At 41.3% G+C, this 57,671-nt stretch carries 42 protein-coding genes and 2 pseudogenes (1 of these 44 cut by a window edge); 23 read left to right on the top strand and 21 right to left on the bottom strand.

The annotated features are described in order from the left end of the window. From cysD to P3L47_RS16070, 5 genes and pseudogenes are all read right to left on the bottom strand, one after another. Nucleotides 1–426 carry the start of a sulfate adenylyltransferase subunit CysD gene (cysD, locus tag P3L47_RS16090; RefSeq protein WP_199715384.1) on the bottom strand. 486 nt of this gene lie to the left of the window's left edge, so 426 of the gene's 912 nt are visible here — the first part of the coding sequence; it begins with the start codon at nucleotides 424–426; its stop codon lies beyond the left edge, outside the window. A 15-nt stretch (nucleotides 427–441) separates the two neighbouring features. Next, nucleotides 442–1,047 (bottom strand): adenylyl-sulfate kinase, encoded by a 606-nt coding sequence (gene cysC / locus P3L47_RS16085; RefSeq protein ID WP_122359836.1) that lies wholly within the window; start codon nucleotides 1,045–1,047, stop codon nucleotides 442–444. Nucleotides 1,048–1,097: 50 nt separating this feature from the next. Continuing rightward, nucleotides 1,098–2,651 (bottom strand): SLC13 family permease, encoded by a 1,554-nt coding sequence (locus tag P3L47_RS16080; RefSeq protein WP_277781464.1) that lies wholly within the window; start codon nucleotides 2,649–2,651, stop codon nucleotides 1,098–1,100. A gap of 106 nt (nucleotides 2,652–2,757) precedes the next feature. Beyond that, complete coding sequence (gene cysQ / locus P3L47_RS16075; RefSeq protein ID WP_122359834.1) at nucleotides 2,758–3,582, bottom strand: 3'(2'),5'-bisphosphate nucleotidase CysQ; 825 nt, start codon at nucleotides 3,580–3,582, stop codon at nucleotides 2,758–2,760. A gap of 106 nt (nucleotides 3,583–3,688) precedes the next feature. Then, nucleotides 3,689–3,859 (bottom strand): annotated as a pseudogene (locus P3L47_RS16070) (DUF362 domain-containing protein); the annotation flags it as partial. Between the two features lie 498 nt (nucleotides 3,860–4,357). Between P3L47_RS16070 and P3L47_RS16065 the strand changes: the two are divergent. From P3L47_RS16065 to P3L47_RS16050, 4 genes are all read left to right on the top strand, one after another. Further along, the gene (locus tag P3L47_RS16065) at nucleotides 4,358–5,554 is read left to right on the top strand and encodes a DUF4272 domain-containing protein (RefSeq protein WP_277781463.1); all 1,197 of its coding nucleotides are present in this window, start codon (nucleotides 4,358–4,360) and stop codon (nucleotides 5,552–5,554) included. Nucleotides 5,555–5,589: 35 nt separating this feature from the next. Then, nucleotides 5,590–6,651, top strand: coding sequence for a Gfo/Idh/MocA family oxidoreductase (locus P3L47_RS16060; RefSeq protein WP_277781462.1), 1,062 nt, complete (start codon nucleotides 5,590–5,592; stop codon nucleotides 6,649–6,651). 223 nt (nucleotides 6,652–6,874) lie between these two features. After that, the gene (gene glyA, locus P3L47_RS16055) at nucleotides 6,875–8,155 is read left to right on the top strand and encodes a serine hydroxymethyltransferase (protein WP_277781461.1); all 1,281 of its coding nucleotides are present in this window, start codon (nucleotides 6,875–6,877) and stop codon (nucleotides 8,153–8,155) included. A gap of 71 nt (nucleotides 8,156–8,226) precedes the next feature. Then, nucleotides 8,227–10,575: a family 20 glycosylhydrolase gene (locus tag P3L47_RS16050; protein WP_277781460.1), complete on the top strand. Its 2,349-nt coding sequence runs from the start codon at nucleotides 8,227–8,229 to the stop codon at nucleotides 10,573–10,575. 66 nt (nucleotides 10,576–10,641) lie between these two features. On the opposite strand, the gene P3L47_RS16045 is transcribed toward P3L47_RS16050, so the two are convergent. Beyond that, on the bottom strand, nucleotides 10,642–13,110 hold the full coding sequence (locus P3L47_RS16045) for an alpha-L-arabinofuranosidase C-terminal domain-containing protein (protein WP_277781459.1): 2,469 nt from the start codon (nucleotides 13,108–13,110) through the stop codon (nucleotides 10,642–10,644). Between the two features lie 192 nt (nucleotides 13,111–13,302). Between P3L47_RS16045 and P3L47_RS16040 the strand changes: the two genes are divergently transcribed. From P3L47_RS16040 to P3L47_RS15990, 11 genes are read left to right on the top strand one after another with little or no spacing between them, the layout of a single operon-like run. After that, nucleotides 13,303–13,668 (top strand): response regulator, encoded by a 366-nt coding sequence (locus tag P3L47_RS16040; RefSeq protein WP_122352696.1) that lies wholly within the window; start codon nucleotides 13,303–13,305, stop codon nucleotides 13,666–13,668. A 35-nt stretch (nucleotides 13,669–13,703) separates the two neighbouring features. Then, nucleotides 13,704–14,876, top strand: coding sequence for a sugar transferase (locus tag P3L47_RS16035; RefSeq protein ID WP_277781458.1), 1,173 nt, complete (start codon nucleotides 13,704–13,706; stop codon nucleotides 14,874–14,876). A gap of 10 nt (nucleotides 14,877–14,886) precedes the next feature. Further along, nucleotides 14,887–15,678, top strand: coding sequence for a TolC family protein (locus P3L47_RS16030; RefSeq protein WP_277781457.1), 792 nt, complete (start codon nucleotides 14,887–14,889; stop codon nucleotides 15,676–15,678). 3 nt (nucleotides 15,679–15,681) lie between these two features. After that, nucleotides 15,682–17,838: a GumC domain-containing protein gene (locus P3L47_RS16025; RefSeq protein WP_277781456.1), complete on the top strand. Its 2,157-nt coding sequence runs from the start codon at nucleotides 15,682–15,684 to the stop codon at nucleotides 17,836–17,838. Between the two features lie 10 nt (nucleotides 17,839–17,848). Continuing rightward, nucleotides 17,849–19,288: an O-antigen ligase family protein gene (locus P3L47_RS16020; RefSeq protein ID WP_277781455.1), complete on the top strand. Its 1,440-nt coding sequence runs from the start codon at nucleotides 17,849–17,851 to the stop codon at nucleotides 19,286–19,288. 19 nt (nucleotides 19,289–19,307) lie between these two features. Beyond that, the gene (locus P3L47_RS16015) at nucleotides 19,308–20,522 is read left to right on the top strand and encodes a glycosyltransferase family 2 protein (RefSeq protein ID WP_277781454.1); all 1,215 of its coding nucleotides are present in this window, start codon (nucleotides 19,308–19,310) and stop codon (nucleotides 20,520–20,522) included. Between the two features lie 11 nt (nucleotides 20,523–20,533). Then, complete coding sequence (locus P3L47_RS16010; protein ID WP_277781453.1) at nucleotides 20,534–21,676, top strand: glycosyltransferase family 4 protein; 1,143 nt, start codon at nucleotides 20,534–20,536, stop codon at nucleotides 21,674–21,676. Further along, complete coding sequence (locus tag P3L47_RS16005; protein ID WP_277781452.1) at nucleotides 21,663–22,856, top strand: glycosyltransferase; 1,194 nt, start codon at nucleotides 21,663–21,665, stop codon at nucleotides 22,854–22,856. The genes P3L47_RS16010 and P3L47_RS16005 overlap by 14 nt, the downstream gene beginning before the upstream one ends. A gap of 1 nt (nucleotide 22,857) precedes the next feature. Then, nucleotides 22,858–23,481 (top strand): acyltransferase, encoded by a 624-nt coding sequence (locus P3L47_RS16000; RefSeq protein WP_277781451.1) that lies wholly within the window; start codon nucleotides 22,858–22,860, stop codon nucleotides 23,479–23,481. A gap of 6 nt (nucleotides 23,482–23,487) precedes the next feature. Next, nucleotides 23,488–24,360 (top strand): glycosyltransferase family 2 protein, encoded by an 873-nt coding sequence (locus tag P3L47_RS15995; protein WP_277781450.1) that lies wholly within the window; start codon nucleotides 23,488–23,490, stop codon nucleotides 24,358–24,360. Then, entirely contained in the window at nucleotides 24,357–25,361 is a 1,005-nt protein-coding gene (locus P3L47_RS15990) for an acyltransferase family protein (RefSeq protein ID WP_277781449.1), read from the top strand. The genes P3L47_RS15995 and P3L47_RS15990 overlap by 4 nt, the downstream gene beginning before the upstream one ends. 700 nt (nucleotides 25,362–26,061) lie before the next feature. Here P3L47_RS15990 and P3L47_RS15985 read toward each other — a convergent pair. The 4 genes from P3L47_RS15985 to P3L47_RS15970 are packed head-to-tail and all read right to left on the bottom strand — an operon-like array spanning nucleotide 26,062 to nucleotide 31,084. Then, nucleotides 26,062–27,222: a polysaccharide pyruvyl transferase family protein gene (locus P3L47_RS15985; RefSeq protein WP_277781448.1), complete on the bottom strand. Its 1,161-nt coding sequence runs from the start codon at nucleotides 27,220–27,222 to the stop codon at nucleotides 26,062–26,064. A 6-nt stretch (nucleotides 27,223–27,228) separates the two neighbouring features. Further along, complete coding sequence (locus P3L47_RS15980) at nucleotides 27,229–28,392, bottom strand: Coenzyme F420 hydrogenase/dehydrogenase, beta subunit C-terminal domain (protein ID WP_277781447.1); 1,164 nt, start codon at nucleotides 28,390–28,392, stop codon at nucleotides 27,229–27,231. A 1-nt stretch (nucleotide 28,393) separates the two neighbouring features. Next, complete coding sequence (locus P3L47_RS15975; protein WP_277781446.1) at nucleotides 28,394–29,914, bottom strand: oligosaccharide flippase family protein; 1,521 nt, start codon at nucleotides 29,912–29,914, stop codon at nucleotides 28,394–28,396. Nucleotides 29,915–29,917: 3 nt separating this feature from the next. Then, the gene (locus P3L47_RS15970) at nucleotides 29,918–31,084 is read right to left on the bottom strand and encodes a glycosyltransferase family 2 protein (RefSeq protein ID WP_277781445.1); all 1,167 of its coding nucleotides are present in this window, start codon (nucleotides 31,082–31,084) and stop codon (nucleotides 29,918–29,920) included. A gap of 176 nt (nucleotides 31,085–31,260) precedes the next feature. Here P3L47_RS15970 and P3L47_RS15965 point away from each other — a divergent pair, with 176 nt between their 5' ends. Both P3L47_RS15965 and P3L47_RS15960 read left to right on the top strand, forming a co-directional pair. Next, nucleotides 31,261–32,445: a glycosyltransferase family 2 protein gene (locus P3L47_RS15965; protein WP_277781444.1), complete on the top strand. Its 1,185-nt coding sequence runs from the start codon at nucleotides 31,261–31,263 to the stop codon at nucleotides 32,443–32,445. 107 nt (nucleotides 32,446–32,552) lie between these two features. Then, nucleotides 32,553–33,665, top strand: coding sequence for a hybrid sensor histidine kinase/response regulator (locus P3L47_RS15960; RefSeq protein ID WP_122359816.1), 1,113 nt, complete (start codon nucleotides 32,553–32,555; stop codon nucleotides 33,663–33,665). Between the two features lie 79 nt (nucleotides 33,666–33,744). Here P3L47_RS15960 and P3L47_RS15955 read toward each other — a convergent pair whose 3' ends face one another. The 7 genes from P3L47_RS15955 to P3L47_RS15925 form a co-directional block, all read right to left on the bottom strand. Then, a complete protein-coding gene (locus P3L47_RS15955) occupies nucleotides 33,745–35,040 on the bottom strand; it encodes a TolC family protein (RefSeq protein ID WP_277781443.1) in 1,296 nt (431 codons plus the stop codon). 3 nt (nucleotides 35,041–35,043) lie between these two features. Continuing rightward, nucleotides 35,044–38,085: an efflux RND transporter permease subunit gene (locus P3L47_RS15950; protein WP_122359814.1), complete on the bottom strand. Its 3,042-nt coding sequence runs from the start codon at nucleotides 38,083–38,085 to the stop codon at nucleotides 35,044–35,046. Nucleotides 38,086–38,096: 11 nt separating this feature from the next. Further along, nucleotides 38,097–39,149 (bottom strand): efflux RND transporter periplasmic adaptor subunit, encoded by a 1,053-nt coding sequence (locus P3L47_RS15945; protein WP_277781442.1) that lies wholly within the window; start codon nucleotides 39,147–39,149, stop codon nucleotides 38,097–38,099. 181 nt (nucleotides 39,150–39,330) lie between these two features. Beyond that, complete coding sequence (locus P3L47_RS15940) at nucleotides 39,331–40,287, bottom strand: DNA/RNA non-specific endonuclease (protein ID WP_277781441.1); 957 nt, start codon at nucleotides 40,285–40,287, stop codon at nucleotides 39,331–39,333. A gap of 108 nt (nucleotides 40,288–40,395) precedes the next feature. Beyond that, nucleotides 40,396–42,603, bottom strand: coding sequence for an alpha-L-rhamnosidase-related protein (locus P3L47_RS15935; protein ID WP_277781440.1), 2,208 nt, complete (start codon nucleotides 42,601–42,603; stop codon nucleotides 40,396–40,398). A 30-nt stretch (nucleotides 42,604–42,633) separates the two neighbouring features. After that, nucleotides 42,634–43,434 carry a rhamnulose-1-phosphate aldolase gene (gene rhaD / locus P3L47_RS15930; RefSeq protein ID WP_122359811.1) on the bottom strand — a complete coding sequence of 267 codons (801 nt, stop codon included), beginning with the start codon at nucleotides 43,432–43,434 and terminating at the stop codon, nucleotides 42,634–42,636. A 208-nt stretch (nucleotides 43,435–43,642) separates the two neighbouring features. After that, nucleotides 43,643–46,060, bottom strand: coding sequence for a TonB-dependent receptor (locus tag P3L47_RS15925; protein WP_277781439.1), 2,418 nt, complete (start codon nucleotides 46,058–46,060; stop codon nucleotides 43,643–43,645). A 205-nt stretch (nucleotides 46,061–46,265) separates the two neighbouring features. Between P3L47_RS15925 and P3L47_RS15920 the strand changes: the two genes are divergently transcribed. The 3 genes from P3L47_RS15920 to P3L47_RS15910 are packed head-to-tail and all read left to right on the top strand — an operon-like array spanning nucleotide 46,266 to nucleotide 50,051. After that, nucleotides 46,266–48,125, top strand: coding sequence for an SLC13 family permease (locus P3L47_RS15920; protein ID WP_122359809.1), 1,860 nt, complete (start codon nucleotides 46,266–46,268; stop codon nucleotides 48,123–48,125). A 50-nt stretch (nucleotides 48,126–48,175) separates the two neighbouring features. Next, entirely contained in the window at nucleotides 48,176–49,138 is a 963-nt protein-coding gene (locus P3L47_RS15915; RefSeq protein ID WP_122359808.1) for a DUF2156 domain-containing protein, read from the top strand. Further along, nucleotides 49,092–50,051 (top strand): GNAT family N-acetyltransferase, encoded by a 960-nt coding sequence (locus P3L47_RS15910; RefSeq protein WP_277781438.1) that lies wholly within the window; start codon nucleotides 49,092–49,094, stop codon nucleotides 50,049–50,051. The genes P3L47_RS15915 and P3L47_RS15910 overlap by 47 nt, the downstream gene beginning before the upstream one ends. 18 nt (nucleotides 50,052–50,069) lie before the next feature. Here P3L47_RS15910 and P3L47_RS15905 read toward each other — a convergent pair whose 3' ends face one another. Both P3L47_RS15905 and P3L47_RS15900 read right to left on the bottom strand, forming a co-directional pair. Continuing rightward, on the bottom strand, nucleotides 50,070–52,466 hold the full coding sequence (locus P3L47_RS15905; RefSeq protein ID WP_277781437.1) for a glycoside hydrolase family 95 protein: 2,397 nt from the start codon (nucleotides 52,464–52,466) through the stop codon (nucleotides 50,070–50,072). Between the two features lie 10 nt (nucleotides 52,467–52,476). Continuing rightward, the gene (locus tag P3L47_RS15900; protein WP_122359805.1) at nucleotides 52,477–52,701 is read right to left on the bottom strand and encodes a hypothetical protein; all 225 of its coding nucleotides are present in this window, start codon (nucleotides 52,699–52,701) and stop codon (nucleotides 52,477–52,479) included. An 88-nt stretch (nucleotides 52,702–52,789) separates the two neighbouring features. On the opposite strand from P3L47_RS15900, the gene P3L47_RS15895 reads away from it, so the two are divergent. Further along, nucleotides 52,790–54,334, top strand: a complete 1,545-nt coding sequence (locus P3L47_RS15895; protein WP_277781436.1) for a ClC family H(+)/Cl(-) exchange transporter — start codon at nucleotides 52,790–52,792, stop codon at nucleotides 54,332–54,334. Between the two features lie 10 nt (nucleotides 54,335–54,344). Here the strand turns inward: P3L47_RS15895 and P3L47_RS15890 are convergent, their stop codons facing one another. Next, nucleotides 54,345–56,021: a putative transporter gene (locus tag P3L47_RS15890; RefSeq protein ID WP_277781435.1), complete on the bottom strand. Its 1,677-nt coding sequence runs from the start codon at nucleotides 56,019–56,021 to the stop codon at nucleotides 54,345–54,347. Nucleotides 56,022–56,133: 112 nt separating this feature from the next. Between P3L47_RS15890 and P3L47_RS15885 the strand changes: the two genes are divergently transcribed. Together P3L47_RS15885 and P3L47_RS15880 are read left to right on the top strand one after the other, a co-directional pair. Then, on the top strand, nucleotides 56,134–56,943 hold the full coding sequence (locus P3L47_RS15885; RefSeq protein WP_277781434.1) for a peptidylprolyl isomerase: 810 nt from the start codon (nucleotides 56,134–56,136) through the stop codon (nucleotides 56,941–56,943). A gap of 12 nt (nucleotides 56,944–56,955) precedes the next feature. After that, nucleotides 56,956–57,348, top strand: coding sequence for a hypothetical protein (locus P3L47_RS15880; protein ID WP_277781433.1), 393 nt, complete (start codon nucleotides 56,956–56,958; stop codon nucleotides 57,346–57,348). 24 nt (nucleotides 57,349–57,372) lie between these two features. Here P3L47_RS15880 and P3L47_RS15875 read toward each other — a convergent pair. Next, nucleotides 57,373–57,585 (bottom strand): annotated as a pseudogene (locus tag P3L47_RS15875) (hypothetical protein); the annotation flags it as partial. Nucleotides 57,586–57,671 lie beyond the last annotated feature (86 nt).

Here is a 57,671-nt window from a genome sequence, read left to right as displayed (position 1 = left end):
CTTTTCTTCGTCACGACGGGCACCACCGAAAGCGGCATCGAACTTGTATTTGTCGAGGGCATGTAATAAAGCCTGTGTCTTCATCAAGTCGGTATGCACTTTACTTCCATGCGTAAAAGGCCCGACACCAGCGTGAAAGGCCTCCATATTGGACTCGACGATCAGGTTCCAGCCGAACTTTTTCGCGTATTCATCACGGAACTGTACCATCTCCTTGAACTTCCATTTGGAGTCGATATGCATCAAAGGAAACGGCACTTTCCCCGGAGCAAAGGCTTTCTCTGCCAACCGGACCATCACCGACGAATCTTTACCGATAGAATAAAGCATCACAGGATTCTCAAATTCAGCAGCAACCTCCCGTATGATATGGATGGATTCTGCTTCCAACTCCTGTAGATGGCTTAATTTGTAATCTGACATAATTATATTTGTTATTATTTATATTTTTACTTTGGGTAATATCAACCCCAACAACCTATTGACGGACTCTTCCAGGCTCAACACCGATGTATCCAACGATAATGCCGGATGCTCCGGAGCTTCGAACGGGGCTGAAACGCCTGTAAAGTCTTTGATCTCTCCCTTACGGGCTTTTGCATACAATCCTTTCACATCGCGTCGTTCACATTCTTCGATCGGTGTGTTTACATAGATTTCCAGGAAATTTTCTTTTCCGATAATAGACGAAGCCATCTCCCTCAACTCGTTGTTCGGACTGATAAAAGCCGCTATGGTTATAACACCGGTATCGATAAATAGTTTGCTTACCTCTGCAATGCGGCGGATATTCTCGACACGGTCTGCCGGTGAGAATCCTAAATTATTATTGATACCGCTGCGGATATTATCTCCGTCCAAAATACGGCATAACAAGCCACGCTGATGCAACTCACGCTCCAACGCTATGGCAATCGTACTTTTACCCGAACCGCTAAGCCCGGTAAACCATACCATCACACTCCGTTGTTTCAATAAAGTTTCCTTATCTTCCCGTCCCATCATCCGATCGAAAATCGGATAAATGTTATTTTGTTTTTCTTCCATGTTAATTGTCCATCTTAATTGTCAATTGTCAATTATCCATTGTCAATTCATTAGAATTTCCAGATCATTGGTATTACGAACACAGATATCAGGAATGTGATCAGGTTCAACGGCAATCCGATGCGGACAAAGTCGGTGAACTTATAACTACCGATACCCTGCACGATCAGATTGGTCTGATAACCGATCGGCGAACTGAAACTGGCCGATGCAGCCATACAGATCACTACAAAGAAAGGGGTCGGATTGACTCCCAGCTGGGTAGCGACCGACAGTGCGATCGGAAAACTCAAAGCAGCTGCCGCATTGTTCGTGATCAGTTCTGTGAATATATTCGTAATGATAAAGATAATGGCAAGTAAAGCATAAGGTCCGAAGTTATCCGCCATACTGATAATATAGCTGGCAACCAACGATGCAAAGCCGGAATTCTCCATCGCTTTACTGATGGCAAAAGCGCAGGCAATGGTGATCAGTATATCCCACGAGATGTATTTCGTATACTTTTTAGGTGGGAATATCTTTGTCCAGGCCATAACGATCGTGGTGATACAAACAAAGAAGAACATATCCAACCTCATATTCGGAATAGCTTCCTTCACTGCAGGCAACTCACCGATTGTCGCGCCGACGATCATAAAGATCAGCAAGCCTAAAGCCAGCCAGCGTTTCTTTTTCGATACCGGCTCCGTATTCTCGCTACCGTTTGCCAGCATCAGGAAGACACTCGATTCTCCCCAGGTAGGTATAAACGTATCGTCTGCCCATAAAACCAATGTATCTCCTTCGTGCAAGGTTACTTTATCGAGATCGTGGGTAAAGCGTTCTCCCCCACTTTTTACCTCTTTCACAATTGCACCGTAATGGCGGGTAAAGTTAAATTCTCCCAATGTTTTATTAATACCCGGAAAGCGGGAACCTAACACAGCTTCCACACGATGCAGGTTACCCGGGCTGCCTTCCTCTTCTTCATCCACATGATTATCCTGGCGGGAATCGGGTAATAACTTATTGGAAAAAGCAAACAGGTATAATATACCGGCTATAGCAATAAAAATTCCGACTTTTCCCAGTTCAAACATGGTAAAGCCCTCATAACCGGCGTCTATCACCATGCCATGAACAACCAGGTTGGTAGATGTTCCGATCAACGTACAAATACCTCCCAATATGGTTACATAAGAAAGAGGAATAAGGAATTTTGTTGCCGGAAGTTTTACAGACTCCGCCCACCGCTTAATGATCGGGGCGAAAATAACGACAACAGGCGTATTATTAAGAAACGCAGACACGAATGCTATAGGAGGAAGCATACGGACCTGCGCTTTCAGAACAGTTGTTTTACTTTCCGGAAGAAGCTTTTTGATCAGCTGCCCCAAGGCCCCGCTCTGGCGAACACCTTCACTCACCAAAAAGAGCATGGCAACCGTTATCATTCCTTTATTACTAAAGCCCTCCAGCATCTCTTTAGGAGTCAATATACCAGCAACAAGGAATAATACTACAACGGAAAGTAGTATCATTCCCGGTCGCATCCTGTCCCATATTAACGCAGCCACCATTCCGGCCAGGGCCAGCAATACAAATAATATTTCGTAGTTCATACGTACCTAATCTGTCTAAATTTCTCAGATAAGGTGCAAATGTAATAAGAAAATTAACGTTATTCGTACCTAAAAGTTCTATTTTTAGTCCTTTTGACCAAAATAATCAGCAAATGGAAGAAAGGGCTTTAACTATAAACCACGGGTTGTGCAAATCTTCCTTATTGTATTTCAAAGGCGTTCGGCCATCTATATGAAATACATCACATCCCGCGCCTCTGGCTATAGCATGACCGGCTGCCGTATCCCATTCCATCGTCGGAGCGAAACGGGGATAAATATCCGCACTTCCTTCCGCTACCAGGCATATTTTCAGACTGCTGCCGCTACTGATCAACGTAACAGGCTGTCCTTGTTTCCGCAGATTTTCGATAAAATCCGTCGTCTCCGAGCTCTGATGTGAACGGGAGGCAACAACGACAACTCCCTGATGTGCCATGGAAACAGGCAGACGATTGGCCTTTTGCATGATCTCATCCATAGAGGGCTGATGATCACAATCCGCAACCAGTTTATATGCGCCCAACGAATCAGCAGAGAAATATAATTCTTTGCGTACCGGAACGTAAATAACACCCAAAACGGGTACCCCCTTCTGGATCAAAGCAATATTCACAGTAAACTCACCGTTTTTCTTTATAAATTCCTTGGTACCATCCAACGGATCGACCAACCAGAATGTCTCCCAAGAAGAACGTTCGGCATAAGGAATATCTTTTCCTTCCTCGCTCAATATCGGATACGGGGTTACGGAAAGAACATTCACGATCAGTTTATGAGCGGCTTTGTCTGCTTTTGTCAACGGAGAATTATCAGCTTTACGTTCAATTTCAAAATCAGATGCAGGGTCTGTATAAATATCCATGATAGCTTTCCCGGCATCTATCGCTGCCCGGATAGCAATGTAAAGATAGTTCGAATAGTTCATCATCACTCATATCTATTAAGTTTGTAATAATACAAATATAATGTTTTTTTCGAACAAAGCATTTAAGAAAGCTATTTTATTTCAAACGCTACAAACTATTCACGTATTCTCAGGCATCCAGCAGGACCAAATTGTATTTCTGGCTACCGACACCTATTGCCTCTGCATGCTCAAGGGTATGGATACCGTGTCGCGACTCCATCCGTTCGATCAAGTGCTTGCGTCCTTCGTCCGGCGAGTTATATACCATATCCACACAGGCTTTATCCAATGCGACCGGGTATCTGTATTCCTACTTTTAACTTGTACCTATATTACATATATTTTTACCCAAATCACTGTTTTACTCTAATTCTTCGAATAACACAATAAACATCTATAAACCAGCGTTTAATACATCAAGAAAGTAATTATTAACTTTAAACATATAAGGAATCCTAACGCAAGATAATAGATATACTCTTGATTATTTTTGCCGGCAAATAGTTAAAGAGTAAACCTCTTTCAAAAATAAACAACAAAAGGGACAACCCTTTTTATTACTAACTATAAACCGAGTCAACCCTTTTTATTGATTAGACAGAAAGTAGTCAACTAAAATCGTTAAACTACACCTTGAAAGTGTTTCATTATAATGAAACAATAAATTCACCCCATCTCTACCACCCGATAAACTTAAATAAAGACACAATAGCAACACTACAAAATACCTTTATTTTATTATTTTTGTACAAGAGAATCATCATCCGGCTATCAAACGGATATAAACAACAAAATAATGGAAAAAGCAAACATCACGTTATACACAGTAATCGGCAATCCAGACCGTATCGTAACCTCTATCCGGGATCGGTTCAAAGAGATGACAAAAGAGCTTACATCAGAAAACGGAGCTATCATCCTGACACTTGCAGACGACTCTAACATCACTTTCAACATCAGCCATCAACAGGATAAACCGGACTTTATCGCATCGCATACAGCCGGCATGGCCAACTATTTCGCTTCCGCCCAGACACCATTGGTCGAACTGAAAGAAAATGTGCTGCGTCAAATCCGCGTATTCAACTGTATAACAGGTATTATATTCGAAGTCGATGATAACGAAGACCGGACGAACTATATCATCAATTGCCTTTTCGCCGTCGCCAACGATGTGAACGGCTTCCTGCTCTATCCTAGCATGCAGATATATACGAAAGAGGGGAAACTACTGTTCTCTATCCAGGGCGAAAGCCAACTGACGGAGTTTATCCCGATCGGCAACGCAGACCTGTTGGATGCAAACCGCCCGGAAGAGGCTCCGGCTGATGTGGAAAGACGTTTACGTTCTATAGCACTCCTTGAAGCAAGAAATATTCCTTATATGGAACATTTACACAGCGAGGCGCTGGAAAGCGAAGTTAAACTGAGAAGCCGCGAAGAAATGGTGAAGCGGGCGGCGGCATTATTCGCCGTTGCGGTTTATTCGGAAGTGATGTTATCGGAAGACTCCGACCGGGAAGCAGCACGCTCCTATTTTAATAAAATGGATGAATTATACGGAGTAAAATCATATATTACACCCCATGAAGCAGCATATATCAATAACCCGGAACCGGAAGAGCAAGAATGTATACAGTTTGGATGGCGATATGAATGTTGTGGCGTACTGCTTTGGGCGGCTGGTGTGGTAGACGATCTGTCTTATCCTTCCACTATCATCGACGTCCCCGTCCTTGCTGCCATCTTCTGGCAACATAAAGGGATCGGCAATTTATTGTCCAAAGGATTCGCACGTCCTAAATCAGAGATCCTGGATGCCGCCGATATTACATTACGTTACGACTGGGCTTGCGTCGAAGCACGTATTCACGGGAAAGAAGCTCCTGCCTCACTCAACGGAGGAGTCGTTATGGAGCGCCATTATGCTTTCAACTGGATCATTGGCGCTAATAACGGAGCCGACTGGGATCATATCCAGCCAAACACATAAAAAGGAAGATTCTAACAATACATATAAGAAATTCTATGGATAAAATAAAAACGGGATTGGCTGCCTACGGAATGTCAGGACAGGTATTTCATGCACCGTTTATCAGCACGAATCCCCATTTCGAATTAACCGCTATCACAGAACGCAGTAAAAATCTGGCTAGGGAACGTTATCCTGATGCACGTACTGTCCGGAGTTTTGACGAACTGGTCGATATGACTGATCTAGAGCTGATCGTAGTCAACACACCCGACAGTTCTCATTATGAATATGCCCGTCGCGCACTCGAAGCCGGCAAACATGTGATCGTAGAAAAGCCGTTTACACAAACTGTAGAAGAGGCTAACGAGCTGGTTGCCCTTGCAGACCGGAAGGGACTGACATTAAGCGTCTACCAGAACAGACGCTGGGACAGCGATTTCCTAACAGTCAAAGAGGTATTAGAGAAAAAGTTATTGGGACGCTTGGTCGAGTTCGAATCGACTTTCCCCCGTTTCCGCAACTTCATCAAACAGGGGACCTGGAAAGAAACAGGCGAAGCGGGAGGCGGAATAACTTACAATCTGGGGGCACACGTAATAGATCAAGCTGTACAGTTGTTCGGCATGCCGGAAGCTGTTTTTGCCGATATTGCTATTTTACGCGACAATGGCCTGGTGGACGATTATTTTATAATTCACCTGCTCAAACCATCGAAAGTACCGGAAGTGAAGATCACATTGAAAGCCAGCTATCTGATGTGTGAACGTGAACCGCGGTTCATGCTGCACGGGACAGAGGGTTCATTTGTCAAATATGGTCTCGACAGACAGGAAGCCGACCTAACAAACGGACTGATGCCTGACGCACCTTATTGGGGAGAAGAAGATCCTGAAATCTGGGGACTGCTTCACACTGAGAAGAATGGTGTGGATGTACGGGAGAAATATCCGAGTATTCCGGGTAATTATGATGCTTTCTACGAAAACATTTTCCAGCACATCCGCAATGGAGAAACTTTGCTGAGTGATGCCCGTGGAGTAATAAACGTAATACGCCTGATCGAAGCAGCGTGGGAAAGCAGCCGGTCAGGAAAAGTTATAAATCTGAATCCGTAACAAAAGCTCGTTTTACCATTACACTTCGTCGACCCGTACAACCCGTCACGTACTCGTAAAACAGCCCTTGTTTCCTTTGAATATAACTTGCTCATTATTTCCATCTTATAATTATATTTTGATAACAAAATAGCTATATATACAGATATTTATCGTAAATTTGCAACGATTCTCTCTAAAATAGCAAGTAGAGAGCTCATTGCAATAACCAATTTTACATGTAATGAAACAAGACAAGATCATTTTCGACATCATTGAGAAAGAACATCAGCGCCAATTGAAAGGAATCGAGCTGATTGCTTCTGAAAACTTTGTGAGCGACCAGGTGATGCAAGCCATGGGTAGCTGTCTGACCAACAAATACGCCGAAGGCTATCCCGGCAAGCGCTATTATGGTGGTTGTGAGGTAGTAGACCAAAGCGAGACCATTGCTATCGAACGGTTGAAACAAATCTTCAATGCTGAATGGGCTAACGTTCAACCTCACTCAGGTGCACAGGCTAACGCTGCTGTATTCCTGGCAGTCCTTAACCCCGGGGACACATTCCTCGGCTTAAATCTGGCTCACGGCGGCCACCTTTCCCATGGTTCTCCAGTAAATAGTTCAGGTATCTTATATAGAGCAACAGAATATAACGTAAAAGAAGAAACAGGACGTGTCGACTACGACCAGATGGAAGAAGTGGCACTTCGCGAAAAACCGAAACTGATCGTCGGTGGCGGTTCTGCTTATTCCCGCGAATGGGACTACAAGCGCATGCGTGAGATTGCAGACAAAGTAGGCGCTTTGCTGATGATCGACATGGCTCACCCGGCCGGTTTAATCGCTGCCGGCTTGCTGAACAACCCGTTGGAATATGCTCACATCGTAACCTCTACGACACATAAGACATTGCGTGGTCCGCGTGGCGGTATCATTCTTCTGGGTAAAGATTTCGAAAACCCATGGGGAAAGAAAACTCCCAAAGGCGAGATCAAGAAAATGTCTCAACTATTGGATTCCGCGGTATTCCCGGGTATCCAGGGAGGTCCGCTGGAACATGTGATTGCTGCTAAAGCCGTTGCTTTCGGTGAAGCACTGGAGCCGGAATACAAAACTTATCAGGCTCAGGTAAAAGCCAACGCTGCTGCAATGGCAAAGGCATTCATCGACAAAGGATATAAGATTATTTCAGATGGTACCGACAACCACAGCATGCTGATCGACCTGCGTAAAAAGTTCCCTGAACTGACAGGAAAAGTAGCAGAAAAAGCATTGGTTGCTGCAGATATCACTGTAAACAAGAACATGGTTCCGTTTGACAGCCGTTCTGCTTTCCAGACTTCAGGTATCCGCGTTGGTACTCCAGCTATCACGACTCGTGGTGCCAAGGAGCCGTTAATGGCTGAAATTGTAGAATTGATCGACACAGTTCTTTCTGCACCGGAGTGTGATAAAACAATCACTGCTGTTCGCGAAAAAGTAAACAGCATCATGAAAGAATATCCTATCTTCGCATGGTAAAACACAATGTATAGGAGTTGCGTTCACTCGCACTCCTATACATTATATTATATATAAACTTATTCTTGAACATGAAGAAGCTCATTTCAATGTGTGCCGGCGCAGCACTTTGTATACTTGCGTCATGCAGTGAAGGGCCAACCAAACAGATGCCTTACAACCAGGGTATCAACGTTATTCCGACACCTGTAAGTCTGACCCAGAATGAAGGGGTCTTTAAAGTCGGTAAAAATATGGCATTCCAGGCTTCCACTCCGGAGGCTAAAGTTATTGCCGAGTATTTTTCATCGAAGATCAACCAGGCAACAGGCTACAAGACGACTGTTGGCGACCAGGCTGTTTCCAACGGAATCTCGCTCGTTCTCGACGATGCGTTAGACGTGAATAACGAAGGCTATACACTGGATGTCACCACTGACGGCGTAACTGTAAAAGCCAAAACTCCACAGGGGTTATTCTACGGTATGCAGACTTTCATGCAGTTATTACCTGCAGAGATCGAAAGTCCGGCTGTCGTAAACGGTATCGCATGGACCACTCCGTGTGTTACGGTAAAAGATGAACCGCGTTTTGCTTATCGCGGCTTCATGCTGGATCCTTGCCGTCATTTCATACCGGTTGAAAACGTAAAGAAACAGATCGACGTGTTGTCTTTGTTCAAAGTCAATACTATGCACTGGCATCTGACTGACGACCAGGGTTGGCGTGTCGAAATCAAAAAATATCCGAAGCTGACTGAGATCGGTGCAAAACGTATCGAAGGCGAAGGTACTGAGTATAGCGGCTTCTATACACAGGAAGAGATCAAGGATGTTGTGAAATACGCAGCTGACCGTTTCATCACCGTTATTCCGGAACTGGAACTCCCGGGACATGAAATGGCCGCTATCGCAGCTTATCCCGAATTGTCCTGCAAAGGCGAACAAGGTACTCCGCGTATCATCTGGGGTGTTGAAGACATCGTGATGTGTGCCGGAAAAGAAGAACCATTCAAGTTCCTGGAAGACGTGATCGACGAACTGGCTCCGATGTTCCCCAGCGAATACTTCCATATCGGAGGCGACGAATGTCCGAAAATCAGTTGGAAATCCTGCCCGACTTGTCAAAAACGTATCCAGGCGGAAGGTCTGAAAGCAACGAAAGAGCATAGTGCAGAAGAACGTCTGCAGAGCTACTTCGTACAACGGATGGAAAAATACCTGTCAGAAAAACATGGTAAAAAAATCATCGGCTGGGATGAAATCCTGGAAGGCGGCCTTGCCCCTTCGGCAACTGTCATGTCATGGCGTGGTGAAGCCGGAGGTATTGCTGCAGCTAACATGGGACATGATGTGATCATGACTCCGGGAAGTGCAGGTATGTATCTCGACCAATACCAAGGCGATGCCAAGATCGAACCGGTAACCATCGGCGGATATGCTACAATCGAAAAAGTATATAATTATAATCCGGTTCCCGATACATTGGTAAAAACAGGCAAAGCTCAGCATATCAAAGGTGTTCAATGCAACAACTGGTCTGAGTACATGTATAATACGGATTTGATGGAATACCGCATGTATCCTCGTATGCTTGCTTTATCTGAAATCGGATGGAGCCCGCTCAACCGCAAAGACTATAAAGATTTCGAACGCAGACTGGACAATGCACTGGTTCGCCTGGACGAACACAACATCAACTATCACATCCCGCAGCCGGAACAGCCAAAAGGTTCTGTCAACTTCGTGGCATTTACCGATAAGGCTTCTCTCGAATTTACAACCAGCCGCCCTGTCAAGGTGGTTTACACCATCGACGGAACAGAACCGACTCCGGAATCAACAGTCTACTCTGCCCCTATCGAATTTACCGAATCAGGCGTATTGAAAATCCGCTCCGTATTGCCATCCAACAAAATGAGCAAGACACGTACCATCACTGTAGAAAAACAGGCTTTGGCTCCGGCTAAGGAAGTCGCCAAGACTACTCCGGGTCTGGAAATGCAGGTAACCGACGGTATGTATCTCGAATCATCCAAACTGGCAGAAGTAAAGAATTGGAAGAAATCAACCATCAAAGACTTGCGCGAAATCAGAAGCGTTGTGGAAAGCAGCGAATCGATGAGAGGTGTTAAGCACTATGCAGCTGTTGCTACCGGTTATGTAAACATTCCGGAAAACGGCGTATATTATCTCTCTTCCGACAACGAAGAAGTATGGATCGACGGTAAACTGTTGGTCAACAATGGCGGTGAAGTAAAACGTTTCTCACGTCACGACACCTCTGTAGCCCTGGCAGCCGGCTTGCACGAAATCAAGGTAGTATTCCTCAGCCACATCATCGGCGGATGGCCTTCTATCTGGAACGACGGCAGCGTAAAATTACGCAAAGCCGATGCTGAGAAATTCACTCGCATCACTCCGGAAATGCTGGTTCATTAAACTATTTATGACACGATAAAAAAGCCCCGGTCCATTGCGGTCCGGGGCTTTTTATTAGGTGGCTTATCAATCTATTTTCAACTTCATTATCGTGATTGAATTAGGTGGAAAGGAATAGACCACCGGTCCTCCCAATGAGAAAGAGACATTTTTAGAGACCGGGATAATTCGGTTCGGAGCTTCAAATGTATTACGATCCGAAGGATCGCCGCTTAACTGAAGAATCTCTGCATCATTCTTTACACTACCACCTTTTATATTCAATTCTGTCTTCTCTTCATGCTGCGTCGTATTGACAACCTTCAGTATGATCGTTTCTGCTTCTTTATCCAATGTCGCTACGGATACAAGCGAAGGCAACGGAGGCAAAACGACTTCGTGCAACAGAACATCATCCACAAAACAACTCACTGTCTCATCCTTGCAAACGATCTTCACATCATACCAGCGGTTGCTCTCAAAGGAATAGGCTTTTGGAGAACGCAGCGTGTCTTTAACTGCGCCTGAAGAACGATAGAACTCACAGGCTCCCGGAGTTATGGAAACGGCAATATGGTCATTCGCTTCACCCTCTTTTCCATTATCACGAACACGCAGCTGAACCGGCCCGCTTCCTTTGCTTCTCCTTAGTTTCACAGAAAACGTATAATCATGTGCAGCAGAATCTCCCATCAGAACATTATTCCAACGATTGGCATCAGGTGTCAAAGTTCCGTTGTTGACTTTCCAACCTCCGGTCCTGACCATCGCTTCCGTCACCGGCCGGCCGTCGATTCGTACATCATCGAAGTCATAACTATTATCAAACAAATCGATGCCGGCATATCCGAACGTCACCTGAGGTTTGCTGTACGTCTCAATTTCTGTTTTCAACAAGTCATCCCCCCGGTTATCTGCCAGCAACTTCAACATATAATAAGACGGCGATCCTATGGCACTGTTATTATTAAAGGAAATGGCGGGATATCGCTGGAAATCGTAATTCACATTTCCCAGCACAGGTGCATAAGCCAGATGCTTAACGACTTCCGGACTGTTTTCCACTCCCAGGAGAAAACAAGCCTCTCCTATAGCCGCCCGCAATGTTCCCTGCAAAGAAGCATCTCCCATACTGAACTCACCGATAAAAACTGCCGGAAATCTTCTTAGATATTGCCCGGTCTCATACCTGTCATGGTTGGCGATCAGAAAATCTTCACCGGAGTAGAAATGATAATCGGTCCATTCAGTCCGGTTCTTCCCTGCAATAAAAGAGCTTTTGATCACCGTGATTTCCGGATAAGTTTCATTGATCGCTTTTTTAAACAGGTCAAAACGTTTGGAATATTCCTGCCCGTAGTTTTCACTGCCGATCTCTATATATTTCAGATTGAATGGTTCCGGATGCCCGTTCTTTGTACGCATGGCACCGAATATCGAATCGGCAGGCTGGTTTGCATAGGCTATGGCTTCCAATGCATCCTGTACCAATTTATTCATCGCAGTAATATCCTCATAACGCGGTCTCCTGCTTTGACTGGTTACCCCACTGTTTATCACATAGAGCGGTTCGGCTTTCAGATCCTCACACATCTGCAGGTATTCATGATATCCCATACCATTCGTTGAACCGTATCCCCAAACATTCCAAAAATTCTTGCGTGTGGAGTTATCGCCTATAGTCTCATGCCAAATCGGATAAGTCCCTGCTGTATATCCTTCAACAAAACTGCCTCCCGGAAAGCGAACGAACTGAGGATTCAGTGCAGAAATCATCTCCATCAGATCCGAACGTAAACCATTGGGTCTTTCCTTCCATGTTTTTAGAGGAAATAAAGAAACCATATCCGTCCAAAAGACAATAGATGTATCGGCAGTAATTGCCAAAACGGCATTATCCGTACTCTCCGAAGCAGTGAAGGTGTGTTTATATTTTCTCCATTCATAGATCGGAGATACTTTAAAAATATCACTCAACGGTTCTCCTGCCACAGAATCTCCGATAAATATACTTATTGTTTTAGGAATCATCGAACCACCTTTCAGAAATAAAGACAGTTCATATTTTTCTCCTTTGCGTATGGAGAGTCCGTTATAACCGGTAGCAGCAACACCTCCTCTTCCTGTCTCTGAAGAGGCCGAGACAGAAACCAGTAAGGAACGCTTGTTTTTATCATTGATCAACTCCTGCCCGTCAGGCCAGATACTTGTGTTTGATGAGATTTTTCGCCATCCGGGCACTGAATCGGGACGAATAAAGGGGATCGTCCATCCGTTTGGAGTACTTAAAACATTCCGTTTTGCGTCGTACGGACAGTTTAAAGGAGGCACTCCTTCCTCAAAACTGCGGTTTTGTATCATTTCCGCATAGAGTCCGCCATCGATAGCATGATTTATCTCTTCTATTGTCACTCCGTACAACTTTTGATTAACCGGGACAGAAAAGCCTTCCAAATCAATGGTAATTGAAGATGTAACAGGCATTTCCGGTTGGCATCCGGAGAACAACAAAACAAGTATAGCACTTATATTCAATATCTTAAATGGTATATTCATTTCTTTGTTTATCAATTCAATATAACGACTAAATTTCGCTTTGCAAACTTAAAGAATAATTTCCATATATATCATTCTTTGAGAAAAAGACTATTCTCCATTAAAAACCTTTGATTTTTATACTCTTTATTAAATAATTATTTTAATTTTGTGCATTAAAGCATACAAAACAGCACTAGTATAATAAAAAACATGAAACAGTCAATTCTATTGGTTGATGATAAGCCGGAGATAGCGAAAATCATAATGCTATATTTGTCTTCGTTGTATGAAGTCACATATAAAGAAAATCCGATAAAAGCTATTGCATGGCTTAATGAAGGCAATATCCCTGACGGAGTTATCTCCGACCTGAATATGCCGGAGATGAGCGGAGAAGAATTTTTGTGTTATTTGAAGGCCAACGAGCTTTTCAATCACATTCCGGTACTGATCCTGTCAAGCGTTGAAAGCAGTGCAAACAGAATCCGTCTTTTTGAAGAGGGAGCAGAAGACTTCATTCTGAAACCTTTTAATCCTGAAGAACTGAGAGTAAGGGTTAAAAGACTTTTGAGATAAGTAATTAAACGCTAGGGTAAATAACAACAATTTGTATGGAATATATCTTTTGGGGGAATAATATTCCTTTAGCAGCTCATCTACGAGAGACTTTGCAATGTAAAGTCTCCGAATGTATCACCTTTCAGCAGATAATATCCAAACTATCTCACATTAAGGATATTGATTTTTGCATATTCTTAGAAAGGAACAATATAGAAACCGATATACCTACAATAGCCCAGCTTCACAAACAGTACCCTGGCCTATACATTATATTAATAAGCGAGAGATTAAGCAAAGAAGAAAAAATACCTTACCTAAGGTCCGGTGTTGACTGCATGATTTCTCAAAAGACATCAAAAGAGGATTTGCAAAAATTACTGACTGTTGTCATTGATTACAAAGAGAAGGAAAAATTAGAAAAAGAGAATCCAATAGCATCTTTGGCTGAATTCAAATTACCTTTATGGAAACGGACATTTGACATTCTGGCTTCAGGAACAGCGATCCTTTGCTTATCTCCTTTATTGCTCATAACAGCTTTAGCCATCCGGGCTGAGAGTAATGGAAAAATTGTATATAAATCGAAACGTGTAGGCAGCAATTACAGGATTTTCGATTTTTATAAGTTTCGTTCCATGTATTCGGATGCTGATAAGCGACTGTCAGAATATAAGAAGCTAAACCAATATACGAAAGAAACAACGGAAGAAGAGTCTGTAAACTCTTCTTCCGTTTCTGAGGTTCCTCAGAAAACGATTATCGAAACTAACGGTACTCAGGATATTCTTCTGTTTTCTGATAACCTGAGTACATCTGAAAATGACTATCTGAAAACAAAACGCACAGAACGTTCCAATGCATTTTTCAAACTGGAGAACGATCCCCGCATTACACGTGTCGGCCACTTCATACGGAAATATAGTATTGATGAACTACCGCAACTTTTCAACATTCTGAAAGGTGACATGTCAGTTGTAGGGAATCGTCCTCTCCCACTCTATGAAGCAGAATTACTTACAAGTGATGAATATGTCCAACGTTTCATGGCCCCTGCCGGATTAACCGGATTATGGCAAGTCGAAAAGCGCGGCGATGCTGGAAAGATGTCTGCCGAGGAACGGAAACAACTAGATATCAGATATGCGAAAGAATTTTCTTTTCGGATGGATATGATGATTATTTTCAAAACGTTTACAGCGTTTATTCAGAAAGAGGATGTATAAATTAAATTTCATGACAAAGATCATTATCACCATATTATTCATTAGTTGCAGTACATATTACTGCTTTTGTCAAAAGAGAAACAACAATTATTTTGACAAAGCAACCATAGTGGAAGTGAAAGCAAATCTCAACACAGATTCAATACAAGCCATGTTGGATGATTATGAAAGAGTCCAACTGCCGCCTCTTTCTGTTTTTCTACAATCGATCTATGACCATCCATCGATCAAAATTTACGAAGCAAAAAAAGAAGAAGCCAATGCTGAAATGAAGATTTCCAGAATGGAATGGCTAAACTATTTCAGGGTATACGGGCAATATCAATATGGAAGAATCGTACAGTTTTCGACAACAGAAACAATCGATGACCCTTTGTCGCTGACCAGTTTAGGCAGGAATCAGAGTACATATAGTGCAGGTGTTTCGATATCAATACCTTTCGACGACTTATTTTCACGTGGGCACAAGATCAGAGCTAAAAAAGCTCATTATCGCCAATTGGATTATGAGTATGAAATGTCTGTTGAGGAACGAAAATTAAAAATACTGGAAGCATATAATAATGTATTACAGGCATTGGCTACATTGAAAGCCAAATCGGATGCTGCAGCATTGTATAATGCCCAAATGAAAATATCCGAACAAGATTTCATCAACGGCAAAATAGATATCATAGCGCTCTCATTAGAAAGAAGCAGACGTTCAGGTTCCGTGGTTAATTATCAGGAAGGACGCGTAATGCTTCATAATGCAATTACTTTACTGGAAATGTTGACGAATGTAAAAGTCATTAATAGATAAAATATGGATCCTGCACTTTATATATCACGTTTTCTATATAGGATCCGGTATCAGATAATATTTGGAAGTTTGATCGCAGCTGCATTGGTTGCGTACTTTACACAATTCTTGCCTAAAACTTATACGGTAAACACCAGCATATATACAGGTATTGCATCCAAAACAGGATTAGAGGGCGATGATAAACTGAACATTATAGAGTTAAATAATACTTTTGACAACGTAATCAATTTAACAAAAGCGAAAGGAACTCTTGAAAAAGTATCTATCAAATTATTCGCACTAAATATGATCCACGGAAATCCCGACAAGGATAATTTATTTATTACTGCAAAAAATTTTCGTGTATTAGAAAAAATAGTCCCCAAAGAGGTTAGTAAGCTTATCATCAAAGATTCACTTGATAAAACGATTGATAACCTTTACAAATTCAAAGAGGAGATTCCCGGTAATTTTTTATTTGAACTTTTCAATAGCGGTAAAACACATTATAGCTATAAAGTTTTACAAAACGTACTTGTAAAACGTCTGAGTAACAGTGACCTGATCGAAATTTCATACAAATCGACTGACCCTGGGATTGCATTAAGTACTGTAAAATTAATCAATGAGGAACTAGTCCATTCTTATGATGGATTGCGCTTTAAAGCAACAAATGATGTCGTCAGTTATTATGAAGGTCAGCTAAAGAAATTGAAAACTTTATTAGATAAAAAGGAAAACGATCTAACCAATTACAATATCGAAAACGGAGTCATAAATTATTCAGAACAAACAAAAGCAATAGCCATAGCCCGTTCAAATTATGAAGACCGCTATGAAGATGCACAGAAAGAATACGAAGCTTCTTCCAAACTTGTTGCACAATTAGAAAAGCAAATGGATACGCGAGCTAAACTATTCAAAGCTAACAATGATTTTATAAATACATTGAATGACATATCGACCATAAATGGAAAAATAACAGAAATAGAAATGTTTAGTACCGAGGATGCGCAAAAAACAAATCCTTTGTTAAGTGAATATAAAGAAGACTTAAAAAAATCGGAAAAGACAATCAGCCAATTATCGAATGACATGAATGAGTATAAATATTCCAAAGAGGGAGTAGCTATCGATGATATGGTCAGTCGCTGGTTAGAAGAACTTCTCAAAAATATCAAAGCGAAAGCATATTTAAAAATTTTGGAAGAACGAAAAAGTGACTTTGAAACAAAATATAAGATATTATCACCGGTTGGAACTCAAATAAACAGAAAAGAACGGGATATCCGCGTCACAGAAGAATCATATCTGGAAGTCTTACATGCTCTCAACCTTGCCAAACTGAAACAAAAAAATATTCAACTCACATCTGCTACATTGAGTACCATTACCCCGCCCTCTTTTCCTATAGTAAGTGATGGGCAGAAACGAATGTTATTTACAGTCGCCGCATTTATCGGTAGTATTATTTTTATTATCGGATGTAATCTGATCATTGAACTATTAGACCGGACACTACGTGATGCCGAACGCACCAGAAGGCTGACAAATACACCTGTTCTCGGAGCATTTACCGGGAATACCCAATTAAAGCATCGCGGCTATGTAAAAGCATGTAACAGAATTTCTGCAGCTTACGCATGTAATCGTTTAAACCAATACTTACACCAGCATGAAACCACTTATATCAACCTTCTCAGCATTGAGGATCGGGAAGGGAAAAGTTTTGTAGCAAAATATTTAGTTGAACAATGGAAAGAGTCCGGATTAAAAGTCGAATATCGGGTTGCAGGCAAAGACTTTTCTATCGACTCATCATTTATATTAGCAAAAGATTTTCATTATTTCAACTTAAATAATGAAGTGCCGGATATACTCCTGATAGAACATACATTTATACAAAATAGCAGCATTCCGATCGCCTTGTTGAAAAAGGCAGACGTTAACCTGTTAGTAGTAAATGCAGTACGTGTCTGGAAAAACAGCGATGAAGAATATCTAAATCATTTAAAAGAAGTAACAGGGACAACACCTCTTTATATTTATCTGAATAATGCCCGCCGCGAAGCAGTAGAAGACTTTACAGGACAGTTACCTCCTAAAACCTCCATTCACAGTCTGGCTAATAGAATGATGTATTTAGGTTTAACAGCTAACGATTCGGCAGTTAAATGAAAGAATAAATATGGATAACAGGATAAACACAGCGCAAATAAAACTATCATCCCTCATTCTTTTCGGAGGATTAGGAAGCATTGTGTTTTCGATGTTAACAAATAATCTGGCACTATTTGTTGCCATTGTTTGTATACCTTTATTATTCATATTATTTATTCAGTCAATTCGCTATCCTGTTATACTTCTGTTTGTGACATTAATCATCAATTATTATTTTTTAGGTTTAGGCCGCTATGTAAAAACGGATGGATTAAGTTTCTTAGTTGATAGTCTTTTACTTTCATTAGTAATACTAATTATCGTTCATAGTATATTATTTAAAGATATTTCTTTTAAAACATCTATAAACGTATTGACAATCGGAACTTTCATCTGGAGTTTATATTGCATTGCAGAAATAGCAAACCCCACCGGAATGCTGCAAGCCTGGGTTTTATCCAGAACGTTCATTACAAATTCTTTTGTCATATCACTTATAGTAAGCACTTTATGTGTAAAGTATAAAGATGTCAAAATATTCACAATACTATTATCCATTTTCACATTAACAGCCGTTATCAAGGTCATAATGCAGAAATTTGTAGGTTTTGATTATGCAGAAACAAATTGGCTTTATAACGGCGGAGGAGCATTAACTCATTTGATAGGTTCCGGAACACGTTATTTTTCATTTTTTACAGATGCTGGTAATTTCGGATCAAATATGGGATTTGCCGGTATATTTTTTGCTATCACGGCATTATATGAAAAGAAAATAGTTTACAAAATATATTATAGTCTTATAGCTATCGGAGGTTTTTATGCCATGTTTTTATCCGGTACACGGGGAGCAATAATTGTTCCGTTAGCAGCTATTTGCCTATATACCGTAATATCTAAAAACATTAAAGCCTGTATTTCTGCCGGATCATTGTTGATCATTATTTATATTTTCTTTGCTTTCACTCATATTGGTCAAGGTAATGCCGCTATCCGAAGAATGCGAACTGCTTTTCAACCGACAAAAGATGCTTCTTTTATCGTCCGAAAAGAAAATCAGAAAAAATTGGCAACTTATTTAAAAAACAAGCCTTTCGGAGAGGGTTTGGGATTGTCTGGCGGAGAAAATAAAAAAATGTCGATTAGATTCACCACTTCCATTCCTGTCGACTCCTGGTATGTTAAATTATGGGTGGAAACCGGAATAATCGGTGCCGTCCTATATTTAGGTGTACTATTCATCACCATCGGAAGAGGTTCCTGGATCGTTATGTTTAAAATTCATGATCCTGAACTTAAAGGCCGGCTTACTGCATTTTTATGTGGTATATTCGGTATGCTTGCCAGTGCATATGGAAACGCATTTTGGGGACAATATCCGACAGCCATTATCGCTTTTACCTGTTTATCACTGGTGTTGAACGGAGAATATTACGATAAAGAAATTAAGAATATCGAAAAACAATAACATAAAATCAAAGAACGATATGGAACAATTATTGTATTTTGGAACTAGTTGGGCAAATAATCATGAAAAGATATATCTGTTAGGAGATGCTGTCTTGTTCTTACTATTTCTTATTGCAGTTCTTTATCTTTTCATTTTTGCTCTCTTTTCTCTTAAAAAACGTAAAGATCAATATCCAACCGCCAAAAAGAAGTACAAATTTGCAGTATTATTCCCCGCTTACAAGGAAGATACGGTCATTCTAGAATCGGTTCACTCGTTCTTCAAACAGGATTATCCCAAAGAGCAATATGATCTTATCGTTATTTCAGACCAAATGTCAGACACGACAAATCAAAAATTACAAGATTTATCTGCAATCGTTCTGGAAATAAAAGACCCTCAGAGCACTAAAACAAATGCACTCCAGTTGGTTACCAAACATATCGACAACAATAATCTCTCATATGATATAATTGTAATTATGGATGCAGACAATCTCGTGGATTATGATTTTCTCAATAAAATCAACGATGCTTTTTATTCAGGTTGTTCTGCCGTCCAAACTCATCGTGTAGCCAAAAACAGAGATACAAATACCGCAGTACTCGATGCTGTAAGCGAAGAAATAAATAATTCTATATTTCGGAAAGGTCACACACAGTTAGGATTCTCGTCGGCATTGATTGGTTCGGGTATGGCCTTCGAATATGAACTATTCAGAGACAACATTATGAAAGCCGGTCACATAGGCGTAGACAAGCAATTGGAACGGTCATTACTTATTCAAAATATTTATATCGAATATCTTGAGGATGTCTATACATACGACGAAAAGATAAAAGAAAGTACAGGTTTTTATAATCAACGTCGTCGTTGGTTATCCAATCAGTTTACTAATTTATTTTGCGGTATTTCAGAATTGCCTTTAGCTCTATTAAAAGGCAATTGGGACTATTGTGATAAGCTATTTCAATGGATGATGCCACCGCGGGTTATCCTATTTGGATTTATATTTTTATTTGCGTGTTTCTTTACATGGTTCAATTGGGCTATGGCTATAAAGTGGTGGGGATTATTGCTACTATTATGTATTACATTCAGTATGGCCGTACCTGATTATCTGGTAGACAATAAATTCAAGAAAGCGATAAGAAATCTCCCCATACTATTCCTATTGATGTTTTTCAATTTTTTTCGTCTAAAAGGTGCCAATAAAGAATTTATACATACAGAACACGGTTCAACAAATTAATAATCTGATATATGAAAATCGCAATAGAAGCACAACGCATATTCCGCACCAATAAACACGGGATGGATTTTGTAGCATTGGAAAGTATTCGTGAGCTACAAAAAATCGACAAAAATAATGAATACTTCATTTTTGTAAGTCCGGGAGAAGACAGATGTCTGGAAGCTTCTGAAAATATGCACATAATAGAAGTCAGTTGTCCTACATATCCTTTATGGGAACAAATAGCTTTACCTCTTGCTGTATCCAAGATAAAACCGGATATATTACACTGTACAAGTAATACAGCTCCTGTTTTTTGTCATGTACCTTTAATATTAACGCTTCATGATATTATATTTTTAGAACCGCGTCAGAGTGGAAATAAGTCTCTTTATCAAAATATGGGCTGGTATTATCGGCGTTTAGTCGTTCCACGTATTCTTTCTCATTGCAATAAAATTATTACAGTATCACATTTTGAATGTAATCGTATTAAAAAAGCCCTGCAACTTCCGGAAAATAAAATTGTAGCAGTATATAACGGATTTGGAAATCATTTCTCTCCCCGTAAAGAGACGCTGCATGTTACTAAAAAATACATCGATGCACAAAAGTATATTTTCTTTTTAGGTAATACAGATCCCAAAAAGAATGTTCCCCGTACATTGAAAGCTTATAGTTTATATCTGAAGCAGTCGACAGAGAAACTTCCTTTACTTATAGCAGATATAACAGAGAAAATGCTCGACTCTATACTTAATGAGTTGGGAATAGAAAATATAAAGCCTTATATAGCTTGCCCAGGATATATCCGGAATGCAGACTTGCCCTATTTATATAGTGGTGCTTTTGCTTTTTTATATACATCTTTAAGGGAAAGTTTCGGCATACCGCTTTTAGAAGCTATGGCATGCGGGACCCCTGTCATCACTTCCAATACGTCTTCAATGCCTGAAGTCGGAGGTCCGGATGCTAATTTGGTTGATCCTTTGGATGAAAATAGTATGGCTGAGAAAATCTTACTTCTGGAAAATGATCCTGAATTTTACACCCGGCAAGTTTCATATGGATTAAACCGGGTTAAATTATTCTCCTGGGAAAAAACAGCCCGTGAAACATTATCTATCTATCAGAATATTTATACTAAGTCGTGCGAATATGGAAAATCATGATTTTATCATTACCAGTCTTCAATCCTGGGATATAGAGATAGGGAGTACCATTAAAAACACAACTTTGGAAATATCCAAAGCGAATCGTGTATTATATGTTAATCCTCCATTGGATCATATGACATGGTTCAGAGGGGAAGAAACAAAATCTTATAAACGCCGGATGGAAGTAATTGAAAAGAGAGTTCCACCTTTAAGACGTATCAATTCCAATTTATGGGTCGTTGATTGTCCTTTTATGGTTTACTCCATCAATCGTCTTCCTTTCAACTGGTTATTCGATCTATTCAACTATATAAATAATAAAAAGATAGCCGACCAAATATTAAAATCAGCACAAGAACTGGGATTCAATAATTATATACATCTCATCGACACGGATATTTATCGAAGTCAGTATTTAAAAGAGTTGATCAAACCCTCTCTTTCAATCTATTACTGCAGAGATTTTGTTATTGGCCGGGATTATTGGAAAAAAAACGGAACAAGATTAGAGCCGTTACTTGCTGCAAAATCAGATATGGTACTAGTCAATTCTACTTACTTTGCTAAACGTTTCAAAGAATATAACCCCAACACATACCCTATCGAGACCGGAGTTAATCTCTCGTTATATGATATTACACAACAATGGGCCATACCTGAAGACATACAGCAAATACCCCATCCTATTATAGGTTACACCGGATCCATAAACAGTGTGAGACTGGATAGCGATCTACTATTTAAACTAGCTCAGCAACGCCCGGATTATAGTTTTGTCTTTGTTGGACCGGAAGATAATGTATTCAGTCAACATCCCTTACATCAATTGAAAAATGTTTATTTTCTAGGGAAGAAAAAAATTGATTTATTACCTGCCTATATTATGGCCTTTGATGTTTGTATCAATCCGCAACTGCTAAATGAGATAACCGACGGGAATTATCCTTTGAAAATAGACGAATATCTCGCCATGGGAAAACCTACAGTTGCAACGCAAACACATACAATGAATGATATTTTCAGAGAATACACATTTCTACCTCATAATGAAACTGAATATTTAAAAGCATTGGATAGCGCAGTTTCAGAAATAAAAGATGAACAAAAAAAAGAAGCACGAATAGCTTTTGCTCATACACATAGTTGGGAGAATAGTGTAAAAAAAATATATCAACTCATTAATAAATTCGTATAAAATGAATTTAGTCATTCTTAAACAGAAAATAAATAACAATAAGAAACTGAAGAAACTGGTTCATTACTTAATGATGAATACAACCGGAGCATGCCCCAGAAAATGGGTCAAATGGTTTATTAACCCTTTTGTATTTCATTATGGAAAAGGATCTAAGATCAGGAGTTCCGTTATTCTCAATATTAGTCCGATCAATATGTTTTCGCTTGGAGAGAAAAGTGTCATTGAATATTTCACCATCATCGACAATGGCGTCGGATATGTAAATATAGGAAACAGTTCAAGAATAGGATTAAGAAATACATTAATTGGGCCGATACAGATAGGAAATCAGGTGATCTTGGCTCAGAATGTTGTTTTATCAGGATTAAATCACAACTACGAAGACATTGAACTACCAATACGAGCTCAAGGAGTAAAAACACTCCCTATCATTATAGAAGACGAATGCTGGATAGGTGCCAATAGTATTATAACAGCGGGTGTCCATATCGGCAAACATTCGATAGTAGCAGGAGGAAGCGTCGTTACGAAATCAGTCCCCCCTTATTCAATTGTAGGAGGTAATCCCGCACGTCTTATAAAGCAATATGATTTTGAGAAAAAAGAATGGAGAAAAATTTAAATGAATATGGTTTCAATCATTTCTATAAACTATAACGGTTATAAAGATACCTGTGAATTGATCGACAGTCTGCATCAGTTCGAAGATTATCCATACGAAATAATTGTAGTTGATAATGCTTCAATCAATAATGATGCAGAACTATTAAGGAAAAAATATACAGACATAACCGTCATTGCCAGTGATAAAAATTCCGGATTCGCCGGAGGAAATAACCTGGGACTTTCTCAGGCAAAAGGCGAATATATTTTGTTTATTAATAATGATATAACAATTGATCAGCCAATTTTAAAAAAAATGATCCATCGAATGGAATCATCCTCTCAGATAGGTGCTTTGTCTCCTAAAATCAAATATGAATATAAACAGGATACGATTCAATACGCTGGCTATATGCCTATGCACCCTATTCGCATCAGCAATCATATCATTGGTTACAATCAAAAGGATGAAGGGCAATATAATGATGCACATGCGACTGCATTTCTCCATGGCGCTTGTATGTTAACGTCAAGAAAAATACTAAAGCAAGCCGGTTTGATGACTGAAATTTATTTCTTATTCTATGAGGAACTCGACTGGAGCATTCAATTACAAAAAGCCGGATATGAAACCTGGTATGAGCCATCTGTTTACGTACTTCATAAAGAAAGTATGACTATAAAACGCGGAAGCCCCATGAGGTTATATTATTTAACCCGTAGCCGTATTTTATTCACACGACGTAATTACAAATCGGTAAAAAAGATAGCAGCGTTAGCTTATCAGCTCGTTATCGTAATACCTAAAAATATTCTTCAATATACAATTCTCCGGGAACATTTAATGCTCACTTCTTTTATAAAAGGCAGTTACCACGGATTAACAGATACAATATGAAAACACAAAATAAAGATCTTAGTATAGAGACATTCAGAGGGATAGCAATCCTTCTTGTAGTAATGGGACATGTAATAGGTTCCAAGTCTACCGGAGGTATGCAAGTCGATGAAGATTCCATATACCGATACTTATATTGTTTATTTGATAATATAAAAATGCCTTTATTTATAGCAATTGCAGGTTGGGTATATTCATTACACCCTGTTGAGAAAGGTAAATTATCTGAATTCATTTTGAAAAAAGCAAAGCGTTTAATACTTCCAATGATATTTGTCGGTACAACTTATTTCATCCTTCAATACTTAACTCCCGGAACAAATAACAAAGGTGATATAACAAGTATATGGAAAATATATATATATCCGTATACATTATACTGGTTTTTACCTGCTTTATTCCTCACTTTTATAGTCACTTCTTTTCTTGATCTGTCGAATTTAATGAATACTGTAAAAAAGTGGGCAATAATCACTTTTATATCCTGGGGAGTATGTTTTTCTCAGGTATCTCATATTATTCCAGACTCCATACCAAACTTATTTGCTTTTAAAAATGCTTTATACTTAATGCCATTTTTCTTTGTTGGGGTCGGATTGAACAGATTCAAAGACAATTTGGCAACACAAAGCATGAAAAACATATATCTTATTGGATTGATAATCGGTGTAATACTTCAACAAATAGATTTTTTCACGCCCATGGAATACTATAATAAACTACATCTTAACATCCTTATCGGCATGATATCATCTGCCTATCTTATATCAATCAAAATTAATATTCCTTTTTTTACCTGGTTGGCACAATACGCTTATTCGATATATCTTTTTCATGGTTTCGGTACATCTGCAGGAAGAATCATATTCCGCAAATTACACATGAGCGATTTATCCGTATTTATAGGTGCAACTATTATGGCAGTCGTTTTATCTATAATAATTGAAAAAGCATTGATCAAATGGAGGCCAACAAAAATACTTTTCCTTGGTAAAAAATAAACTCCATTTTTATAGACCTAACCCGTTGGTAGAATTAATATGCATCAAGATTAGAAATAATTGAACCTTTTATAAAGCAGAGCCTGCAACACAAGGTCTTGTTTTACCTATGGATTAGGATATACTGATACAACAAAAGTTTTCATAAATAATTCCTTCATTCCTTCAGGACTGGTTTTATACAATTGATTATGTGTTATTTACGAATGAAGGAAATTATTAGACATGCAGGAAAGTTCTTTAATTATTATTTTTTCATTCATCTGTAATGATATCCGATGCTATAAAAAGAGGGAGTTTCCACTGAAAGGTTATCTGTAAGCTTCTTTTATTCTAACACGTGAATAATGACCTTTTAACTCGGTTGTCCTGTCTTTTTTTCTGTCTGTCAGCTATCGAACGCTTGTTTGTCAGTTGTCAGACGCTTGTTTTACATCTATCGAACAAGCGTTTGACAGATGTAAAACAACAAAAAGATTATAACTTTCAGATTTACAATAAATTGATTAATACTTACTGGCCTATTATTTAAGCATTACTTTGTACAGGAAGAGTAAGCTGGAACTTCTGTCAGTTTTAAAAAAAGATATGAAGGAATTTGCCTAAAATAAGACGGTTTCCTTCAGTCGATAAAAAAATCATTCATACATAAAATGCATAAAATCAATTGTATAAAACCAGTCCTGAAGGAATGAAGGAATTATTTATGAAAACTTTTGTTGAGATGGATTGAGAACGCATCGGACAGGAACGATACTGATTTGAGTTTTTCCTGCTGACGAATAATATCCACTTGCCTGTAATCAATAGGTTTATTAATTATATCGCGACTAAAGTCATCCGATGAATAGATCAAACGATCTTCAAGTCTGAATAATTTAAGCAAGGATGTAAACCGGCTTATCCCTCTTGTTTTATTTCCAATACAAATAAACGATTTCTCAAACAAAATAGAGAACACCATACCATGAAAAGAATCGGTGACTACAAATCCGGCATTCATAAATCCTGCAATCCACTCCGAAATAGGAGGTACAATACATTTTTCTATTCCTTTACTACCAACATTCCAATACTTGTCTTTTGCTCCCACTTCATTTACAGGTAAACCTATTAAACTGGAAATTTCTTTTACAACATTCGTTTTGAAAGAATTTTTATCTAATATGTAAACCATAATCGTTTGATTATCCTCATTCGGTTTCAAATCGTATAGTTTCATATAATCTCGCTTGTCAAGCAACAAGGTAGGATCTAAAACTAACTTTGCATCTATATTCCAATGCGTCTTACATAAAGTCGCAGCTGAATCTTCCCGAACTGATACTGCCTTAAAGGCTTTTAGCAAATTACCGAACTTTATGCTATCTTCTTCGGTGAAAGGCCATACATCTATACCAAAAGAAGCTGCATAAGATATCTTCAGATATTCCGTATCCGGTAAAAAATCTAAAAAGAAGCTTGATACAGTAGCAGAATAAGCAGGCCGCCAAACCTGATCACTACCTACAACATACCCTTTCAGCTTCTCTTTAACAGTTACATCTAAAAGATATTTTTTATCGGGGCATTCGATTACATGTAAATGCTGCTGAACGAAAGGTATAATATGCTTAGCCATAATCTCTGCTTCTTTTGCAGTAGGCCATGCATTTAACGGGATGTTTTTAAATAATAGAAATTTCTTAACCAACCGTTTAAAAAACTCGGTCATTCTGATCCTCTTGTTCGCACGGACTACCGGCAAATTTATCAGTACAGCGTCATGCCCCAGACTATTTAATACAGACTGAAGCGCATAAGCTTGTAGAATACCTCCATAATTTGTATGAAGCGGTAAAGTCAAAATACCTATTTTCATAATATCTTATTTATTCAATTTATTAATTCGCATACGAAAATTTAATATAAACAACTTTATCCGCTCTTTAAAACTCAGTCTGATCAATCTATCAATCAGCGAATAAAAACATTCATGTTCAAACGAGGCATAAAAAAGGGTTCTTTTTTCCGGCTCTGAATGTGATTGCTCTAACGATTGATTTCCTGCCAAAACATCTTTGTAAGAAGAGTCTCTTTTCTCTGCATCCAAAATATTGAAATAATCGACGCCAGGCTGAGTATTTAATAAAACGGCACTAACACCCTTGTCATCAAAAAAATCAAGCAAATCACCAGCTCCTCCCCAATAATCACCCAGGGTAATATCACTTCCGCTTTTTAATGATCTTACCGGACACTGATAACAGGAAGGTCTAAGAAAGATATCCGATAAAAATCCTCTCATATAATAATTGAGATACTTGGGTTCAATCAAATGTATAACATGTTTGTCTTTTACATAATTCAATGAAAAACCGAAGTTTCTCCACCCATATTGTTTATCTCGAAAATTTATATTCTCGATTTTATACTGCGACATACCTTTGGATACCTGTGTGAGATATGCATTCCAGACTTTAGGGCTTGGGACACCATGGCAAATAATATCAACAGTCAACAGATTCGGATAAAACTTCTTTAAAAACAAATGAAGTCCCCGGATTTGACAGGGTGTTCCGGAGAACAAGACAACCTGGTCTGATTTTAAAAAGTCTTCAACAATTTTATAAGCACTACCAATCTCGCTTTGTACATATTTGGAACCTCTAAAAGCTTCTAAACCTTCTTTAGTCCGGGTATAGCGATGTACTACTTTATTATTTTCATCAAAACAGGCACCAAAAACAATACCTCCCTTCTGTATCACTTGTTCTGCCAATAGACTAAAAACCCCACCCGAAGAGCTATTCTTACGTATTTTCTGTGACTTTGCTTTCACTGCATAAACGTAAAGAGGTTTACGAGGTTGTAAATTATTAAGAACCGGACAAACTTTCTCACATAATCCACAACTTATACACCTTTCCTCATTTACAACCGGATAAGCAAAGCCTTCCGCGTCTTCCTGCATTTCAATACATGCAAGAGGACAACTGTTCATGCAGGCATAACAACCGCAGCAATCTTTCTTATTCTGTAATTTTATCATTTTATTTACCTAATACTTTTTTAATCGGTTTTAAAAACAAGTTTCTTTCGTATTGATTCATTCCTTTAAACCAAAAAGTAATCATATAAACAATTGAAAATAGTATGACCGCAACCACAAATAACAGCAATGAATCCAGGTGTATATACTGTAACAATACAAGACTAGTAGAACAAAGCAAAGCCGGAACGACAGACATCCGACCTATCTCTTTCCAGAATTCAATCATATCAAGTCCAACTTTCTTATGATAATAGATATTCATAATAATGATCTGGCCAATCACTAACGCTGATGCAGTACCGACTGCACATCCTATCCCACCATATTGTTTAGCTAAAGGGATAGAAATACCCAAACTGCCAATAGATAGAATTGCGTATAAAATAGAACGGAACTTCATTTTGTTTTTTGCCTGTAAGATCGTAATTCCTATATTCTGTATTAAAGGTATAAATAAGGGAACAAAAAGGACCAAAGCAATGTAATAAGCCTCAACATAATCCGGACCCGCCCAAAAGATGATGAAATATTTTCCAAATACAACAAATCCGGATAATATAAACGCCATAATGATATACTGGAGCCTTCCAGTCTTTATGAACAAATCGGAAATTCTGCCATCCCCCTCATTATTCGTGACCATTGCCGTTATCCGGGGAAGAAATAAACCCGCAATCGCAGTAGAAAACCCTTTATAAATATTGACTAACTGTAAGGCTACAGCATAAACAGCGATGATACTTACACCGGTATAAACACCTAAAATGAACTGTCCGGAATCCCAATAGATACGATCCATAATCGCATTTAGAAAGATCCAGAACGAATAAACGGATACTTCCTTTAAAAAACCCCAATCAAAACCACTTCTCCTGACTTTAACCCGGATCTTCAATTTATAGAAGCAATACCATGCATTAATTAATAAAGTTAATACATTGAATATAGTAACTATCACTACCATACCTATTGCCCTGTATCCCATTAAAAGCATAAGAATCATTACGACAGGATTCAGTATGATACGAAGCAGATTAACTACTTTCTGAAAAATAAAATTCTCGTAGGCTGTAATGATAGATCCGAAAATACTCATTGGAAACGTAAAAGCCAGATTACAGATCATCAGCAGTAACATTATACGAACTTTACTCATCTCTTCAAGAGACATCGTCACTTTAAAAAGAACATCTACATTAGTATATATAACTAATCCGATCAAAAAAGTGAGAAGTCCGATAACTGAATATAAGATAAGAAAAACACCAAACATCTCATATTGCTTTTCCTTATCTCCTTCCGCCCTTAGCTTTGCAGTATATCTTACAATTGCATTTCCAAACCCGAAGTCTAAAACAGTAAGATAGGCAACAACAGAAGCAACCAAAGAATACAGTCCATATTCGGTTTGGCCCATCATTCTCAACATGAACGGAGTGTATAATAACCCTATTACATTATTTAATGCTATTATTACATAACTGAGAAATGCACCGACCTTTATCTGATTTACCTCCATTTTCTATTCCGTCCCATGTTTAGTATGAATAAATTTCTTATTAGCTCCTTTCAAACGGAATAAATTAAGACACATCAACAGAAAAGAATAAGGCAACTCGAACAACGCAACCAACAATTTTTTGTTAAATAACTCTTTAGGAATGGAGATTAATAATGAAAATACTAATACCCAAAAGATTACCCACCATTTTATCGAAATGTTCCATTGAATTATGGACAATCCAAAAGCGATAATAAAAGTAATTCCAACCAATAATATCCTGGGAATGCTCATCTGCTGGAAAACCTTATCACAAAAATCCCAGTTACCTTTCAATAAAGCGGCAGGTACATCTCCTATAAATTTGCCTAAATAATGAATCTGAGCAGAAAGCCATCTGCGCCGTTGGTTTGAAAAATTGGCATGGCTCTGAACTTTTTCATCCAGCACATCTACCTCAGGCAAATAATAGATCCGTTTTCCTTCTTTTATCAGTGAGAGTTCCAAAGCCCGGTCAAAACCTCCGACCGCATCTATTGTCAACATTATTTCTTTAAATAAAGAATAACCGAAAGCCATTCCCGAACCGATCAATGCAGCAGACAAACCGACCCTCGCATGTCCTAACCGGAATATGCTATTATTAATCTCTTCGCTCACAGCATCCAGCACGGATAAATTAGTATTTAGATTTTTCGCTTTGCGGTGCGCTTGTACAATCTGAACATGCGGATTGGAAAAAATTTCATCCATTTTATTCAGAAAATCAGGATATATCACATTGTCCGCATCCAAAACAACGGCAATATCATAGGAATCACCGATTTGCTCCATCGCAAAATTCAATGCTTTCGCCTTTGTGCTATTCTTAAAAAAAACTTTTACAAGCTTTATCGGCAAAGCTGATAGGGAAATGTTGGTTTCTTCCTCCATCCGGTCAGAAATAACAACAATATCATATTTATCTTTGGGATAGACCTGTTGCATACACGAATGCACACACTCTACAATGACCTGATCTTCCTTATAAGCAGGTATTAAGATCGCTATTCGCTTATGATCCTTAAAAGAAAAATTATGCAATTGCTTACCCTTATTTAATGATGCTATGGAAAAAAATAGCAAATAAACGATATTAATAAGGAAACAAACAAATAAAACAATTTCAACCCAATATAAAAATGTCATATTTTACAAATTTACACAAACTTATACATGCACAAAAGTAACAAAAACATTCACTATATTTTCAAAAGAACGCTTATTTTTCATTAGAAACTCAAAGAAATCATAGGTTTTCCATATTTGTTATAAAAACTTTATTACATTTGCATCTACTAAACATTTTTTTATTATAATCTAAGATGGACCATTTATATATTATCATTGAATACTTATTCTGGATAGGACTATTCCTCATTTTTTATACATATCTTGGATATGGAATACTATTATATATAATGGTACGAATAAAAGAATTATTTTCTAAACCTGCCCATCCTCTATTACCGGATCCGCTCCCTGATGTAACCCTCTTCATCGCAGCATATAATGAAGAAGATATTGTTGCGTCCAAGATGGATAATTGTCATGCCCTCGCGTATCCCAAAGACAAACTGAAAATTGTTTGGGTTACAGACGGTTCGAATGACCGGACTAATGAACTTTTGGAGCAATATCCGGATGTTACCGTACTTTTCCAGCCGGAACGCAAAGGAAAAACGGCAGCTCTGAACCGGGGCATACAATATATAACGACACCCTATGTTATTTTCACTGATGCGAATACGATGCTTAATAAGGAAGCTATACATGAAATTGTCCGCCAATTCTCCAACCCGAAAGTAGGATGTGTGGCCGGTGAAAAAAGAGTAGAAACAAAAACAGCACAAGGAGCAACTGCCGGGGAAGGCATTTACTGGAAATACGAATCTGCTTTAAAAGCATTGGATTTCCGATTATATTCAGCTGTAGGAGCAGCTGGTGAATTATTTGCCGTACGGACTGAACTATTTGAACAAATGCCTTCCGATACCCTCCTCGACGATTTCATCTTATCGCTCCGTATCGCACAGAAAGGATATAAGATAGCCTACTGCAAAGAAGCTTACGCAACCGAAACAGCCTCCCTTAATATGAAAGAAGAAGAAAAACGCAAGATACGCATTGCCGCCGGAGGTTTACAGTCCGTTTGGCGCCTGCGTAGTCTGTTTAATATATTCCGCTACGGAATACTTAGCTTTCAGTTCGTGAGCCACCGTGTTCTGCGATGGACGATTACACCTATAATATTATTCTTATTAATACCATTAAATATATTTTTAGCGTGTAAGGGAGAATTTACATATATATTATTGCTACTTTTACAAGTCGCCTTTTATATGATGGCCTACGCCGGTTATATAATGGAACAGAAAAATGTACGAAACAAGTTGTTTTTTATCCCCTATTACTTTTCCTTCATGAACATTAATGTGATCAGAGGATTTTTCTATTTAGCTGGAAATAAAGGGAATGGGGCCTGGGCAAAAGCAAAAAGAAGCCAGTAGAAAAAATAATTAGAAAATGTAACAATGAAAACCCCGATATATTCAAACTTTATTAATATTTTTGTATACGCATAGTGATTGAATATCAAGAAAAGTTTATATTTGATATGGATAATTTAGCAGCAGGATATACAGTATTGATCGTTGACGATGTTCCAACCAACGTCATGTTAGTACAAGCTATATTAAAAAAAGAAGGTTACAGGTTACTCACTTGTGACAGCGGTACCAAGGCTCTCCGCCTGGCACATGACAAGCACCCTAATCTCATACTATTAGATATAATGATGCCGGAGATGGATGGATACGAAGTTTTACAACATCTGAAAAGTAATCCGGACACGAACGATATACCTGTTATTATCATGTCTGCTCTAAGTGATATGCAGAGTATAGTAAAAGGTTACCAACTGGGAGCTACGGAATATGTCACGAAACCTTTCCAAAGAGAGGAATTGGTCAAACGTGTAGCACACCGTTTCGAATTATTCAGCATTAAACAAATCAAGCAGGAACTGGAAAACACAATCGAATCGAGAGACACCCTGTATTCTGTTATTGCCCATGACTTACGCTCGCCTCTTGGCTCTTTAAAAATGATGAACAACGCCATTCTTATGATGGTGGATAAAGACCAGGTTAGCCCCGAAGTTTTTGAAATGCTTCAGATGATGAATAAAACATCAGAAGAGATATTCCTGTTGCTGGATAACTTACTTAAATGGGCAAAAAACCGTTTAAAGAAGCAGAACGTATACAAACAGGAAACCGATATCAACAGTTTGGTTTCAAGCACCGCTGAAATATATATCCCTATGGCAACCCAAAAGGGGTTGACTATCCAGTTACAAAATATGGATAAAGAATTATCCGGTTTTGTCGATATAGACATGATTAAAACAGTCATCAGAAATCTTATTTCAAATGCCATCAAGTTTAGTTTTGAAGGTGGAACGATCTCGATCGCTTCCAAGATAGAAGGTGATTTTGTCGTTATCAGCGTGAAAGATTCAGGTAAGGGTATAAAGAAAGAAGACCAGGATAAGCTGTTAAAGCAAAATACCCACTTCACCTCCTACGGAACAAATAATGAAAAAGGTTCCGGACTGGGATTGATGCTTTGTAAAGACTTTGTCGAACAGCATGACGGAGACCTTTGGTTCGAATCGGAAGAAGGTAAGGGGTCCACATTCTTCGTTTCGCTGAAAGCCCTGAGTTAAGAATAAATATCTAATAAATAAAAACGGCTATCGGAATCAAAAAAATCCGATAGCCGTTTTTATTTACATAGCAGTTACATTATTGCATGCGGCGAATGCCAATAGCTTTATTGTATTGTGCCAGGGAAGCTTTTTGTTGATACCAAGTCTGTATCAGACTGCTATAAGATTGTATCCAGGAAAGCTGGGCGGAAAGCACGTCGACAATCGGAAGCTTACCTTCGTTATAACTGAAAGTATTCAAATCGAGATTCTCTTCAGCGATCTTACAAGCCTCTTCGGCTACGTTGATCTGTTTGGTATTTTCCGTCAGGCTCGTCCAGGCGTTGGCAACCTCCTGTGTAATCTGGTCGCGCGTATTATCCATTGCATACTCTTTGCTCCGAAGAATAGCCTTCTGTGAATTTACTTCCTTAAAACGTGCTCCCCAACGGAACAATGGAATTTTCAAAGAAGCAAAGACAGCCGGTGTCCACAAATTATCGGAACCTTTCACATTCAGCATGGAAGTTCCCCATGATCCCTGAAAACCGACCGACAAAGTCGGATTATATTTAGCCTTTGAAAGATTGATCTGCCTTTTCTGATATTCGATATTCAGTTTAGAGATCAGATAATCAGGACGATTTTCCAAAGCTGCAGATTCACCAACCTGTATGGGCAACGGCAGAACCATTGTAATAGAATCGGCAATCGTGATCGGCTCCATAGGGGGAACACCCATCAGGACATTCAGGTTCTGCAGTGCGATCTGGTAATCCTCATAAGCCGAACTTTTATTCAGTTCGGCTTCTTTCAAACGTGCCTGGACCTGTAACAGGTCCGTTTTACTGATTTGTCCATCCTGAAAACGGAGAGTCAACACATTTGCCAGCTCCTGTACAATATCAACATATTGTGTCATGACATCATACATACCTTTGCGGGCTGCCACAGACCAATAGTTCATATCGGCAGCATAGACAATATTGTCAGTCGTCAGTTCTTCCGCCTCATCAGCAATCTGTCCCTGTATCTCTGCAGCTTTATAGTTGTTATAGATCTGTCCGCCGGCATAGATAGGCTGGCTCACCGTAGCTCCCAGGCTATAGGTATTATGATCCATTTCGATACCAGGGATACCTTCCCCCATCCCCAATTCATACTTGTTTATACGATATTGGTAACTACCGGAAAAATCCACAGCCGGAAAGAATGCCGTTTTAGCTGCCTTTATAGCATGCTGCATAGCTATCCGTTCTTCCGAACTCTGCTTGATCTGGCGACTGTATTCCAGTACTTTTTCTTTATATTCGGTTGCCGAGATGGGCTGCACCTGTGCTTTTGCAGCCAGGGCACCCAATAACATACAACCTATTATCAGTTTACTTTTCATATCTTATTCAGATTTAATCTTAAAGAATATACAATAGGTGACCGGAAGCACGAAGATGGTCAGGATTGTTGAAACGAACAGCCCCCCCATAATCGTTGCAGCCATGCCGGCAAACATCGCATCTCCCAACAAAGGAAGCATACCCAAAATGGTCGTACCCGAAGCCATTGTTACAGGGACAATACGTGTTTTAGTTGCTTCTACCACAGCTTTGACCGGCTCCAGACCACTATTCATCTGTAACCCGATCTCATCGACAAGCACAATTGCATTCTTGATATTCATACCGATCAGTCCCAGCAATCCCAGCATAGCAAAGAAGTCGAGCGATTTTCCGAACACCAGCAATCCCAGTACAACACCGATAAAAATAAGCGGCAACATAGCCATAATCAAAACCGGTTTCCGGTAATATTTCGGGAACAGGAACAACAATGTCACGTAAATCAAACCAAACATCAAAGGAATATTGGCAGCAATCGCCTTATTACCTTTATCCTGTTCATTCTGTTCACCAAAATACTGAAGCTTGTAACCTTCCGGTACCTTGACCTGCTGCTGTACTTCCTCCCACAGATGGCTGAAAGCAGCCATGGTATTAGCACCACGCTTCGGCTCGCACTGCATCATCATATAAGGCTGACGATTAAAACGCTTCACCACTGCATAATCATAATCCAATGAGAAATCATCGATCACCTGTTCCACCTTTACAGAACGTCCTTTGGCACTATAAACAGGCAAACTCTTCAAATCGTTCAGGCTGATCGAATCTTTATCTGCATCTTTCAACAAGATAGGCATGAAAACATCCCCTTCACGGTATTCACCCAAAGGTACACCATTCGTTGCCGAACGCAATGAATAAGCAACCTGCTGACGGGTAATACCCAAACGTAATCCCTTTTCCTGCGAATATAAAGGTTTCCATACCGGCACCTTGTTACCCCAGCTGTCACGAACTTCCATCACCTGATCATACTTCCTGGCAATCTCCTTCACCTGTTCTGTCAATGCCGCCAGCGTATCCACATTATCCCCGATAAAACCAATCTCTATGGCTGCATCAGGCACAGGAGACAATGCAAACAAGGCTGAACGAGTCAGGATACTCGGATAATTGGCAACCATATAATCGTAGAATTTACCTTCTTCTGCCTGTGCATCTTCTGCATTCTTAGTCTCGATCAGCACATTGGCAAAGTTAGGCTTCGGTCCCACCGACGAACTTGCCAGATAGTAACGAACCGGAGAACCTCCCAGTGTAAACGAATATGATTTGATATTTTCATTCTTGCTCAGATACTCTTCTATCGATTTTACATTCCGTTCCACATCACGGATACTATAGCCTTCCGGGAAGATAAGATCGGCACGGAAATAAGGTTTGTTCATGATCGGAAAGAAACTTTGTGGCATAATTGCCATGATAAACAGAGACAGGAACAACATCGCAACGACAGAAGTAATTGTAATATATCTACGCTTGATCAGTCGTCCGAGAACATTTTCAAATTTATGATACAACTTTGTATCGTACGGATCCTGTGATTCTCCCGGCTTGGCTTCTTTCAGAATAAAGTTACCGAACGTAGTCGTCTGAGTCAAAGCCAGCACCCAGCTTAATCCCAGCGAAACGGCCAGCACAATAAACAATGGTTTAACGATCTCGGCTACTGATGCCGGAGCCAGGTACATAGGCAAGAATGAACAGACCGCAATAAAGGTTGCTCCCAACAATGCCCACTGAGGCTTGGTAGCTCCCTCTATCAATGCCTGGTAACGAGATAAACCGCGCTTGATACCTACCTGTGCATTATCCGTTACCACGATCGCATTATCCACCAACATACCCATTGCAATGATAAATGCCGCCAATGATGTTCGGTTCAGACCGACTCCCCAGATCAACATTAATAATAATGTACCACCAACGGAGAACAGAAGCGAGCTACCTACCAGCATACCGGCACGCGACCCCATCACCAGGAAGATGACTACAATTACAATCAGTAAAGATTCGATCAGATTCAGGATAAAACCATTGTTCGCTTCATCGGCAATCTTATTTTCCGGATAGATCGTTTTCAAATCCATCCCGACAGGAAAGAGTTCCTGCATTTCATCCAGATGACTGGCAACATCATTACCGACAGCCACCACATCGTCTTTCGCACCGGTAGCCACACCGATACCGATCGCACGTTTACCGTCCACACGCATTAGATTCGACGGAGGATCCATATATCCCCGTTCAACAACAGCAATATCACCCAGCCGGACTTCACCTCCGCTTTTTGTGACAATCAGCTGATCACGGATGTCCTGAATATCTTTATAAGTACCTTCAGCCCTGACACGCAGATCATATTCACCGGTATTGATCTCTCCCGTATTCACCAGCAGATTCTGTGTCTGTAACACTTGCTGGATCGAGTTAGGATCGATCCCGAGGTTTGCCAGCTTAGGAACAGAAATCTTTACATTTATCACCTGTGTCTGCTCACCGAACAGATAGACTTTCTGAACCCCCGGAACAGGAGACAGTTCTGTTTTGATCTTCTGTGCCCAGTCTCTCAGTTCATCATATGTATAACCGTCATCGGCTGTCAGTGCATAGTAAATACCGAATACATCACCAAAGTCATCGCTCACAGAAATAGAGGACGCTCCGCTCGGAAGGCGCGGCTGTATGTTATTTACTTTACGGCGAAGTTCATCCCACTTGACAGGCATATAATCCGGATCCAAAGTGGGTTGCAGTTCAATAGAAATCTTAGACATCCCGAAATAGGATTCCGACTTGATCTGAAACACATCAGACATCGACTGGATTTCCCTTTCGATGGGTTCTGTGATCAGCTTTTCCACTTCAAAAGGTGTTGCTCCCGGATATTGCGTAACCAACACAGCCTGTTTGATTACAAAGGGGGCATCTTCCTTTTTCGGTAATTTGAAGAAAGAATATATACCACCTATCAGCATGACAGCCAAGAAGAAGTATATGATCTTACTATTCTCTAAAGAATATTTTGGAATATTCATTGTTTATCTTCTTAATCTGTTAATACTTTTACTTGTTGTCCTTCTACCAGGCGGGTTACTCCGGCAGTAACGATCCGTTCACCGGCTTTCAAACCATCTGTAACAACAACACCGTCTTTTCCCACCAGTTCTTTTTCTGTGATTTTACGGCGCTCTACTTTCTGCGTCTGCGGATTATATACAAATACAAATTTATTATCACTGTTTACTTCGTCGGCTACTACAGCAGATAAAGGAACCAATACCGCTCCTTCATTGAAACTTTGGCTTTCGATATTCAGAATCACACGACAAGAAAAGCCGACAGCGATCTTATACTTTTCCAAATTAAATGCCGGATCATCGATGTAAAGAAATACAGGTACCCCCGAACCATCAGGAGAAGCTTCCACATATTCCTTTACTTTCGCTTTAAAACGGACACCTTTGTAATTGTCAAACTCTACATAAATCGTGTAAGGTGTTGAAAAATAAGTAATATTAGTTTCAGGCATAGTGAACTGGACCTGTAACTTATTCGGATTGATCAGGCATACAATCCCCTGTCCCATCTGGACTTTCTGATAATTCTCTACATACTTCTTCTGGATGAATCCGTCGAAAGGAGCTCTCAGCTTTGTCTGCTCTAAAGTATTCTGTGAATTTTCGAAAGCAGCCTGCGCATTGGAATAGGCAGCCTTTGTCGATTCATATTCCTGTTGAGAGATGGCCTGTTTTGCCAATAGTCTTTCTGCACGCTGTAACTGAGCCTGTGCAGTCTGGAAAGAAGCCTTCTTTGCTTCATAATCCCACTTAAAATCCTGTGGATCTATTTCTGCTACTACTTGTCCGGTACGAACCTTCTGCCCTTCTTCCACGTTCAAAGAAATAAGTGGTCCGGACATCTTAAACGCCAGGTCGCTGAACTGGTCAGGCGAAACAACGCCGCTGAACGACTTTTCCACAACATTCAAAGATGTTACTTCCGCCAACTTCACCGGACGAGGCCCCTGCTCTTTCACCGGAGGTTGACTACAAGACATCAATGCTGCCAACACAAAAACGGGAATTAATTTACCATTCATGATAACTTGCATTTTGTTATTGATTTTTTGTTAATTATATGCTCATACAAAGTCATATAAACTACGCGTTAAGTCATAGCTATACAACATTCATTTTCTACTAATTGTTTCAACTTCTGCGCCCCTTCAGTACCGGGTGGCAACACATCACATTTGCTTCTGCTTGTAAAATTTGCTTGTATCAAAAGGACCAACTGTCCCAATCTATTTTTGCTTCCATTCTTTTTTCCTGTTCATCAGGAACTGCAGGGAAAAAATCTATGCCTGTCACCTTTTCCACGCTATCCACAGGAATAGCCATCGACTTCAAAGATGTCTTTTTGTAGTCTCTGTTTTCCAGGATAAATGCAATTGCTTTATATTCATTTCCCGAAACGTAGCAAATCACTTTGTAAAATGCTCCGGGAACTCCTACTCTGTTTTTCCCCATTTGCTTCATGCCATCCGTGATCACAGGACCGGTAGCAATCAATAAAGACCCGTAGTCTTTTGCCCACAAACGGCTCTGTTCCTCCAGTTCTTTCCAAATCCCCCGGTTCAATCCTGGTTTTTGCGGACAGATGTTACTGAAATAAAACGATTCACGCATCGCCTTTGCCGACCATTTCATATCACCGGCAGGAGCCAGATGTCCCCGGTCATAACCCGTACGCGTATAATCTTCATTCGTAGCCGTCGCTCCTTTAACAGCCGGATCGGGGACGAACTTATTCGAGCGCTCCGCCTTCTTACTTTTAGCCTCTTCGCCAGTAAGCTCATAAGCAACCCAATTGGCTATTTTGTAATCGGAATTATAGGAAACAGTATATCCTTCATGACGAATCACCTGTTCAGAACGTTTCGCCTGTAATTTCGGGATCTCGGCATTTGCCGGTATTTTAAATGTTGCAGCTTTCGGTACGGAAGGTTTTATTTCACCCGGTACGGATGGGGATACGGGAGCAGCCGGTTTCTTCTGCTCCACAACTACGGTTTTCTTTTCGGAAACAGGATATAAATAATTGTATACGTACAAAACTCCAATAAAACAAATCACAAGCAAAGCCGCAAGAACAAAAGTACGCCGGATTACAGAAACCCAGGATGGCTCCTGACTCTTTTTTTTCCGCGATTTTGCTTTACCTTTCCTTTTTGCCATTGATAAATAATCGTTTTATTCTCCGGGGCAAAAGTAGATAATGTAAGGTTAGGAAACAATATATAAAACTTAAATCATTCGTCAGAATTAATACAAAAAGTGCCCCGATTAAAAGGGACACTTTAAATTATAAGAACCGGAGCCTATTTTCTGTATTTTCCCTTTAGGAGAAACAACCTCTGCACTTACCTGTTCAGGCACCTCTATTTCGACCAGTATATTTCGTCCCGACTTACGTAATTTTACCTTTATATCCCCATAATGAGTAGGAACTATAGCCGATGCTTCAGTCAGAGCCCCCATTTGAGGTTTTACACGAAATGTGCGGAAGCCGGGAGAGGTCGGCTCGATACCACAAACCTTCTGACTCAATAACGTTAACGGACCACCGCTCCATGCATGGTTGATCGTTCCGCCTCCAAATCCTTCAGCACCGACACCCCAGCCTTCAAATAAGGTTGTATATTCCTTATAGCTTAACATACCGGCATACCGGTCTCTCATCCTTTGCAGGGCAACATCAGGAGCATTCATCCGGAACAGAGCTTCCAATACATACTTTTCCATATACGGACTGGCATGATATTCTTTTTTCAAAACTTTCAGAAGGGCCGGATATTTCTCTTCCGGAGCCAGTCCGGATAAAACCGCCATAGCCTGCGACCGATCGTCATCCTCACCCCTATACCCCGGAGACCGGTAAGCCGTGCCTGTCCAGAATTTTGTATTAAAACACTGTTCGATACTATACATCATACGGGATATCTCTTCTGCATCCTCTTTCTTTCCCAACTGCAAGGCAAATTCCTTTTCTGCTTTCAGAGCCAGGTAATACCAACAGTTTGTCAGAACCCCCATGTCGATCTGTTCACCCCAATCGCCCCAACTCCATTCTCCGCTGCGTTCGACAGGCAGGCCACTTTTATCGACTGTCCATGTTTCATGCAGATAGCGATGCAAACGATCATAAATGACAGGAACAAACGTACTGTCGCCACTATAATAATATTGCGTATAGAAACCATACCAGCCCACTGATGCCAGCATCTGCAAAGGTAGTTCTTTCGACCAGTTCCCGGCAGGTACCGGAGCAAATAAAGAACCGTCCGGACGCTGCCAGTTCATCAATTCGTAAATACCTTTGACAGCTAACTTATGCGAAGAAGGAGAAAGAGCATAGAAGGCTTCGCCCAACTCATTCACTTCGTCACCCCACCATTGAGCTCGTTCCCGCTCGGGACAATCCATATAGTTATCGCGCATTGTAATATACAAGGTCCTCGCCGAGCGTTTCCAAAGTTCATTCAGGAACGGATCGTTACATTGGAACGCTCCGGCAAACTCTGTATCATAACCTGTCTCACGATATTTAACGTTCAACACTTTCACTCCTTTGGGAAGAATATACCACATCTCATGACCGCTCATCCAGCCGAAACTTTCATATTCCTGTATTCCATTACGGGTAATATATTCGGCACGGACATTCTCAGGTCCTCCCCCCCAATAATTATCCGTCTGCATATGAATCGTAGCACCATCAGCCGCCTCAACCTTCAGATAAGGTGTAAACTGACAGTTATATGGCAAACGACAAAACAAGGTATCTCCATTTGCCGATTGCCGGACATCCGGATACTCCCTCAGACCATAATCCTTGAACAACGGTATCGGACGCTCAACCAACTCCCCTAAAGGGGCTTTACCCACTATCGAAGCGATCTCTGCTCCGGGAAACGAATTTTTATATCCGGGCTGGTTCCATCCTTCCAATGCTCTGCGGGCATCAAAGCGGATATTACTCTCCGACAATCGGTAATTCGGATGAGGAGCCTCAGTGTTCTGATAAGCATCATAAACCCTGCAATTCCAACTTTTATCCGATACGATCTCTATTCCGGGAGCTACAGCTTCAAATAACAAAGCAGCCAACCCGCTATTCACATGGCTGAAACCATTCTTTCCAAAATGCCATACCAGAACAGCAATTGTATTTTCTCCGGTAGTAAGATAAGGAGCTATCTCTACCGAATCATAATAAGTATCGCAAGGAGAAGGTCCTCGTTTCAAACCACCTTCAAATACGACCATCTGTCCGTTGATCCACAGCCAATACTTACTATCGGCAGCAATATGCGCCGTCAGTGTCCGAGGTACATCGGTCAGGTTTACCGTTTTACGATAAGCCAGCCAGGTATTACTTGCACTTTGGCATTGTTCGGTATTAATCCAATGCGCTTTCCAATCCATTTTCGTTTTTGTTTCCGCAGAAACCAAAAATCCGGCAAACACACATAGTAACAGATATTTTCTCATAATATGACTTTTTATACAGAATGGAAATCATTATAAACCGAATGCCGGAACCAGATCATCCAACTGCTGATCGGTCATACCTGTCGGTTCAAACCCAGCCATACGGGCACTCAGATAGATTTTCGATGATTTGCTTAAAGTATCGATCGCATCAAAACATTCGATCAGGTCCTCGCCTACCGCTAATATTCCATGTTTCTCCCAAAATACCACATCATGTTTTTCGAGCTGTCTGATCGTAGCATGAGCCAGTTCGATCGTGCCGGGTGTTTCGTAAGGAACAATCCCTACCCCTTTCGGAACAATGATCCGGCATTCCGGGATCATACTCCACAATGTACGGGTAAGCACTTTGGAATCGAGGAAAGGTTTACAATGTGTCATACCGATCAGTTCGGTCGGATGCGTATGCAAAACGACCCTGTTATCACGACCTGATGAGCGAAGATAGTTATGCATCAACAAGTGAGACGGCAGTTCCGAGGTCGGAGCAACCAGTTGTTCGGCTATGACCTCATAGCTTTTTCCATCCGGGGCAATCCGGATCAACGCACCATTCGCAAACGGATCCTGTGCCACATAACGCATCCGCTTCCCTGTTCCGGTCACATAAAATACGTGTCCTCCCAAAGCCGTCATTGCTTCCTGCAATGGAGTCGCAAGAGCAAGAGCAGGCAAAACCATCTCTTCCGATGTCAATAAACCAGTCAGGTTTACAGATATATTTCCTCCGTTTCGTTCCGCCCATCCATTTGTCCAAAGATAACCTGCCACCTCAGCGATACGGCCAATCTCAGCCATCAAAGGGCCATTGTTTCTAATTGTTGTCATTTTTTTATTATAAGTTTATTATTTGTACTCCAAAGTACGCCCGCCAGTGCACAAAATAAGACATTATTCAATAAAACCGTGCCCAAAACAAAGAAATAATCCTTTCCTGTTTTATTTTTTACGATGATCAATAAGCCTATCAGTATAAGTGGAGCATAATCTCCGGAGTGAACAACAGCATGGAAAGAGGGAAGAAAGTAGGCTTGTATTAATGATTCGTCCCTTCAAACAGATCGTGATCTTCTTTCCGCTGGGAAGTCTTCGCTTTGAAGTTATTGAATGTATAACTCAATGTCAACGTAATAAGCGGATAATTCGGACGGATACGGGTAATGGATTGTAAGTCGGAAGTAGTAATCTTGCTTACGTAACGCGCGGAATTGAAGACGTCACGGAAAGCAAGCGTAGCCGACAGTTTACGATTCATCAATTGTTGACGGACAGCCAGATTCACATACCAGAAAGCATCTGTTCGCCCCTGTGTAGTAACCGACGGTCCGACAAAATTCCCATCCAACTGGATACGGGTCGATTTGCCCAAATCGAAAGCGTTGTTCCAGATAATATCGTAATTGGTACTTTTCTCATTCGTTCCATCCTGTTTGTACTGATTCTTTACCTTATAATGATATAGGCTACCGTTCAGATTCACATTCCACCAACGGGTCAGCTGAACCTGACCGCTCAACTCCAGTCCTGTAGAATAATCATGCCCCACATTTGCCATAGAATCCAATGTCACACCTGCCTGATAAGGAACACGTAACCGTTCTATCTTATCTTTCCGACTACGGTGAAAGACTGTGGCGGAAACCGTATGGTCGCCGATATTCTTCTTATAGTTAAGCTCAAAAGAATTGATATATTCCGAACGGATATCCGGGTTACCGATCTCGGCAGAATAATAGTCACGATACGTAATATAAGGTTCCATAAAGAAAAGCTCCGGACGTGTGATACGACGTGAATAGGATGCCATCAATTTATGATCTTTCGGGAAAGTATATCCCAGATGAACCGAAGGGAAAAACTCGAATTTATTATATTCACGGTTCTTTCCGGGAATCGAACTGCGTAGAACACGATGTGTATGTTCCCCTCTTACACCAGCCTGGAAATCGAACGACTTATAGCTGTCGCCGACAATAGCATAGATCGAATTGATGCCGTGCTGGAAATAAAAAGTATTGTAGATATCATCCCTCCAGTAAAATTCTTGTTTCTCGGGGCTCCAGAACTGCATGCTGTAATCGCCGTCCTCCAGATAGGAAAAATACTGATAGCCAGCCTCGATGTGTCCGGTTTTACTATAAGGATACATATAATCCAGATTTCCACGCACCGTCCAGCGATGTTCGTCCTCCCAGGCACGGTGTCCCTGTTCGCGTTCATTATTCTTGTTGAAAAGGTCGCTTTGAAAATATTCCATTGCATTTCCACCATATTTCAGATAAAAACTTCCTGTAAGCTGATGGCCGTTATCATTGAATTGATGGTCAAAACCCACACTCCCCTGAAAATAAGTTTCATGCAGGTCGTAATCGTCACGACTGTAATAATCTCCTTTTTCAAAAGGCTTCTTATCGACCATACGTTCTTCCGTATAGTCCAAATCCCCGGTACGGGTACGACCGCCGTAACCACCTTCCAGATCGGCATTGAATGTGGTATGGGGCAAAGTATACATCCAACCCGCTTTTAAGGAATAGTTGAAATTATTACTCTCACGGGGTCCCTTCGAATGGGAGGTTGTTGCCGTATCGGCCACGATCGTTGTCTTTTCCTGATCAAAATCACTTTTCCGCAAACGGTCGGTCCAGCCTCCGCCAAAATACCAGCGGGAAGATTTGTTCTGTTGGGTAAGCAGGAAATCGACTCCACGTGACAGGAAAGTACTTCCTGTAAGGTTCACCATTCCGCTGAATCCGTGCTGTGCATGTTTCTTAGTGATGATATTAATAATCCCGACATCGCCCCCCGTATCATGACGTGCCGACGGGGTAGTAATGATTTCTATATTTTCAATATGTCCGGAAGGGATCTGTTCCAAAGCCTGGGTCCCGCTGAAAACACTCGGCTTACCGTCCACATAAACAGCAAAGCCTGTACTCCCACGGAAAGAGACCTCCCCCTCCGCATCCACACGGATAGAAGGTGTATTTTCCAGAATATCGACAGCCGTTCCTCCACTCGCCAGCATATTCGAAGAGGCTTCGATCACTTTCTTGTCGAGCTTATATATCACCTGCTTTTTCTGCGCTACGACCTCTACTTCCGCCAAACCGACTTCCAGCGGTTTCATGGCAATCGTTCCCAGGTCGACTATGGCAGACGATGATGCCAGCACGATCTCCGGACGGGTAAACAGATCATACCCTACCAGCCGGATCATCAGGCTATATTCTCCGTTCTGCACATCTGTAATACCAAAACTTCCGTCCCTGTCAGGCAAAGCATGGAACACAGGATTACTCTCTCCTTTTTTAAACAGGAGCACATCCGCAAAATCTAATGGCTGATTTGTTCCGGCATCCACAATTTTCCCCTTGATACGGGATATCGGAGCAGCGGAAACAGACAGACTAAAACACAATAAGGCCACAATAAGATAAAAACACTTCTTCATTTCTTCACATCAGTCGTTGTTAACAATCCTGCGAAGATAGTATTTTCATCATTGCCATGCAATTATTTATGTATTTTCTCCGTCATTCCATTGTTTCTACTATTTTTGTACTAAAATAAGTATTGGGGTAAACATATAAACGAACTTTCCGGTTTATATTACAGTGGGATTTTATCTTTAGTAAAAACCATCTTAAAAACATTTTATGATAACAACTCTTATTATTCTAGCCTTGTCGGCAGTCTTTTTTGTTAATGGGAAAATACGTTCTGACCTTGTTGCACTATGTGCCCTGGTCCTTTTAATGGTGTTCAACATCCTGACTCCCGAAGAAGCCCTTTCTGGTTTCTCCAATTCCGTCGTTATCATGATGGTTGGGTTGTTTGTGGTAGGCGGTGCGATCTTCAAGACCGGCCTGGCAAAAATGATCGGCAGTAAAATATTGCAGCTGGCAGGTACCAGCGAGATCAAACTTTTCATTCTGATCATGTTGGTGACAGCCTTTATCGGGGCTTTCGTCAGCAACACAGGGACCGTAGCCCTGATGCTCCCTATCGTTGTCAGCATGGCTGTAAATGCCAATATCAGCCCGAGCCGTTTCCTTATGCCGCTGGCATTTGCAAGCAGTATGGGAGGTATGGCGACTCTGATCGGTACTCCTCCCAACCTTGTTGTGCAGGAAGCACTTTCCAATGCAGGTTATAATGACCTGTCCTTCTTTTCATTCACTCCGATCGGTATTGTCTGTATAACTGTCGGTATCATTATCCTGATCCCGCTCAGCAAATGGTTCCTTTCCAAAAAAGAAGATACTAAAAAGAACGATGCGTCTACCGGACGTTCACCGCAGGAACTGGCAAACAAGTATAGCCTTTCCGATAATCTGTACCGTGTACGTGTCCATAAAGATTCACGAATACGGAACAAGAAACTACAGGAACTGAACATCACCAGCCTATACAATCTGACGATTCTGGAGATCAGACGTAAATCTTCCTCACAGAGCCGTTTCATGAAAACAGTCGACCAAAAGCTGGCAGGTCCTAATACCGAAATACAGGAAGAAGATATATTATATGTATTCGGCAGCTTCGATAATATTAATAAGTTCGTAGAAGAAAATCATCTGGACCTGACCGAATCCAAGGTTTCCGAATTTACCGGCGATAATGAAAAACTGAGCATCCGTGAAATCGGCATCGCAGAAGTTTTATTGTTGCCCGATTCCAAGCTGATCAACAGGGCTGTCAAAGATTCCGGTTTCCGCGATAAATATTCCGTCAATATCCTGGGAATAGAACGGGGTAACGAGTATATCCTGTCCGACGTAAAAGATGTAAAGATGCACGCGGGTGATCTTCTGCTTATTCAAGGGAACTGGGATGATATTGCCCGTATGAGCAAGAAACAATCGCAATGGGTAGTATTGGGACAACCAGTCGAAGAGGCATCCAAAGTCACACTCGACTACAAAGCGCCCGTTGCTGCCGGTATCATGATCCTGATGATCGCAGCCATGGTTTTCGACTTTATACCTATCCCACCTGTCGCTGCCGTGCTGATAGCTGCCATATTAATGGTACTGACCGGATGTTTCCGGAACGTGGAAGATGCGTATAAGACGATCAACTGGGAAAGTATCGTCCTGATCGCCGCCATGCTACCGATGTCGCTGGCACTGGAAAAGACAGGAGCCTCGTCGCTGATCTCTGAAAAGCTGGTTGGGGGCCTGGGTAATTACGGACCGCTTGTCCTGATGGCGGGTATCTATTTCACGACTTCACTACTGACGATGTTCATCAGTAATACGGCAACAGCCGTACTGGTAGCACCTATCGCTTTACAGTCAGCCCTTTCTTTAGGCGTAAGTCCTTATCCGTTCCTGCTTGCTGTAACGGTCGGAGCCAGTATGTGTTTTGCCTCGCCATTCTCCACACCGCCCAATGCGCTTGTGATGTCGGCAGGTAAGTATACGTTTATGGATTATGTGAAAGTCGGGTTACCCCTGCAGATTATTATGGGAATTATTATGATCTTTGTACTGCCTTTAATATTTCCGTTTTAAACATTAGCGGACACTTATTAGTTTTATATTTGTACGACAAAAAGAAAAGTATGAAGATTCCTTTTAAACCAATTAAAATAGAGGATAAAGAGCTTATCACATCATTCATTTATCCTCATAACTATCGCAATTGCGATTACTCGTTTGCCAACATTTGCAGCTGGCGTTTTCTGTATGAAACCGAATTTGCCGTTGTCGACGATTTTTTGCTGATCCGTTTTTGGATAGAAGATAAAAGCCGTCTCGTTTACATGACACCTGCCGGAAGGGGTGACCTGAAACATGCATTGGAGTTACTCGAAACGGACTCCCTGGCACATGGGCACCCGCTTTGCATGTTGGGTGTCACACCGGATGCCAAAGATATGCTGGAACAGGCGCTGCCCGGCGGATTCTTCTATATCCCCGAACGCGATTATTTCGACTATATCTACCTGCGTGAAGACCTGTCTTTGCTGAAAGGCAAAAAGTATCAGTCGAAGCGCAACCATATTAATAATTTCAAAAAAAGGTATGAATACGAATATGCGCCTATCACTCCCGATCTGATCACGCAGTGCCTGAAACTGGAATGTACCTGGTACAAGGCAAACAAGACGGAAGACGATGCCGAAGACTTGAACTACGAACGTATTTCCATGACGTACGCACTCAACCACTTCGACGAACTGGGCTTACTCGGAGGTGCACTGCTGGTAGACGGGAAAGTAATCGCCTTCACCTTCGGAGCACCGATCAACCATGACACGTTCGGAGTACATGTAGAAAAAGCGGATGTGAACTATGAAGGGGCTTACACTGTTATCAACCAGGAATTCGCTTCACGCCTGCCGGAAAAATTCATCTACGTGAACCGCGAAGAGGATCTCGGTATCCCGGGGTTGCGGCAAGCAAAACTTTCTTACAACCCGGTCATACTATTAGAGAAGAGTGCCGCGATTAAGAAAACGCAAAACAATAAACAAGATGAACAAGCAGCAAATAATCGATCTATGGCGTCTCTCGTTCAATGATTCGGAAGAGTTTATTCGCCTTTATTTCGACCGGGTGTACAAAGAAGAAAACACACTGGTCATCGAAAAGAACGGACAGGTGGTATCTGCCTTGCAGATGCTGCCTTACACAATGACCTATTACGGTACAGAGATATCCGTGGCTTATATTTCCGGAGCTTGCACCCTCCCATCCATGCGGGGTAAAGGTCTTATGCGGGAACTTTTGCAGAATGCATTTGAAGAAATGAAATACCGGTCGGTTGCCGTAACCGCCCTGATCCCCGCTGATCCCTGGTTGTTCGACTATTACAGGGAACAAGGATATACGGAAGCGTTCGATTGCTCCGAAGAGCTTTACATACGTCCGGAGACACCGGTCTATGCACCGCAGATCACAGTCGTTCCGCCGGAAGTCCCTTCCATCGATAAATTATATGATTACTTCAACCGGAAAATCCGTGAAAGAAAATGCTGTGTCCTGCATACCCAGGACGATTTCATTACGATCCTGCGCGATTTGCAACTGGACGGAGGACAAATGCTTACCGCTTTGAATGAAAAAGACCAGCCGATCGGCATGGCTTTCGTTCTCCCGCCGGACGCTACGCTTCCGAAAGAGAAAAAGCAGGTATATGTAAAAGAGTTCTTCTACGATGACGACCGGGTAGCAAACCTTTTACTGCAAGAAGCAACCTTACAGAACAATGTGAACCGGGCGACTTACAAAACACCTCCGGTCGTACCGGCTACACGTCCCTTCGGCATGGCACGCGTTATCGACACCGAACGGTTAAGACACCACTGGCTGTCTACGCATAAGGAGAGTCCTTTTACGGAACAAAACCTGAAGGATATGGATATTCAAACATTTACCCGGATCGTTATGGGATACCCGAACCGGGAAGCCTATATGAGTCTGATGCTGGATTAACCCGGCATCAGACTTCAATCAATTATAAGCGACTTCAAAGATATCTCCCTTTTGCAAATCTACTCTGACGATGCCATAAGGGAGAAGGATCGGATCGAACATTTTCTTGTTTTTATAATATTTCTCACGTCCGGTCCGTTCGGGTAACTTCAACTTTAAGGTGTTATCGTTTGTAGCTGTAACCTGTGCATGTTTTACGGCTCCGTCATTCCAGGATAGATCTACCTGAAAACCTCCGCGGGCACACAAACCTTTATAACTGCCAGTGTTCCATTCTTCCGGCAAGCATGGGAGAAGTTCCACATATTCTTCATGGCTTTGAAGCAACATCTCCATAATACCGGCAGCACCGGCTTCATTTCCGTCAAAAACAAATATATCCGTCGGAGCACCGGCTATGCCTTTCGGAGAGATCGTCAGCATATTCTCACGGCTCAGGTCGTTGATCAACCCCAGCACACTTTCCCTGGCTTTCCGGCTATCTTTCAAACGGGCAAAGAAATTAATCATATTCGCCCTGCTCCATTCCACATCTTCCCAGTCGGCTGCATTCAAGCGCCGTTCGATAGTCACAGCAGCGGCTTTTGCCAACTCGGGTGTTTCTTCCGGTGTTATCTGTGCATACGGATACAAAGCCAGCAGATGGCTGGTATGGCGGTGGTTAGGAACAGCCTCTTCATAGTCTTCCTGCCATTCCTGAAGCTGGCCGTATTTCCCTATTTTAAAAGGAGGTAACCGGTCGAGAGCATCGATCACACGACCTCTTAATTCTTCATCTACCTGTAATAACTCTGCAGCGCTCTGGCAGGCATTCAATATCTCATAAACAATCACCCTGTCACAAGTCGGCATCATGGAAAGCGGCAACTGTTTGCCGTTCCAAAGGAATGCATTTTCGGGTGAAGTAGACGGTCCGGTAACCAAATAACCGCTATTCGGATCTTCTATCATATAGTCAAGAAAGAACAAAGCAGATTGTTTCAGAACCGGATAGGCTCTCAGCAGGAACACTTCGTCTTTAGTAAAACGATAATAATCCCATAGATGAGATGCCAGCCACGCACCGCCCGTAGGATGAAGTCCCCAGCCTGTTCCCCAGCCCGGAGCTGTAAATCCCCATACGTTCGCCATCGTATGAGCGACCCAGCCGTCACAGCCATAAACAGTCTTTGCCGTTTTTGCTCCGGCTTCGGCCAATGTACCTATATAATTGAACAGAGGAACATTACACTCGCTGAGATTGCCGACATTGGCAGCCCAGTAGTTCTGCTGTGTATTAATATCCAGGTGATAGTCGCAACTCCATTCCATATTGCATGCCAGGTTATCGTTCCATATTCCCTGAAGGTTGGCTGGCAACGGAGAATTTTCGCGTGATGAGGAGATCAACAGATAGCGTCCGTACTGGCAAAACAGGGCTATCAGATCCGGGTCGTTATTCCCTTCTTTCAGCAATTTCAGACGCTCATCCGTAGCAATATCATTCTTCGCTGTACCCAAAGAAAGAGCGACACGGTTGAACAGGCGACTGAAATCCGCTTCATGTTCCTGCTTTAATGTTTCAACTCCTTTCTTTCCGGCATCATCCACTGTAGACAAAACCATCTCCTTCATATCTCCCGGCACAAAATCCGTACGAAGGTCTGCTATAAGGACTACTTCATCGGCATTTTCCACAGACAGGCTTTCCTTATTCTGTCTGATAGTGCCTCCTTCTGCCAGGACTTTCACTTTCCCGTAGAAGTTTACACCGCCGGGACCAAAGGTTGGAAAATCTACCTGTCCGGAAAAAGAGACGGCATCTCCTTCCGTCGTTACAACAGATTTCCTTAACGGATTCAAACCGACTTCCAAATGCTGTTTTCCTTTCTCTGATGCACTAAGACGTACCACCAGAACATTAGCCGGATTGGAGCAAAAATATTCACGAGTATAGGTCACACCACCCTGCTGATAGGTTACGGATGCAACTCCCCTGGCAAGATCAAGCGAACGGATATAACTTTCTACCGCTCCGTTTCCTTGCTTGAAAGTCAGTTCTATATCACCGAAAGGGACATGTGTTCCAAAAGAATTGCGAACGCCGACCAGCTTTTCCGAAGCCAGGGCATTCCCTTCTTCCAACTTACCATCCAGAAACATCTGCTGTATATTTCTCCATGCCTCTTTTCCGAAAGGTTTCTCCTGTTCCGGATCGGGCTGTCCGGACCAGAGCGTGATCTCGTTGAAGGCTATATTATCTTTTTCTATGCCTCCGAACACCATTCCGCTCAACCGTCCGTTGCCGATGGGCAACGATTTCATCCAGTCGTCCGAAGGTTCGTCATACCACATCTTCAGCGTTTTTTCCTGTGCAAACCCACTTTGCACCACCAGTCCTAAACTAAAAATCAAACACAACCATTTCTTTTTCATAATAACACTTTTAACACGATTCGTTCTTTTTCTTTTCCAGTGCCAGTTTATAAAGCTTATCTTGAAGAACAGCAAACTGCCCTATATAACTTTCATCCATCATCCCGCCGGATTCACTTGCTCCGTCTGTTTCAATAAACAGGCTGATCCGCTTGCTCATTTCTACATATTCATCGAAACCTTCACAGGATGAGTTTAATACACTGATAATCGTTTTGTATCTCGGGGTATCCATAATAATCTATTCTATTTTAATTCAACAATACACAAAGATACTATTTTCTCTAAACCAAAGCCAATTCAGTCTTGTTTTTATCGAGCTTATGAAGGTAAACTGGAGGATATTAAAGCTGAAACTGGTAGATGCCAGGCTCTATTTCGTGAGCCTTATCGTAGGGTTGCTAACCGGGTTGGTAGCAGTTCCTTATCACTATTTATTACAGCTTTTCTACAACTACCGGAAAGACTTCTTCGAGTCGTCTCCTCCCTGGTATCTTCACGTTATCGTATTTTTCATCTTCTGGGGCGTACTCATTTTCGTTTCCTGGCTGGTAAAACGCTGGCCTTATATATCGGGTGGAGGTATTTCACAGACACGAGGGGCGATCAATGGCAGGATCGTATACAAGCACTCTCTACGACAATTGCTGGCTAAGTTTGCCGGTGGAGTACTGACATTGAGCAGCGGTCTGTCCATGGGACGTGAGGGACCGTCTGTCCAGATGGGATCGTACATCGGTGACCTCGTCGGCAAATGGGGACATATCCTGAGCGGTGAACGGAAACAATTGCTGGCAGCAGGGGCAGGTGCCGGATTGGCGGCAGCTTTTGCCGCTCCATTAGCCGCTGCCACCCTGGTGATCGAGTCGATCGAACGTTTCGATGCTCCCAAGACAGCCATCACGACCATTCTGGCAGGGGTTGTTGCCGGAGGCATTGCCAATATGATATTTCCAATAAATCCTTACCACGAAATAAATGCTGTCGCTCCGGATCTTTCATTCGAAGTACAACTCAAGCTATTTCTCCTGTTCGCTGTTATCGTCTCCGTTTTCGGCAAGTTCTACTCATTGCTGATGCTTTATGTGAAAAGGCTGTATCCTGCCATAAAACAACCTGAATATATCAAGCTGCTGGGGTTACTGATCATGGCATATGCCATTTCATTGACACTGACGGACCTGACCGGCGGCGGCGAACAGTTCCTGATGCAACAGGCATTAGGCGGAAAAGAAAGTATTTTATGGATTACCGGAATGATGTTGCTGCATATGGTATTCACCGTCTACTCTTTTTCATCGGGACTCCCGGGAGGAAGTTTTATCCCGACATTGGTTACCGGCGGATTATTGGGAAAGATATGTGCCTTGTTACTGGTACAACAGGGCATTATAGCACCGGAGAATATCAGTTATGTCATGCTGATCGGGATGGCTGCTTTTCTAGTTGCCGTAGTGCGTACTCCTATCACTGCCATTATTCTGATCACAGAGATTACCGGTCATTTCGAAGTTTTCTACCCTTCGATCGTTGTCGGAGGATTAACTTACTATTTCACGGAACTTCTGGAAATAAAGCCTTTCAATGTGATGTTTTACGAAGAGATGATCAAAAAGCCGATCTTCCAGGAGGAAAAACGGCTAAAGCTCGATGTTGAAGTGATGGCAGGTTCTTATTTCGACGGGAAACAAGTAAACACACTACACCTGCCAAACAACTGTATCATCATCAACATCCACCGCGACCGCAAGGACTTCCCTCCTGCCGGCCAAACGATCCTGCCTGGCGACCAACTCACACTAGAAATTGATGCACAGGATATCGAGAAATTATACGAACCATTGGTGAGTATGGCGAATATTTATTGAATTTACTTGTTTACGCAAAGAACAATATCAGCAACTGTGCAGTCAACACACGCAGAAACATGGTCAGCGGATAAACTGTTGCATAACCCACAGAAGGAGCATCATTTCCTGCCGTTGCATTGGAATAAGCCAATGCAGGCGGGTCGGTCGTACTACCGGCAATCAGACCCATTAACGTGAAATAATTTACTTTGCAGAAATAACGACCGATACAACCGATGATAAGCAAAGGTACAGTAGTAATAATAAAACCATAACCGATCCAGGCGAAACCTCCATTATTTACGATCGTGTCGACAAAACCGTCTCCTGCACTGATACCGACACAGGCAAGGAATAAAGTAATACCGATCTCACGCAACATCAGGTTGGCACTTTGAGTCGTATAGGTGATTAACTTATACTTATATCCGAAACGACTGATCAGGATAGCTACGATCAGCGGACCGCCTGCCAATCCAAGTTTTACCGGCTGAGGAATACCAGGGAAAGTGATAGGAATACTTCCCAGGATAATACCTAAAGCGATACCGACAAAAATAGTGATCAAATTCGGTTCGTTCAGACGCTTCATAGAGTTACCCAGCACCTTTTCCACATTGGTTACAGCAGTTTCAGTACCCACTACATTCACACGGTCGCCCACCTGAAGCGTCAAAGTCGGAGTTGCCACCAAATCCACACCGGCACGGGTTATACGGGTAATATTGATTCCATACAATTTACGTAATTTTAGTTGCCCCAAACGCTTACCATTCAGCTCCGGTTTTGTGATCAGGATACGGCGATTGATAAACTGGCTTTCCATACGAATCCACTGTTTACGCTCCATATCGATCTCTTCGCCGACAAAGGTTTTAATCGTTTCCGCATCCTGTTCAGTTGTAATAACGAATATCTTATCATTTTCTTGCAAACGGACATTGGCTGAAGCAATCTCTATTTGCTTGTTACTGTCATGCCATATACGAGATATAACAAAATCACGATGTTCCAATAAAGCAGATAACTCTCCGATTGTTTTACCAAACACTGCCGGGTTCTTTACAATCAAAGAAACAGGCTTAGCCTCGTTAGCATGCGAAGTATCTTCGTTATTCAACTGTTCGTTTTCCTTATCGAAATTGACACGAAAGACGTAACGAACAAAAATGATGGAAAGAATAATACCAATCACACCCAATGGATAAGCAACAGCATATCCCAATGCAATCGTATTGTCTGTAACTCCATGCATGTCCGAATAAGCCTGTTGTGCCGCACCCAGACCAGGAGTATTAGTTACTGCACCTGACAAAATCCCCACCATCGTCGACATCGGGATATTCGTAACATAATGGAGAATAATAGCTGTAAGAACTCCTAGAAATACAATTCCGCAAGCCAGCATATTCAATGTAACACCTCCTTTTTTAAATGAAGAGAAGAATCCCGGACCAACCTGCATACCCACCGAGTAGACAAACAGTATCAAACCGAATTCTTTGAAAAAGTGAATCACATTGTGATTGATTGTAAAACCAAAGTGTCCGAGAATAATCCCCACGAACAGAACCAGTGTAATCCCCAGCGATACACCAAACACTTTAATTTTTCCTAACTGAATACCCGCCGCAATAACAAACGACAGCAGCAGGATGGAGTGCCCAATGCCTTCTCCCCATAACAAATCATTGATCCAATTCATAATATTATATTAAAAAATCTTTTCGCCATCAAATAAAGTTCGCAAAGGTAGCCATTAAGTTTGTGTTTAACAACATAAACACTATCTTTACCCGAGAAAAAAATAAATGTTCATGAAAAGATTATACAGCTTGACACTGGCTTTCTTACTGGCAGCTGCAAGTCTTAACGCTCAAAGCTCAGAAAAAGCAGTGACTATCAAAACGAACGTCGGGACCATGAAGGCCCGGCTATACGACGATGTACCGAATCATGTACGTACATTTATTAATCGCGCCCAGCAGGGTGAATTTAACGGTACGCTTTTTACCCGTGTCATCAAAGAGTTCATGATCCAGGGAGGAGCGCCCGATTCAAAAAACGCTCCCGCCGGGGCACGTTGTGGTTTCGGCGATTCGTCAGCGGAGATCATGCCGGAGCTGAAAGATAAATATTTCCACAAGAGAGGTGCTCTCGCTGCCCCGCGCCAGAATGACGATGTCAATCCGGAAAAGAAATCGGATATGTCGCAATTCTTTATCGTACAGGGAAAAGTATATCGCAACGGGGAACTGGATACTCTGGAGCTGATCGCCAACCAGGATATACGGAAAAAGGCGCTGGATAAATTCTACCGTCCTGTTGCCGTAGACCTGAAAATGTTGAAACAAAGCAACAAACGGGAATATAACAAACGAGTAACAGCAGTGAATGCCCAAATCGATTCCATGATTTTGGCGACACCGGGTCACCTGATCTTTACAGAAGAAGAACGGAAAGCATACACGACAGTCGGCGGATGCCATCATCTGGACGGTATTTATACGATCTTCGGTGAACTGACAGAAGGCTTCGATGTGTTGGATGTTATTGCCAACCAGCCGAAAGATCAATATGACCGCCCCAAAAAAGATATACGGATCATTAGTGTTACAATAGAATAAAATTCATCCAATATGCTGAAAAGAGATTTAATCATGGTACAGATAGAAGAACTGGGCAAGATGATTGCCCAGGTAATCTTCAATCGAAATAACAATGCTGCCGGAAAGAATCCGGAGCTGATACAGACCGTTTTCGAGAACCTGAAACTAGATCAGGATTTCCTGATGACAACAGCTCCCGACGATATCCTCCGTTTCCTCGACAGCGAAGAGAAGAACGGTATCCTACGTCTTGAAATAGCGATCAAAACCTTGATCGAAAGTAGCTACCTGCAACCGAAGAACCAACCAAATATACTCCGCCGGGCAAAAGAATTGCTGGAATATCTACAGACACATGATAACACATTCTCTCTGGAAAGGGTTAATCTGCTGAATGAGATCGAAAAACAAATAAATAGTTGATCTTGATTTTAGGAAGGCGGTGTGTCAAAACAAAAACTCGCTTACTATTTGTTTTTTAGGCACACCTCCTAGTCTTTCCGCACAACGTTCCCCATCAATCGCTGTAGAGAACAATGCCTCCTGCATAATCAGCTCCTTCCCCGCAAGAAAAGTTACAAATTCGGGTATCCAAAAATGAAGCGGCGAAGCCAGCAAACCGGGCGTATAGGAAGAGACAGGCAAATCGAACGATTTTTTCTATTCCCCATAGAACACCAATTTTTCAACACTATCCATCATGTGTTTTTCAATTTAAAAAGAGAAAAGGACGCTCACATCCCGTC

This window comes from Parabacteroides chongii (assembly GCF_029581355.1).
GTDB classification, from domain to species: domain Bacteria; phylum Bacteroidota; class Bacteroidia; order Bacteroidales; family Tannerellaceae; genus Parabacteroides; species Parabacteroides chongii.
The sequence above is the reverse complement of the archived record's forward strand: the minus strand, read 5'-3'. Positions and strand labels throughout refer to the sequence as shown.

Coding starts and splice junctions, on each gene's coding strand:
- cysC (WP_122359836.1), bottom strand. CDS start 1,047: ATGGAAGAAAAACAAAATAACATTTATCCGATTTTCGATCGGATGATG.
- P3L47_RS16080 (WP_277781464.1), bottom strand. CDS start 2,651: ATGAACTACGAAATATTATTTGTATTGCTGGCCCTGGCCGGAATGGTG.
- cysQ (WP_122359834.1), bottom strand. CDS start 3,582: ATGATGAACTATTCGAACTATCTTTACATTGCTATCCGGGCAGCGATA.
- P3L47_RS16065 (WP_277781463.1), top strand. CDS start 4,358: ATGGAAAAAGCAAACATCACGTTATACACAGTAATCGGCAATCCAGAC.
- P3L47_RS16060 (WP_277781462.1), top strand. CDS start 5,590: ATGGATAAAATAAAAACGGGATTGGCTGCCTACGGAATGTCAGGACAG.
- glyA (WP_277781461.1), top strand. CDS start 6,875: ATGAAACAAGACAAGATCATTTTCGACATCATTGAGAAAGAACATCAG.
- P3L47_RS16050 (WP_277781460.1), top strand. CDS start 8,227: ATGAAGAAGCTCATTTCAATGTGTGCCGGCGCAGCACTTTGTATACTT.
- P3L47_RS16045 (WP_277781459.1), bottom strand. CDS start 13,110: ATGAATATACCATTTAAGATATTGAATATAAGTGCTATACTTGTTTTG.
- P3L47_RS16040 (WP_122352696.1), top strand. CDS start 13,303: ATGAAACAGTCAATTCTATTGGTTGATGATAAGCCGGAGATAGCGAAA.
- P3L47_RS16035 (WP_277781458.1), top strand. CDS start 13,704: ATGGAATATATCTTTTGGGGGAATAATATTCCTTTAGCAGCTCATCTA.
- P3L47_RS16030 (WP_277781457.1), top strand. CDS start 14,887: ATGACAAAGATCATTATCACCATATTATTCATTAGTTGCAGTACATAT.
- P3L47_RS16025 (WP_277781456.1), top strand. CDS start 15,682: ATGGATCCTGCACTTTATATATCACGTTTTCTATATAGGATCCGGTAT.
- P3L47_RS16020 (WP_277781455.1), top strand. CDS start 17,849: ATGGATAACAGGATAAACACAGCGCAAATAAAACTATCATCCCTCATT.
- P3L47_RS16015 (WP_277781454.1), top strand. CDS start 19,308: ATGGAACAATTATTGTATTTTGGAACTAGTTGGGCAAATAATCATGAA.
- P3L47_RS16010 (WP_277781453.1), top strand. CDS start 20,534: ATGAAAATCGCAATAGAAGCACAACGCATATTCCGCACCAATAAACAC.
- P3L47_RS16005 (WP_277781452.1), top strand. CDS start 21,663: ATGGAAAATCATGATTTTATCATTACCAGTCTTCAATCCTGGGATATA.
- P3L47_RS16000 (WP_277781451.1), top strand. CDS start 22,858: ATGAATTTAGTCATTCTTAAACAGAAAATAAATAACAATAAGAAACTG.
- P3L47_RS15995 (WP_277781450.1), top strand. CDS start 23,488: ATGGTTTCAATCATTTCTATAAACTATAACGGTTATAAAGATACCTGT.
- P3L47_RS15990 (WP_277781449.1), top strand. CDS start 24,357: ATGAAAACACAAAATAAAGATCTTAGTATAGAGACATTCAGAGGGATA.
- P3L47_RS15985 (WP_277781448.1), bottom strand. CDS start 27,222: ATGAAAATAGGTATTTTGACTTTACCGCTTCATACAAATTATGGAGGT.
- P3L47_RS15980 (WP_277781447.1), bottom strand. CDS start 28,392: ATGATAAAATTACAGAATAAGAAAGATTGCTGCGGTTGTTATGCCTGC.
- P3L47_RS15975 (WP_277781446.1), bottom strand. CDS start 29,914: ATGGAGGTAAATCAGATAAAGGTCGGTGCATTTCTCAGTTATGTAATA.
- P3L47_RS15970 (WP_277781445.1), bottom strand. CDS start 31,084: ATGACATTTTTATATTGGGTTGAAATTGTTTTATTTGTTTGTTTCCTT.
- P3L47_RS15965 (WP_277781444.1), top strand. CDS start 31,261: ATGGACCATTTATATATTATCATTGAATACTTATTCTGGATAGGACTA.
- P3L47_RS15960 (WP_122359816.1), top strand. CDS start 32,553: ATGGATAATTTAGCAGCAGGATATACAGTATTGATCGTTGACGATGTT.
- P3L47_RS15955 (WP_277781443.1), bottom strand. CDS start 35,040: ATGAAAAGTAAACTGATAATAGGTTGTATGTTATTGGGTGCCCTGGCT.
- P3L47_RS15950 (WP_122359814.1), bottom strand. CDS start 38,085: ATGAATATTCCAAAATATTCTTTAGAGAATAGTAAGATCATATACTTC.
- P3L47_RS15945 (WP_277781442.1), bottom strand. CDS start 39,149: ATGAATGGTAAATTAATTCCCGTTTTTGTGTTGGCAGCATTGATGTCT.
- P3L47_RS15940 (WP_277781441.1), bottom strand. CDS start 40,287: ATGGCAAAAAGGAAAGGTAAAGCAAAATCGCGGAAAAAAAAGAGTCAG.
- P3L47_RS15935 (WP_277781440.1), bottom strand. CDS start 42,603: ATGAGAAAATATCTGTTACTATGTGTGTTTGCCGGATTTTTGGTTTCT.
- rhaD (WP_122359811.1), bottom strand. CDS start 43,434: ATGACAACAATTAGAAACAATGGCCCTTTGATGGCTGAGATTGGCCGT.
- P3L47_RS15925 (WP_277781439.1), bottom strand. CDS start 46,060: ATGAAGAAGTGTTTTTATCTTATTGTGGCCTTATTGTGTTTTAGTCTG.
- P3L47_RS15920 (WP_122359809.1), top strand. CDS start 46,266: ATGATAACAACTCTTATTATTCTAGCCTTGTCGGCAGTCTTTTTTGTT.
- P3L47_RS15915 (WP_122359808.1), top strand. CDS start 48,176: ATGAAGATTCCTTTTAAACCAATTAAAATAGAGGATAAAGAGCTTATC.
- P3L47_RS15910 (WP_277781438.1), top strand. CDS start 49,092: ATGAACAAGCAGCAAATAATCGATCTATGGCGTCTCTCGTTCAATGAT.
- P3L47_RS15905 (WP_277781437.1), bottom strand. CDS start 52,466: ATGAAAAAGAAATGGTTGTGTTTGATTTTTAGTTTAGGACTGGTGGTG.
- P3L47_RS15900 (WP_122359805.1), bottom strand. CDS start 52,701: ATGGATACCCCGAGATACAAAACGATTATCAGTGTATTAAACTCATCC.
- P3L47_RS15895 (WP_277781436.1), top strand. CDS start 52,790: ATGAAGGTAAACTGGAGGATATTAAAGCTGAAACTGGTAGATGCCAGG.
- P3L47_RS15890 (WP_277781435.1), bottom strand. CDS start 56,021: ATGAATTGGATCAATGATTTGTTATGGGGAGAAGGCATTGGGCACTCC.
- P3L47_RS15885 (WP_277781434.1), top strand. CDS start 56,134: ATGAAAAGATTATACAGCTTGACACTGGCTTTCTTACTGGCAGCTGCA.
- P3L47_RS15880 (WP_277781433.1), top strand. CDS start 56,956: ATGCTGAAAAGAGATTTAATCATGGTACAGATAGAAGAACTGGGCAAG.